General features: G+C 55.7%; 50 protein-coding genes, 1 pseudogene and 1 riboswitch (1 of these 52 running past the window's edge). Of the genes and pseudogenes, 25 read left to right on the top strand and 26 right to left on the bottom strand.

The window, feature by feature from the left end; genetic code table 11:
- Both rhaA and rhaB read right to left on the bottom strand, forming a co-directional pair.
- Window positions 1-842, bottom strand: the 5' portion of a protein-coding gene (rhaA, locus tag ACTJJI_RS23835; protein WP_014833777.1) for an L-rhamnose isomerase. 418 nt of this gene lie to the left of the window's left edge; only the first 842 of its 1,260 coding nucleotides appear in the window; its start codon is at window positions 840-842; the stop codon falls past the left edge of the window.
- Window positions 839-2,308: a rhamnulokinase gene (gene rhaB / locus ACTJJI_RS23830; protein ID WP_431631312.1), complete on the bottom strand. Its 1,470-nt coding sequence runs from the start codon at window positions 2,306-2,308 to the stop codon at window positions 839-841. Before rhaB ends, rhaA begins: the two co-directional genes overlap by 4 nt.
- Before the next feature lie 301 nt (window positions 2,309-2,609).
- Here rhaB and rhaS point away from each other — a divergent pair, with 301 nt between their 5' ends.
- Both rhaS and rhaR read left to right on the top strand, forming a co-directional pair.
- The gene (rhaS, locus tag ACTJJI_RS23825) at window positions 2,610-3,446 is read left to right on the top strand and encodes an HTH-type transcriptional activator RhaS (RefSeq protein ID WP_047360308.1); all 837 of its coding nucleotides are present in this window, start codon (window positions 2,610-2,612) and stop codon (window positions 3,444-3,446) included.
- 73 nt (window positions 3,447-3,519) lie between these two features.
- Complete coding sequence (rhaR, locus tag ACTJJI_RS23820; RefSeq protein WP_248063725.1) at window positions 3,520-4,368, top strand: HTH-type transcriptional activator RhaR; 849 nt, start codon at window positions 3,520-3,522, stop codon at window positions 4,366-4,368.
- On the opposite strand, the gene rhaT is transcribed toward rhaR, so the two are convergent.
- Window positions 4,369-5,403 carry an L-rhamnose/proton symporter RhaT gene (gene rhaT, locus ACTJJI_RS23815; protein ID WP_440655798.1) on the bottom strand — a complete coding sequence of 345 codons (1,035 nt, stop codon included), beginning with the start codon at window positions 5,401-5,403 and terminating at the stop codon, window positions 4,369-4,371.
- 288 nt (window positions 5,404-5,691) lie between these two features.
- On the opposite strand from rhaT, the gene sodA reads away from it, so the two are divergent.
- Together sodA and yiiM are read left to right on the top strand one after the other, a co-directional pair.
- Complete coding sequence (gene sodA / locus ACTJJI_RS23810) at window positions 5,692-6,312, top strand: superoxide dismutase [Mn] (protein ID WP_003861999.1); 621 nt, start codon at window positions 5,692-5,694, stop codon at window positions 6,310-6,312.
- Window positions 6,313-6,378: 66 nt separating this feature from the next.
- Window positions 6,379-7,053 (top strand): 6-hydroxyaminopurine reductase, encoded by a 675-nt coding sequence (yiiM, locus tag ACTJJI_RS23805; RefSeq protein WP_014833771.1) that lies wholly within the window; start codon window positions 6,379-6,381, stop codon window positions 7,051-7,053.
- Window positions 7,054-7,105: 52 nt separating this feature from the next.
- On the opposite strand, the gene cpxA is transcribed toward yiiM, so the two are convergent.
- Together cpxA and cpxR are read right to left on the bottom strand one after the other, a co-directional pair.
- Window positions 7,106-8,479: an envelope stress sensor histidine kinase CpxA gene (gene cpxA / locus ACTJJI_RS23800; protein WP_050861146.1), complete on the bottom strand. Its 1,374-nt coding sequence runs from the start codon at window positions 8,477-8,479 to the stop codon at window positions 7,106-7,108.
- Complete coding sequence (gene cpxR, locus ACTJJI_RS23795) at window positions 8,476-9,174, bottom strand: envelope stress response regulator transcription factor CpxR (protein ID WP_003862004.1); 699 nt, start codon at window positions 9,172-9,174, stop codon at window positions 8,476-8,478. Before cpxR ends, cpxA begins: the two co-directional genes overlap by 4 nt.
- 150 nt (window positions 9,175-9,324) lie before the next feature.
- Here cpxR and cpxP point away from each other — a divergent pair, with 150 nt between their 5' ends.
- The 6 genes from cpxP to ACTJJI_RS23765 all read left to right on the top strand — a co-directional run bounded on the left by cpxP (window position 9,325) and on the right by ACTJJI_RS23765 (window position 15,452).
- Window positions 9,325-9,831 carry a cell-envelope stress modulator CpxP gene (gene cpxP / locus ACTJJI_RS23790; RefSeq protein ID WP_046889525.1) on the top strand — a complete coding sequence of 169 codons (507 nt, stop codon included), beginning with the start codon at window positions 9,325-9,327 and terminating at the stop codon, window positions 9,829-9,831.
- Window positions 9,832-9,984: 153 nt separating this feature from the next.
- On the top strand, window positions 9,985-10,878 hold the full coding sequence (gene fieF / locus ACTJJI_RS23785) for a CDF family cation-efflux transporter FieF (protein ID WP_046889524.1): 894 nt from the start codon (window positions 9,985-9,987) through the stop codon (window positions 10,876-10,878).
- Window positions 10,879-11,052: 174 nt separating this feature from the next.
- On the top strand, window positions 11,053-12,015 hold the full coding sequence (pfkA, locus tag ACTJJI_RS23780; protein WP_013099327.1) for a 6-phosphofructokinase: 963 nt from the start codon (window positions 11,053-11,055) through the stop codon (window positions 12,013-12,015).
- A 215-nt stretch (window positions 12,016-12,230) separates the two neighbouring features.
- Window positions 12,231-13,220: a sulfate ABC transporter substrate-binding protein gene (locus ACTJJI_RS23775; protein WP_014833767.1), complete on the top strand. Its 990-nt coding sequence runs from the start codon at window positions 12,231-12,233 to the stop codon at window positions 13,218-13,220.
- A 110-nt stretch (window positions 13,221-13,330) separates the two neighbouring features.
- The gene (locus ACTJJI_RS23770) at window positions 13,331-14,074 is read left to right on the top strand and encodes a CDP-diacylglycerol diphosphatase (protein WP_014833766.1); all 744 of its coding nucleotides are present in this window, start codon (window positions 13,331-13,333) and stop codon (window positions 14,072-14,074) included.
- A gap of 73 nt (window positions 14,075-14,147) precedes the next feature.
- Window positions 14,148-15,452, top strand: coding sequence for an SLC13 family permease (locus ACTJJI_RS23765; protein WP_440655792.1), 1,305 nt, complete (start codon window positions 14,148-14,150; stop codon window positions 15,450-15,452).
- A gap of 47 nt (window positions 15,453-15,499) precedes the next feature.
- Here ACTJJI_RS23765 and tpiA read toward each other — a convergent pair whose 3' ends face one another.
- Complete coding sequence (tpiA, locus tag ACTJJI_RS23760) at window positions 15,500-16,267, bottom strand: triose-phosphate isomerase (protein WP_014833764.1); 768 nt, start codon at window positions 16,265-16,267, stop codon at window positions 15,500-15,502.
- A gap of 111 nt (window positions 16,268-16,378) precedes the next feature.
- Window positions 16,379-16,975 carry a DUF1454 family protein gene (locus ACTJJI_RS23755; RefSeq protein ID WP_046889522.1) on the bottom strand — a complete coding sequence of 199 codons (597 nt, stop codon included), beginning with the start codon at window positions 16,973-16,975 and terminating at the stop codon, window positions 16,379-16,381.
- Window positions 16,976-17,087: 112 nt separating this feature from the next.
- On the opposite strand from ACTJJI_RS23755, the gene ACTJJI_RS23750 reads away from it, so the two are divergent.
- Window positions 17,088-17,507: a DUF805 domain-containing protein gene (locus tag ACTJJI_RS23750; protein WP_014833762.1), complete on the top strand. Its 420-nt coding sequence runs from the start codon at window positions 17,088-17,090 to the stop codon at window positions 17,505-17,507.
- On the opposite strand, the gene fpr is transcribed toward ACTJJI_RS23750, so the two are convergent.
- The 4 genes from fpr to ACTJJI_RS23730 all read right to left on the bottom strand — a co-directional run bounded on the left by fpr (window position 17,508) and on the right by ACTJJI_RS23730 (window position 21,860).
- A complete protein-coding gene (gene fpr, locus ACTJJI_RS23745) occupies window positions 17,508-18,254 on the bottom strand; it encodes a ferredoxin--NADP(+) reductase (protein ID WP_014833761.1) in 747 nt (248 codons plus the stop codon).
- A 96-nt stretch (window positions 18,255-18,350) separates the two neighbouring features.
- The gene (gene glpX / locus ACTJJI_RS23740) at window positions 18,351-19,361 is read right to left on the bottom strand and encodes a class II fructose-bisphosphatase (RefSeq protein WP_440655788.1); all 1,011 of its coding nucleotides are present in this window, start codon (window positions 19,359-19,361) and stop codon (window positions 18,351-18,353) included.
- A gap of 123 nt (window positions 19,362-19,484) precedes the next feature.
- The gene (gene glpK / locus ACTJJI_RS23735; protein ID WP_013099318.1) at window positions 19,485-20,993 is read right to left on the bottom strand and encodes a glycerol kinase GlpK; all 1,509 of its coding nucleotides are present in this window, start codon (window positions 20,991-20,993) and stop codon (window positions 19,485-19,487) included.
- 21 nt (window positions 20,994-21,014) lie between these two features.
- Window positions 21,015-21,860, bottom strand: a complete 846-nt coding sequence (locus ACTJJI_RS23730; RefSeq protein WP_014833759.1) for an MIP/aquaporin family protein — start codon at window positions 21,858-21,860, stop codon at window positions 21,015-21,017.
- 398 nt (window positions 21,861-22,258) lie between these two features.
- Between ACTJJI_RS23730 and zapB the strand changes: the two genes are divergently transcribed.
- Window positions 22,259-22,498 carry a septal ring assembly protein ZapB gene (gene zapB, locus ACTJJI_RS23725; RefSeq protein ID WP_013099316.1) on the top strand — a complete coding sequence of 80 codons (240 nt, stop codon included), beginning with the start codon at window positions 22,259-22,261 and terminating at the stop codon, window positions 22,496-22,498.
- Window positions 22,499-23,082: 584 nt separating this feature from the next.
- Here the strand turns inward: zapB and rraA are convergent.
- The 7 genes from rraA to priA all read right to left on the bottom strand — a co-directional run bounded on the left by rraA (window position 23,083) and on the right by priA (window position 31,054).
- A complete protein-coding gene (gene rraA, locus ACTJJI_RS23720) occupies window positions 23,083-23,568 on the bottom strand; it encodes a ribonuclease E activity regulator RraA (protein WP_014833757.1) in 486 nt (161 codons plus the stop codon).
- A gap of 92 nt (window positions 23,569-23,660) precedes the next feature.
- Window positions 23,661-24,581, bottom strand: a complete 921-nt coding sequence (gene menA, locus ACTJJI_RS23715) for a 1,4-dihydroxy-2-naphthoate polyprenyltransferase (protein WP_047360303.1) — start codon at window positions 24,579-24,581, stop codon at window positions 23,661-23,663.
- Between the two features lie 68 nt (window positions 24,582-24,649).
- On the bottom strand, window positions 24,650-25,981 hold the full coding sequence (hslU, locus tag ACTJJI_RS23710; protein WP_014833755.1) for an HslU--HslV peptidase ATPase subunit: 1,332 nt from the start codon (window positions 25,979-25,981) through the stop codon (window positions 24,650-24,652).
- Window positions 25,982-25,990: 9 nt separating this feature from the next.
- Window positions 25,991-26,521: an ATP-dependent protease subunit HslV gene (gene hslV, locus ACTJJI_RS23705; protein WP_008501802.1), complete on the bottom strand. Its 531-nt coding sequence runs from the start codon at window positions 26,519-26,521 to the stop codon at window positions 25,991-25,993.
- Between the two features lie 94 nt (window positions 26,522-26,615).
- A complete protein-coding gene (ftsN, locus tag ACTJJI_RS23700; protein ID WP_063411847.1) occupies window positions 26,616-27,620 on the bottom strand; it encodes a cell division protein FtsN in 1,005 nt (334 codons plus the stop codon).
- Between the two features lie 93 nt (window positions 27,621-27,713).
- Window positions 27,714-28,781: a DNA-binding transcriptional regulator CytR gene (cytR, locus tag ACTJJI_RS23695; RefSeq protein WP_375794147.1), complete on the bottom strand. Its 1,068-nt coding sequence runs from the start codon at window positions 28,779-28,781 to the stop codon at window positions 27,714-27,716.
- Between the two features lie 77 nt (window positions 28,782-28,858).
- Window positions 28,859-31,054 carry a primosomal protein N' gene (priA, locus tag ACTJJI_RS23690; protein ID WP_047360301.1) on the bottom strand — a complete coding sequence of 732 codons (2,196 nt, stop codon included), beginning with the start codon at window positions 31,052-31,054 and terminating at the stop codon, window positions 28,859-28,861.
- A 200-nt stretch (window positions 31,055-31,254) separates the two neighbouring features.
- Here priA and rpmE point away from each other — a divergent pair, with 200 nt between their 5' ends.
- Window positions 31,255-31,467, top strand: coding sequence for a 50S ribosomal protein L31 (gene rpmE / locus ACTJJI_RS23685; protein ID WP_003862040.1), 213 nt, complete (start codon window positions 31,255-31,257; stop codon window positions 31,465-31,467).
- A 48-nt stretch (window positions 31,468-31,515) separates the two neighbouring features.
- Here the strand turns inward: rpmE and metJ are convergent, their stop codons facing one another.
- Window positions 31,516-31,833 (bottom strand): met regulon transcriptional regulator MetJ, encoded by a 318-nt coding sequence (gene metJ, locus ACTJJI_RS23680; RefSeq protein WP_003862042.1) that lies wholly within the window; start codon window positions 31,831-31,833, stop codon window positions 31,516-31,518.
- A gap of 276 nt (window positions 31,834-32,109) precedes the next feature.
- On the opposite strand from metJ, the gene metB reads away from it, so the two are divergent.
- The 4 genes from metB to katG all read left to right on the top strand — a co-directional run bounded on the left by metB (window position 32,110) and on the right by katG (window position 39,148).
- Entirely contained in the window at window positions 32,110-33,270 is a 1,161-nt protein-coding gene (gene metB, locus ACTJJI_RS23675) for a cystathionine gamma-synthase (protein WP_440655782.1), read from the top strand.
- A gap of 2 nt (window positions 33,271-33,272) precedes the next feature.
- On the top strand, window positions 33,273-35,705 hold the full coding sequence (locus ACTJJI_RS23670) for a bifunctional aspartate kinase/homoserine dehydrogenase II (protein WP_440655780.1): 2,433 nt from the start codon (window positions 33,273-33,275) through the stop codon (window positions 35,703-35,705).
- 227 nt (window positions 35,706-35,932) lie between these two features.
- Window positions 35,933-36,820, top strand: a complete 888-nt coding sequence (gene metF, locus ACTJJI_RS23665; RefSeq protein WP_014833750.1) for a methylenetetrahydrofolate reductase — start codon at window positions 35,933-35,935, stop codon at window positions 36,818-36,820.
- Between the two features lie 147 nt (window positions 36,821-36,967).
- Window positions 36,968-39,148 carry a catalase/peroxidase HPI gene (katG, locus tag ACTJJI_RS23660; protein ID WP_046889515.1) on the top strand — a complete coding sequence of 727 codons (2,181 nt, stop codon included), beginning with the start codon at window positions 36,968-36,970 and terminating at the stop codon, window positions 39,146-39,148.
- Between the two features lie 39 nt (window positions 39,149-39,187).
- Here katG and gldA read toward each other — a convergent pair whose 3' ends face one another.
- From gldA to argE, 5 genes and pseudogenes are all read right to left on the bottom strand, one after another.
- A complete protein-coding gene (gene gldA, locus ACTJJI_RS23655) occupies window positions 39,188-40,291 on the bottom strand; it encodes a bifunctional L-1,2-propanediol dehydrogenase/glycerol dehydrogenase (RefSeq protein WP_063412575.1) in 1,104 nt (367 codons plus the stop codon).
- Between the two features lie 12 nt (window positions 40,292-40,303).
- Window positions 40,304-40,966 carry a fructose-6-phosphate aldolase gene (gene fsa / locus ACTJJI_RS23650; RefSeq protein WP_440655777.1) on the bottom strand — a complete coding sequence of 221 codons (663 nt, stop codon included), beginning with the start codon at window positions 40,964-40,966 and terminating at the stop codon, window positions 40,304-40,306.
- Window positions 40,967-41,094: 128 nt separating this feature from the next.
- Window positions 41,095-41,859, bottom strand: a pseudogene (locus ACTJJI_RS23645) (helix-turn-helix transcriptional regulator).
- A gap of 93 nt (window positions 41,860-41,952) precedes the next feature.
- The gene (gene ppc / locus ACTJJI_RS23640; protein WP_014833745.1) at window positions 41,953-44,604 is read right to left on the bottom strand and encodes a phosphoenolpyruvate carboxylase; all 2,652 of its coding nucleotides are present in this window, start codon (window positions 44,602-44,604) and stop codon (window positions 41,953-41,955) included.
- 271 nt (window positions 44,605-44,875) lie between these two features.
- Window positions 44,876-46,027 (bottom strand): acetylornithine deacetylase, encoded by a 1,152-nt coding sequence (argE, locus tag ACTJJI_RS23635; protein ID WP_013099301.1) that lies wholly within the window; start codon window positions 46,025-46,027, stop codon window positions 44,876-44,878.
- Between the two features lie 88 nt (window positions 46,028-46,115).
- Between argE and argC the strand changes: the two genes are divergently transcribed.
- The 4 genes from argC to oxyR all read left to right on the top strand — a co-directional run bounded on the left by argC (window position 46,116) and on the right by oxyR (window position 50,599).
- Window positions 46,116-47,120 (top strand): N-acetyl-gamma-glutamyl-phosphate reductase, encoded by a 1,005-nt coding sequence (gene argC, locus ACTJJI_RS23630; protein ID WP_050860298.1) that lies wholly within the window; start codon window positions 46,116-46,118, stop codon window positions 47,118-47,120.
- A gap of 6 nt (window positions 47,121-47,126) precedes the next feature.
- A complete protein-coding gene (gene argB, locus ACTJJI_RS23625) occupies window positions 47,127-47,903 on the top strand; it encodes an acetylglutamate kinase (RefSeq protein ID WP_020686923.1) in 777 nt (258 codons plus the stop codon).
- A 77-nt stretch (window positions 47,904-47,980) separates the two neighbouring features.
- Entirely contained in the window at window positions 47,981-49,354 is a 1,374-nt protein-coding gene (argH, locus tag ACTJJI_RS23620) for an argininosuccinate lyase (RefSeq protein ID WP_063412579.1), read from the top strand.
- Window positions 49,355-49,681: 327 nt separating this feature from the next.
- Complete coding sequence (gene oxyR, locus ACTJJI_RS23615; protein ID WP_014833742.1) at window positions 49,682-50,599, top strand: DNA-binding transcriptional regulator OxyR; 918 nt, start codon at window positions 49,682-49,684, stop codon at window positions 50,597-50,599.
- Here oxyR and sthA read toward each other — a convergent pair.
- Entirely contained in the window at window positions 50,582-51,982 is a 1,401-nt protein-coding gene (gene sthA, locus ACTJJI_RS23610) for a Si-specific NAD(P)(+) transhydrogenase (RefSeq protein WP_014833741.1), read from the bottom strand. The genes oxyR and sthA overlap by 18 nt on opposite strands.
- A gap of 196 nt (window positions 51,983-52,178) precedes the next feature.
- Between sthA and fabR the strand changes: the two genes are divergently transcribed.
- Both fabR and ACTJJI_RS23600 read left to right on the top strand, forming a co-directional pair.
- Window positions 52,179-52,817, top strand: a complete 639-nt coding sequence (gene fabR, locus ACTJJI_RS23605; protein ID WP_008501784.1) for an HTH-type transcriptional repressor FabR — start codon at window positions 52,179-52,181, stop codon at window positions 52,815-52,817.
- Between the two features lie 9 nt (window positions 52,818-52,826).
- The gene (locus ACTJJI_RS23600; RefSeq protein WP_008501783.1) at window positions 52,827-53,186 is read left to right on the top strand and encodes a YijD family membrane protein; all 360 of its coding nucleotides are present in this window, start codon (window positions 52,827-52,829) and stop codon (window positions 53,184-53,186) included.
- 49 nt (window positions 53,187-53,235) lie between these two features.
- Here the strand turns inward: ACTJJI_RS23600 and trmA are convergent, their stop codons facing one another.
- A complete protein-coding gene (gene trmA, locus ACTJJI_RS23595; RefSeq protein WP_046889510.1) occupies window positions 53,236-54,336 on the bottom strand; it encodes a tRNA (uridine(54)-C5)-methyltransferase TrmA in 1,101 nt (366 codons plus the stop codon).
- Between the two features lie 104 nt (window positions 54,337-54,440).
- Window positions 54,441-54,616, top strand: a riboswitch (cobalamin riboswitch).
- A 66-nt stretch (window positions 54,617-54,682) separates the two neighbouring features.
- Here trmA and btuB point away from each other — a divergent pair.
- The gene (gene btuB / locus ACTJJI_RS23590) at window positions 54,683-56,521 is read left to right on the top strand and encodes a TonB-dependent vitamin B12 receptor BtuB (RefSeq protein ID WP_192545194.1); all 1,839 of its coding nucleotides are present in this window, start codon (window positions 54,683-54,685) and stop codon (window positions 56,519-56,521) included.
- Window positions 56,466-57,317 (top strand): glutamate racemase, encoded by an 852-nt coding sequence (gene murI, locus ACTJJI_RS23585; protein WP_440655771.1) that lies wholly within the window; start codon window positions 56,466-56,468, stop codon window positions 57,315-57,317. Before btuB ends, murI begins: the two co-directional genes overlap by 56 nt.
- Window positions 57,318-57,671: the final 354 nt, after the last annotated feature.

The raw sequence follows: 57,671 nt of genomic DNA, 5'->3' as shown, positions 1-57,671 counted from the left end.
GGCACGAAGAGCATGGCGGCGGAGATTTTGTCGGAGATCACTTCTGTGGGGTGGAAGTGACCGGCGTCCAGGCACAGCGCGGTCTGACGGCTGGTGGCGTAACCCATGTAGAACTCGTTCGAGCCGACGGTGTAGCTCTCCGCGCCAATGCCGAACAGCTTGCTCTCCACCGCGTCGATGTGGTGCGCCGGATTGAGTTTTTCGCTGATGGCCTCATCCAGCGCGGCCAGCAGGCGCTGACGCGGGGCGAGACGGTCGACGGTGATGTCTTTCATGCCGTCCGGGATCCAGATGTTCATCACTGACGGCGTGCCAAGCTGCTCGCCAAACCAGGCCGAGACGCGGCGGCAGGCTTTGACGTGGTCGATCCAGAACTGACGAATGTCGTCGTTGGCGTGCGCGAGGGTAAACCCGTCCGCGCTCAGCGGATGCGAGAAGCAGGACGGGTTAAAGTCCAGACCCAGCTTGTTGGCTTTCGCCCACTCCACCCAATTCCTGAAATGCTCCGGTTTGATTGCGTTACGCGCCACCGGCTCGTCAGACTCCAGATAGATCGCGTGCAGGTTCAGGCGTTTTGGTCCCGGGATCAGGCTCAGCGCCAGCTCCAGATCCGCACGCAGTTCGGTGGCGTTGCGCGCTTTGCCCGGGTAGTTACCCGTCGCCTGAATGCCACCCGTCAGGGAACCGCCCGGGTTCTCGAAGCCGGCGACGTCATCGCCCTGCCAGCAGTGCATGGAGACCGGCAGACGGTCGAGCTGGCGCAGCGCCGCGTCGACATCCACGCCGACGGCGGCGAAACGCTGTTTAGCCAGGTCCCAGGCTTGTTCAAGTTGAGTGGTCATGCGCAAAGCTCCTTAGTCAGTCGTTTTTGCTGAAACTGCGCCCGGTAGCGGGCAATTTCATGGCAGGGATTAGGAATGAAGGTGGTCAGGCAGGTATTCGCGGTGACCACCGAGCGGAATTCGTCGACGTCTGAAAGTTCGTCCAGGGTCATCAGCTGAATGCCGATGTTACCGAGCGTGGACGCCTCCACCGGACCCGCCACCACGGTGATGCCGCAGGCATCGGCGCAGAGCTGGTTCAGCAGCTGGTTCTGGCAGCCGCCGCCCACGATATGCAGTTGGCTGAACGGTTTACCGCGAAGGCTCGCCAGCTCGCTCAGAACATCCGCATAGAGCAGGGCGAGGCTGTCAAAAATGCAGCGCGCCAGCTCGGCAGGACTGGACGGTACCGGCTGCCCGGCTTCAAAACAGGCGGCCTGGATTTCAGCGCTCATATGCACCGGATTAATAAAGCGGTCGTCGTTCGGGTTGATCAGGAACGTACAGGCCTTCAGCTTTTCGGTTTCTGCGATAAGCGCCGGCAGGTCGGAAATGTGCTGCTCTTTCAGCATTCGCTGGAGCAGCCACAGGCCCATGATGTTCTTCAGCACGCGGTAGCGTCCTTCGGCACCGCCTTCGTTAGTGATGTTCGCCGCCATTGCCGCGTCGCTGGTGTAGGGCGTTTTGCTCTCAAAGCCCATCAGCGACCAGGTGCCGGAAGAGAGGTAAGCCGCATCTTTGCTGACCAGCGGGGAGGCAATCACCGCGCTGGCGGTGTCGTGACTGGCGACAGCGACCACCGGGATTTCATTTCCCTGTGGGCAAATCCAGTAACCGATTACGTTACCCGGATGGGTCGGCGTGCCGAACCAGGACGGTGAGGCGCCTGTCCAGGCCAGCAGGTGTTCATCCCAGCTGTCGGTGTTGATATTGACCAGTTGGGTGGTGGTGGCGTTGGTGTATTCCCAGTTCATGTTGCCGGTCAGCCGGTAGCTTAAGTAGTCCGGGATCAGCATCGCGTGCGCCACCTTTTTGACCAGCTCCGGCTGCTGCTCAACCAGCGCGCGCAGCTGATACAGCGTGTTAAAGGGCAGAAACTGAATGCCGCTGCGGCCATAGATGGTGTCCTTGCCAAGCTGCGCGATGGCCTGTGCCATCAGCCCGTCGGTGCGGCTGTCGCGATACGAGACGGGCAGGCCGACGCGGTCGCCGTGGCTGTCGAGCAAAACGTAGTCCACGCCCCAGGTATCAATGCCGATGCTGTCGATGCGTATGCCGTCATTGCAGACGTTGTTCAGCCCGGTGCGGATCTCCGCTTCCAGGGCATCAATATCCCAGGTATCAAAACCGTCCTGTTTTTGCAGGCAGTTGGCGAAACGGTGCATTTCGCGAAGCGTAAGTGTGTGCTGGCCGCAGTCCCAGGTGGCGAGCATTACGCGGCCGCTGGATGCGCCTAAATCGACAGCCACACAATGGCGAAAAGTCATGGTCAGGTCCCTTCTTAAGTCATTGGTGTTGAGTGTAAAAAAGGGAAGAAAAGACCACCTTCTCGTCACTGACAGCCCGAATCTCGCGCTGGCAAGAAAGCAAAGATGAACGTGAGGGAGTTCACAATTTCCAGTCAGGGCGGGGTTTTCGGGCAATGTGACGCTGACCGCATTTCCCGATTTTTCCGTCTGTTTCTTGAAAAATGGACAGCTTTTGCGACGTTTGCTGTCAAAAATTTAAGGTGAGTGTGGAAGGCCTTAATTACTATTTTGAGAACTTTTCTCATTGGTGGGGGCCGTTATGACCGTACTGCACAGCGTCGATTTTTTCCCGTCGGGAACGTCTCCGGTCGCGATTGAGCCACGGCTCCCGCAGGCTGCGTTTCCTGAACATCATCATGATTTTCATGAAATTGTGATTGTCGAGCATGGGACAGGCATTCACGTCTTTAACGGCCAGCCGTACACCATCAGCGGCGGTACGGTGTGCTTTGTGCGCGATCACGACAGGCATTTGTATGAACATACCGACAACCTGTGCCTGACCAACGTGCTCTATCGTTCGCCGGACGCATTCCAGTTTCTGTCGGGTTTAAACAAGCTCCTGCCCCAGGAGCAGGATGGACACTACCCGTCGCACTGGCGGGTCAATCAGTCCACGTTGCAGCAGGTGCGCCAGCTGGTGAATCAACTGGAGCAGAGCGAGGACGGGCAGGCGATGCATGCCATTGCCACCCGCGAGCTGCTGTTTATGCAGCTGCTGGTACTGCTGCGGCGCAGTAGCCTGGTGGAAGGGCTGGAAAATAACGACGCGCGGCTGAACCAGCTGATGGCCTGGCTGGAGGACCATTTCGCCGAGGACATTTGCTGGGAAACTCTGGCGGATGATTTTTCGCTGTCGTTGCGTACGCTCCATCGTCAGCTCAAGCAGCACACGGGGCTGACGCCGCAGCGCTACCTCAACCGCCTGCGCCTGATTAAAGCGCGTCACCTTTTGCGTCACACCGATGAAAGCGTCACGGATATCGCCTATCGCTGCGGTTTTGGCGACAGTAATCACTTTTCGACCCTTTTTCGCCGCGAATTTAACTGGTCCCCACGCGATATCCGTCAGGGGAAGGATACTTCACTCCAGTAACGCGAAGGCAATCACCGTTTTATTGCCGCAAAAAGGCTAATAATGTCCGGTTATTCGCCGTAGAGGTTAGGGTGTGGCCGCTCAGTTAATCCTTCGCAAAGATGATTTTTTTGCCTCCGCGAGTCAGGCCGTCGCGGTGGCCGACCGCTACCCGCAAAATGTCTTTGCCGTGCATACCCACGAGTTTTGCGAGCTGGTGCTGGTGTGGCGCGGCAATGGTTTACATATCCTCAACGACAGACCCTACCGCATCACGCGTGGCGATCTTTTTTACATTCGCGCCGAAGATAAACACGCCTACGCCTCGGTTAACGATCTGGTGTTGCAGAACGTCATCTACTGCCCGGACCGACTCAAACTGAATGTCGACTGGGCGGCCCATGTCCCCGGTTTTCTTAATGCCAGAGGTGAACCGCACTGGCGCTTAAGCAGCAACGGCATGGCTCAGGTGCGCCAGACGATCTCCCAGCTCGAGCAGGAGAGTCAGAAGAGCGATCCGGAGGCAAATGCGATGTCAGAACTGCTTTTCGCCCAGCTGGTCATGACCCTCAAACGCCATCGTTATGCCACCGATAACCCCTCCGCGACCGCACAGGAAGCGCTGCTGGATAAGCTGATCACCCGGCTTGCGGGCAGCCTTAACAAAAGTTTCGTGCTGGAAAAGTTCTGCGAGCAGGAGCAGTGTAGCGAGCGCGCGCTGCGCCAGCAGTTCCGCACCCAGACGGGGATGACGGTGAACCACTACCTGCGCCAGCTGCGCATCTGCCACGCCCAGTATCTGCTCCAGCATACGGAGCTGATGGTCAGTGAAGTGGCGATGCGCTGTGGATTTGAGGACAGTAACTACTTTTCGGTGGTGTTTAACCGCGAGGTGGGGATGACGCCGGTTCAGTGGCGTCATCGTAGTCGAAAGGCAGCGTAATCAGTTCGCCATGCCGAGGCCGACAATGTTAGCGGCAATGATGATCACCACGCAGCCCAGGCTCAGTACGCCCACCGGACGACGCCCGGCGTTATTCCACTCCTTCAGTACCAGCCCAACCAGCCCGCCGCACAGCACGTAAAAGCTCATGTGCAGCATCCAGCTTATGTAGTCGTATTGCGGTGGAATGCTGGCGTGACCCCAGGCGTAGAAAAAGAATTGCAGGTACCACATGAGGCCACCCAGCATCGACAGCAGTACATTGGTGAGGATTAAGGATTTTGCCAGTGAGAAATCGGCCTTTACCGACAGATCCTTCACTTTTGCCAGACGAATGAAGCAGAAGCCGAGGTTGACCAGCGCACCGCCGCCCATGATGACCACGTAGCTAGGCAGTGCCACGTACAGCGGGTCGACGCCCAGCGCGGCGGCCGCTTCGTGCATAGGTTTTGCGGCGTTCATGGCGAACGACATGCCCGCCGAGAAGATGCCGCACATCACTGCCAGCAATAGCCCTTTCTTCAGGTTAAAGTCTTTGGCTTTGATGCCCATCTTGCGCTCTTTCAGTTGACCCGCACGGGTGACGATACCCACGCCGATCACCGCGACAAGCACGCCCAGCAGCGTCATCTGCCCGCCTTTGGTGTTGATCAACACGTCGACATTGCCGTTAAGAATGGGCGTCATCAGCGTGCCGACGATCAGGGTAATGCCAATCGCGATGCCGATACCCATCGACATCCCGAGGTAGCGCATGGTCAGGCCGTAGTTGATGTTGCCGATGCCCCACATCGCACCGAACAGAAACACCGGCAGCAGGGTAGAGGCACTGAAGGAGGTGAAGTAGCCCCAGAAATCCGGGAGCAGCATGGCGCTAATGGTCCACGGCAAAATCAGCCAGGACACGGTACCGCCAACTGACCACATGGTTTCCCACGACCACCCTTTCACCTTTTTAAACGGGGCATAGAAACAGGCTGCACTGGCTGCGCCTATCAAATGCCAGAAGATACCCATCGTAATCGCATGATTCATTTTTACGTCCTCATCGTTTTTATAGTCGGTGGCTTCCCGCCGACTTGATGAGTGTAAAAATTAGGCGGTTCATGAACCTTCAGAAGGTTGCCGCACTTCTGTTTTGGATGGCAATCAGCACGTTAACCGGGTGAGCAGTCTCACAATTTTGTCATCATGCAAAATCTGAATAACCTTATAAAAACTACGGCATTGATAATCATTTTCAATATCATTTAATTAACTATAATGAACCAACTGCTTACGCGGCATTAACAGCTGTGCCGCCCGACACTAATGGAGAGGATTATGAGTTATACACTGCCATCCCTGCCGTATGCCTATGACGCACTGGAACCGCATTTCGACAAGCAGACGATGGAAATCCATCACACTAAACACCACCAGACCTATGTGAACAACGCGAATGCTGCGCTGGAAAGCCTGCCAGAGTTCGCTAACCTGCCTGTTGAAGAGCTGATCACCAAACTGGACCAGCTGCCAGCGGACAAGAAAACCGTACTGCGTAACAACGCAGGTGGTCACGCGAACCACAGCCTGTTCTGGAAAGGCCTGAAAACCGGTACTACCCTGCAGGGCGACCTGAAAGCGGCTATCGAACGTGACTTCGGTTCCGTTGACAACTTCAAAGCGGAATTTGAGAAAGCCGCTGCAACCCGTTTCGGCTCCGGCTGGGCGTGGCTGGTACTGAAAGGTGACAAACTGGCGGTGGTTTCTACCGCTAACCAGGATTCCCCGCTGATGGGTGAAGCGATCTCTGGCGCATCCGGTTTCCCAATCCTGGGTCTGGACGTGTGGGAACACGCTTACTACCTGAAGTTCCAGAACCGTCGCCCGGACTACATCAAAGCCTTCTGGGACGTGGTGAACTGGGACGAAGCAGCAGCACGTTTCGCTGCGAAAAAATAAGGTTGCATTGACGCCTGTGAGAAGCGAGTCTGATGACTCGCTTTTTTTGTATCTGAAGGAGTAGAGATGCATTACCCGGTGAATGTGTTTACAGGCAAGGTAAGGGAATACGACGGCAGCCGCCCGAGCGCCATCGCCAAAGTGCAGGTTGACGGTGAGCTGACGTTAACCGATCTTGGGCTTGCGGGGGACGAGCAGGCCGAGAAGAAAATCCACGGCGGGCCCGAGCGCGCGTTGTGCCACTATCCGCGCGAGCACTATCAATACTGGATTACCGAATTCCCCGAGCAGGCGGACCTTTTCGTTGCCCCCGCGTTTGGGGAAAATCTCTCCACCGAAGGGCTGACCGAGAAGAATGTCTTCATCGGCGATATCTTCCGCTGGGGCGAGGCGCTTATTCAGGTGACGCAGCCACGCTCGCCGTGCTTCAAACTTAACTTCCATTTCGGCATCAACGACATGTCCGCACGGTTGCAGAGCGCCGGCAAAACGGGCTGGTTGTACCGGGTGGTGCTGGCGGGTCAGGTATCCGTGGATGCGCCGCTGGAGCTGGTGTCGCGCCTCAGCGATGTGTCGGTGTATGACGCCTGCGCCATTGCCTGGCATATGCCGTTTGATGACGAGCAGTATCATCGCCTGTTGTCGGCGGCAGGGTTATCCACCAGCTGGACCAGAACAATGCAGAAACGCCGCAGTAGCCGGCAGATCGAGGATAATTCGCGGAGATTGTGGGGGAAATAGTGCCCCTGACCCCGGCCCTCTCCCCAAAGGGGAGAGGGATAGGGTGAGGGGATTACGAACGCTTATACAACGGTAACCACAGCGTTAACCGCAGCCCGCCCAACGGACTGTCGTCGGCTTTCACCCAGCCGCGATGCTGCTGCATGGCGGTTTCAACAATCGCCAGACCCAGCCCGGTGCCGCCAGATTCACGATCCCGCGCCTCGTCGGTGCGGTAGAACGGACGGAAAATTTGCTCGCGGTCTTCCGGACTCACGCCAGGACCATCATCATCGACAATGATCGTGATGCCGTCTTTATCCACCGAGAAGGCCACCTCAATCTTCGTATGCGAGTAGCGCAGGGCGTTACGCACGATATTCTCCAGCGCGCTCTCCAGCGTGTTGGGGTTACCGTACAGCGGCCATGGCCCCGGCGGGAAGTTGACGGTGAACGATTTACCCATCTGCTCCGCTTCAAACGCCGCGTTGTCTAACACTTCATGCCACAGATGATTGGCTTTCACCGTTTCACTCACCAGCGCGTTTTTCTGCTGATTGCGCGACATCACCAGCAGATCGTTGATCATGCTGTCCAGACGCTGGGCTTCGGTTTCGATACGTTCCAGCTCTTTGCTTTCACCGCTGCGGCGGCGCAGCAGCGCGGTGCCCAGCTGGAGTCGCGTGAGCGGCGTACGCAGTTCGTGCGAGATATCCGACAGCAGACGTTGCTGCGTGGTCATCATGCGCTCAAGTGCGGTGACCATCTGGTTGAAACTGGCCCCGGCGGCAAGAAATTCCTGCGGTCCGGCTTCCAGCTCAGGGTGCTGTCGCAGGTTGCCCTGTGCCACTTCGTCCGCGGCATTTTTCAGCTTACGCGCCGGTTTTGCCAGACTCCACGCCAGCCATAACAGCAGCGGTGAACTGACCAGCATCGTCACAATCAGCAGCAGAAGCGGACGGTCAAACAGCAGGTTAATAAAATCGGACTGGGAGTTGCTCGCAGGGCGAATCAGGTAGAGCTGGTAATTATCTTCCCCGTCTCTGACGGAGAAAGGACCCACCATCTCAACCCGACCATATTTTTTCTTCTGCGGATGATCGGCGTTATCCGCCTGGCCAATGAAGTTGCGGATAATCTGCATTTCGTGGCGATCTGCGCCAATCACGCGGCCTTCGCTGGTCACCAGCAGCAGGCGTTGTCCGGGAGGTGCCCATTTGTCGATAGCGCGAAACAGCCTGCGCCACCACATCAAATCGTTTGGCGGATCGTTTGCCAGCTCGGCTTCTACGTGTTGCTCGATCATCACGCCCTGACGTTGCTCGCTGTCGAGAAGCTCCGTCATCTGGCGTGAGTCGAGTTTTGGCAACATCAAAACGAGCATTAAAACCAGGGCCAGCGTCAGCCAGAAGATGGCGAAGATGCGGGCGGTTAAGCTTCCTATCATGAAGCGGAGACCATCAGATAGCCGCGACCACGCAGGGTTTTAAACCACGGGTGACCGTCTTTACGCTCCGGCAGCTTGCGACGCAGGTTCGAGATATGCATATCGATAGCGCGGTCAAACGGTGTGAGGCGTTTACCCAGCACTTCCTGGCTTAGGTGTTCACGCGATACCACCTGGCCGAGATGTTGCGCCAGCAGATACAGCAGCGTGAACTCGGTGCCGGTCAGCTCCAGCGTTTCACCGTCAAAGCTCGCTTCCTGACGGCCCGGATTCAGGCTCAGGGAGTCCACTTCCAGCGTCGGTGAACTGTTGTCAGTATTCTGCTGCTGTTCGCTCCAGTGGGAACGACGCAGGATAGCGCGAATACGGGCGACCAGTTCACGGTCGTTAAACGGCTTAGGTAGATAGTCATCCGCACCCAGCTCAAGGCCAAGTACACGGTCTAGTTCGCTGCCGCGCGCGGTCAGCATGATAACGGGGGTCTGGTGTGTCTGGCGAAGCTCTTTCAGCGTATCAATGCCGTTTTTCTTCGGCATCATGACGTCGAGCAAAAGTAGATCGATGCTGTCGTCAAGGAGACTCAGCGCCTGCTCGCCATCATGGGCGACCAGAACGTTGAAACCTTCCATGTCGAGCAACTCCTTTAAAAGAGATGTGAGCTCTCGGTCATCATCAACTAACAGGATTTTATTCATTGTTTAAATACCTCCGAGGCAGAAATTACGACATCAAGGCTATCTAATCCATGACTTTACGTTGTTTTACACCCCCTGACGCATGTTTGCAGCCTGAATCGTAGACTGTCTCTCGTTGAATCGCGACACGAAAGATTTTGGGAGCAAGTGATGCGCAAAGTTACCGCTGCCGTCATGGCCTCAACGCTGGCGTTCAGTGCGTTTAGCCAGGCCGCTGTAGCTATCATCGGCGATAACGAGTCCTCACAAGAGGGCATAACGCAGCACAGCAGCCAAAGCCATATGTTTGACGGCATAAGTTTAACCGAACATCAGCGTCAACAGATGCGAGATCTGATGCAGAGGGCACGACACGATCAGCCCCCTGTTAATGTTAGCGAAATGGAGACAATGCATCGCCTTGTCACCGCAGAAAATTTTGACGAAAGCGCTGTACGCGCTCAGGCCGAAAAAATGGCACAGGAGCAGGTTGCCCGCCAGGTAGAAATGGCGAAGGTCCGCAACCAGATGTTCCACCTGTTATCGCCCGAGCAGCAAGCGGTTTTGAACCAGAAACATCAGCAACGAATGGACCAGTTGCGTGAGGTTGCACGGATGCAGCGAAGCTCAGAAGCGACGTTTTTCAGTAGCAATAGCAGTACCCGTAGTAACCAGTAAACCCTGTTTTCCTTGCCATAGACACCATCCCTGTCTTCCCCCACATGATGTGGGGGTTTTTTTTGCCCTTCATTCTGATGTGTTAACCGTTTATTCATCCTTTGACTCCGTAACCTTCCGTTATACTAGCGGCATGGCATGACAGGAGTATTTATGAATCAATCCTATGGAAGACTGGTCAGCCGGGCCGCCATTGCCGCAACGGTCGTGGCCTCAAGCTTACTGGTCATCAAAATATTTGCGTGGTGGTACACGGGCTCGGTCAGTATTCTGGCGGCGCTGGTGGACTCGCTGATGGATATTGCCGCCTCGCTGACCAACCTGCTGGTGGTGCGTTACTCACTGCAACCGGCGGATGAAGAGCACACCTTCGGACACGGCAAAGCCGAGTCGCTGGCGGCGCTGGCGCAAAGCATGTTTATTTCCGGCTCTGCGCTGTTCCTGTTTTTAACCGGCATTCAGCATCTTGTTTCGCCATCGCCGATGAACGATCCCGGTGTGGGCGTGATTGTGACAGTGGCTGCACTTATATGCACCCTCGTTCTTGTAACATTTCAGCGCTGGGTGGTTCGCAAAACCCAAAGCCAGGCCGTACGGGCAGATATGCTTCATTATCAGTCTGATGTTATGATGAATGGCGCTATTCTTATTGCGCTCGGTCTGGCCTGGTATGGCTGGCATCGGGCCGATGCGTTGTTTGCGTTAGGGATTGGCATCTATATTTTATATAGCGCCTTGCGGATGGGGTATGACGCGGTGCAATCGCTTCTCGACCGTGCGCTTCCCGACGCAGAACGCGATGAAATTTATACTATCGTGACCTCCTGGCCGGGCGTCAGTGGTGCTCACGATCTTCGTACGCGGCAGTCAGGGCCGACCCGCTTTATTCAGATTCACATAGAAATGGAAGACAACCTGCCATTGGTTCAGGCTCACGTTATTGCTGAGCAGGTGGAGCAGGCGATTTTGCAGCGTTTTCCTGGATCGGACGTCATTATTCACCAGGATCCCTGCTCGGTTGTACCCGGTTATGTTGGGCTTTCGTAATTCGTTGTAAAAAAGTGAGCCAGGCCAGCATTTTGTGTATAAATTACCGCCATTTGGTCTGACCTGAATCAATTCAGCTGGAAGTGGTTGATATACTATTTGCAGTATTCGTTGGTCGACAAGTTTCTTCCGGCAACAGATTTCAATTTTGCATTCCTAAGTTCAGAGGTAGTCATGATTAAGAAAATCGGTGTGTTGACAAGCGGCGGTGATGCGCCGGGCATGAACGCGGCAATTCGTGGGGTTGTTCGTGCAGCGCTGACGGAAGGTCTGGAAGTTTTTGGTATCTATGATGGTTATCTGGGTCTGTATGAAGACCGTATGGTTCAGCTCGACCGTTACAGCGTGTCCGACATGATCAACCGTGGTGGTACCTTCCTCGGTTCTGCGCGCTTCCCGGAATTCCGCGACGAACACGTACGTGAAGTGGCTATCGAGAACATGAAAAAACGCGGCCTCGACGCACTGGTTGTTATCGGTGGTGATGGTTCGTACATGGGTGCAAAACGTCTGACTGAAATGGGCTTCCCGTGCATCGGTCTGCCTGGCACCATCGACAACGACATCAAAGGCACTGACTACACCATCGGTTACTTCACCGCCCTGGGAACTGTTGTGGAAGCAATTGACCGCCTGCGTGACACCTCTTCTTCTCACCAGCGTATCTCCATCGTTGAAGTGATGGGCCGTTACTGTGGTGACCTGACTCTGGCTGCGGCTATCGCGGGCGGTTGTGAGTTCGTCGTGGTACCGGAAGTGGAATTCAGCCGTGAAGATCTGGTTGCAGAAATCAAAGCCGGTATCGCCAAAGGTAAAAAACACGCCATCGTCGCGATCACCGAGCATATCTGTGACGTTGATGAGCTGGCGAAGTACATTGAAGCAGAAACCAAACGCGAAACCCGCGCGACCGTTCTGGGTCACATCCAGCGTGGTGGTTCCCCGGGGCCATACGACCGTATCCTGGCCTCCCGTATGGGCGCGTACGCCATTGAACTGCTGCTGCAGGGCCACGGCGGTCGTTGCGTTGGTATTCAGAACGAAAAACTGGTTCACCATGACATCATCGACGCCATTGAAAACATGAAGCGTCCGTTCAAAGGTGACTGGCTGGACTGCGCGAAAAAACTGTACTGATAGGTATCCAGGGTAAATGCAAAACGGTAACCCCTGGGTTACCGTTTTTTTATGTTTGCTCCCTCTCCCGTGGGAGAGGGCTGGGGTGAGGGCATCAGGCCACTCACCCATTTTTTATTCCTTAAAGTTATAGCCAATCTTTTTTTATTCTTTAATCATCGATTCCGTTTCTGGCACGCTGCATTCATCAAAACAAAACACATGAGAGCTGGGCGATGAATAAATGGGGCGTGGGTTTAACATTATTGCTGGCATCGACCAGCGTTCTGGCTAAGGATATCCAGTTACTGAACGTGTCTTACGACCCGACACGTGAGCTGTACGAGCAGTACAACAAAGCCTTTGCGGCACACTGGAAGCAGGAAACAGGCGACAATGTGGTGATTCGCCAGTCTCACGGCGGCTCTGGTAAGCAGGCGACGTCCGTCATCAACGGCATTGAAGCGGATGTGGTGACGCTGGCGCTGGCCTACGATGTGGACGCGATTGCCGAACGTGGCCGTATTGATAAAAACTGGATTAAACGCCTGCCGGATAACTCCGCGCCATACACTTCGACCATCGTTTTCCTGGTGCGTAAAGGCAACCCAAAACAGATTCATGACTGGAACGATCTGGTGAAACCCGGCGTGTCGGTCATCACGCCGAACCCGAAAAGCTCAGGTGGCGCACGCTGGAACTACCTGGCAGCCTGGGGCTACGCCCTGCATCACAACAATGGCGATCAAGCCAAAGCTCAGGAGTTCGTCAAAGCGCTGTATAAAAACGTTGAGGTGCTGGACTCCGGCGCGCGTGGCGCAACCAATACCTTCGTAGAACGCGGCATTGGCGATGTGCTGATTGCCTGGGAAAACGAAGCCCTGCTGGCGACCAACGAACTGGGTAAAGACAAATTCGAGATCGTGACCCCGAGCGAATCTATCCTCGCGGAGCCGACCGTTTCTGTGGTGGATAAAGTGGTTGAGAAAAAAGAGACCAAAGCGGTGGCGGAAGCTTACCTGAAGTATCTCTACTCGCCAGAAGGCCAGGAAATTGCGGCGAAGAACTTCTATCGTCCACGCGATCCGGCAGTGGCGAAGAAATACGAAAGCGTATTCCCTAAACTGAAACTCTTCACTATTGATGACGTGTTCGGTGGCTGGACGAAAGCGCAGAAAGAGCACTTCTCTAACGGCGGAACCTTCGATCAGATCAGCAAACGCTAACGTTTTGTAACGAACGACACGGTGACCCGGTGTGAGAAATCCACCGGGTTTTTTATTTGGTCATCATTTTGCGTTACTCTTTGGCCTCTATTGAAAACAGGGAACGCGTTGTGAAAAAAATTATCTTACTGATTCTGATCGTTATCGCCCTTGCCGCGGGTGGCGTGTACTGGATGAAAGCAGGTAATCCAAATGCGTTGCGTCACATCGTGCTCGACCAGTGTGTACCCAATCAGATCCAACATCGTCATCCGGCGCCGTGTGCGCAGGTGAAACCTGACGCGGGCTATGTGGTGTTCAAGGATCGCAACGGGCCACTGCAGTACCTGCTGATGCCGACCTACCGCATCAACGGCACCGAAAGCCCGCTTCTGACACAGCCTCAAACACCCAATTTCTTCTGGCTGGCATGGCAGGCCCGTAGCTTTATGAGCATGAAGCATGGATCCGAGGTGCCGGACAGCGCAATATCATTGACCATCAACTCACCCACGGGCCGCACGCAGAACCATTTCCATATTCACATCTCCTGCCTGCGCCCGGACGTGCGCGAGAAGCTCAATGCCGTGCAGGGGCAAATCAGCACCCAATGGCTGCCACTTCCTGGCGGACTGGAAGGGCATGAATATCTCGCCCGCCGGGTGACGGAGAACGAGTTGGTACAGCGGAGCCCGTTTATGATGCTGGCAGAAGAGTTACCGGAAGCGCGTGATCATATGGGGCGCTTCGCGCTGGCGATGGCTCAGCAGTCGGATGGCTCGTTTGTGTTGCTGGCGACTGAACGGAATCTGCTTACGCTTAACCGCGCGTCGGCTGAGGAATTGCAGGATCATCAATGCGATATCCTGAAGTGACCCCACCATAAATAGCGTTTACTCGTCCTGCCTGTCGCCGTAGACTTGCTGAAAAAAACGACAGGAGACAGGCATGTCGCTCTGGTTAACCCACCCTCTGTTTGTGCCCTCAGCGATAGTCGGCGTCACCATTGTGTTATGGGCGACGTCGCTACTACCGGAATTCATCACCGCGCTGCTGTTCTTCACGGCAGCGATGACCGCCAGAATAGCCCCGCCGGAGGTTATTTTTGGCGGTTTTGCCTCGTCTGCTTTCTGGCTGGTGTTCAGCGGCTTTGTACTTGGCGTGGCGATCCGCAAAACCGGTCTGGCTGACAGGGCCGCGCGGGCGCTCTCCGCCAGGCTTACCGACTCCTGGGTGCTGATGGTAGCCAGCGTGGTTCTGCTGAGCTATGCCCTGGCATTTGTGATGCCATCGAACATGGGGCGTATCGCGCTGCTGATGCCCATCGTTGCTGCCATGGCAAAACGCGCCGGTATTGCCGACGGGTCACGCGCCTGGTTTGGACTGGCGCTGGCTGTCGGGTTCGGCACGTTCCAGCTTTCGGCCACCATCCTGCCTGCCAACGTCCCTAACCTGGTGATGAGCGGCGCGGCAGAAGGATCATACGGCATTCATCTGAACTACGTTCCTTATCTGCTGCTGCACACGCCGGTGCTCGGTATTCTCAAAGGGGGGATTCTGATTGGCTTAATCTGCTGGTTATTCCCCGGCAGCCCGCAGCCGCCCAGGGAGCTGGCGCCCGCTGAACCGATGGGGCGAGATGAAAAACGTCTCGCCTGGCTGCTGACGTTGGTGCTGGGAATGTGGGTGACGGAGAGCTGGCACGGTGTGGGGCCTGCATGGACGGGGCTGGCGGCATCGGTCATTGTGATGCTGCCACGCGTTGGTTTTATCACCGGAGAAGAGTTCTCGACGGGGGTGAATATGCGCACCTGTATTTACGTGGCGGGCATCCTTGGACTGGCGATTGTGGTGACGCAAACCGGCATCGGCACGGCGGTGGGGGAGACGTTGCTGCAGATTATGCCGCTGGATGCCGACAAACCGTTCACCAGTTTCCTGGCGCTGACCGGGATCACCACGGCACTGAACTTTATTATGACGGCTAACGGGGTTCCGGCGCTGTACACCACACTGGCGCAGAGTTTCTCGGAGGCGACGGGCTTCCCGCTATTGTCTGTCATCATGATTCAGGTGCTGGGCTATTCCACGCCGCTGCTGCCGTATCAGGCGTCGCCGATTGTGGTGGCGATGGGACTAGGAAAGGTGCCTGCAAAGGCGGGGATGGTGCTTTGTCTGGCGCTGGCGATTGCCACGTATCTGGTGCTGCTGCCGCTGGATTATTTATGGTTTAGTGTGTTGGGCCGGTTGTAGCGATATGGCAGGGCGGGTAAGCGCAAGCGCTACCCGCCACAACAGCATTACGCCTGTTTAGCCGCTTCTGCCGCTTTAACGATCACCGCGAAAGCGTCAGCTTTCAGGGATGCACCGCCAACCAGCGCGCCATCGATGTCTGGCTGGGTGAACAGTTCAGCTGCGTTGGAGGCGTTTACGGAACCGCCGTACTGGATGATAACCTGCTCTGCCACTTTCGCGTCGGCTTTCGCAATGTGATCACGGATGAATTTGTGAACCGCCTGAGCCTGCGCTGGGGTGGCAGATTTGCCGGTACCGATCGCCCATACTGGCTCGTAAGCGATAACCGCGCCTTCGAATGCTGCCGCGCCCTGCGTTTTCAGCACCGCGTCAATCTGACGTGCGCACACTTCTTCAGTTTTGCCCGCTTCGTTTTCTGCTTCGGTTTCACCGATGCACAGAACCGGGATCAGACCCTGCTCTTTCAGCACCGCAAATTTCTTCGCGATGAATTCGTCGGATTCTTTGTGGTAGGTACGACGCTCAGAGTGGCCGATGATGATGTATTTCGCGCCGATGTCTTTCAGCATTTCAGCAGAGGTTTCACCGGTGAATGCGCCAGACAGGTTAACGTCAACGTTCTGTGCGCCCAGAATGATGTGGCTGCCATCAGCGGCACGTTTAGCCAGATCCAGGTACATATCCGGCGGAGCGATAGCAACCGCGCAGCCTGTCACGCCAGCCAGCTCTGTACGCAGGTTAGCAACCAGTTCGTTTACCATGTGGCGGCTGCCGTTCAGTTTCCAGTTACCCATCACTAAAGGATGTCGCATTTCAATTCTCCACGCTCAATAAGCGAATTAAGGAATATGGCCACCCTGACGGGCAGCATGGTCTGTGAATCAGTATAGAGATTTTCCCTCGAAAGGCTTTGCTTTTTGTCATTAATTCGCCCCTCCGAGTGTGTCTGATAGTGCCAGCTTAATCGGTTCAACAGCGAAGGTCAGGCCTTTTTCGCCGTTATCTGCCACCACATAGCGCACTGCCCCTTCGGTATCGGCGTAGTAGCGCTTGTTTTTACCCGCGGCCAGCAGTTTTTGGAGCTTTTGCTGGCTCTGTTTTTTTGTCAGTGCAGGGGTGAATGCCTGCAAAACCGCACTCATGTACTCCAGTGCCTTCGCTTTAGCGGCTTTCTGCTCCGGCCCCTGAACAGGTAGCCAGGTGATCTGCATGCTCTTGATTTTTAGCGTGCCGCGCTCCAGCGCCGTTGATGCGTACAAGTTCTCGTTAATCTTGCTGGCGGCACGTGTCAGGGTTGGGGTATCGCGGGCGCTATCAATGGCACGAAACTCATCCAGTGGCAGCGTTGGGTTGGTCTGGTTAAAGGTTTCGCGAAACTGACTGATGGACTGATCGAACGACGGGGCACCCGCCAGAAGATAGGGCGCAGTAGTCGGGGCAGTGGTTTCGGCGGCATGCAGGGGAAAACCGGTGCTTAACATCGCTAAACACAGGAAAAGAGAGTGTGCCGAATTTTTCATCAACATTGCCCCTGGCCGTAAGTGCTCATGATTAAATCGATATATGGTCGGCTTGTCAAAAGGTCACAACTCCAGGGTAAAATGCGCACTATATGATAATAAGGAACCTTACATGACCATACAGCAGTGGTTGTTTTCATTCAAAGGGCGTATTGGACGCCGTGACTTCTGGATCTGGATGGCCGCGTGGATTGTCGCCATGCTGCTTCTGTTTTTTGTGGCCTATAACGCATGGCTGAGCACCCAAACCGCGGCGTTTGCGCTGGTTTGTTTACTGTGGCCAACGGCGGCTGTGGTGGTGAAACGCCTGCACGATCGCGGTCGTTCGGGGGCATGGGCTTTTCTGATTATTCTGGCGTGGATGCTGGTGGCAGGGAACTGGTCGATGCTTCCGTCCATCCTCCCCTGGGTAGTGGGCAAACTGCTACCGACGATTATCTTTGTAATGATGGTTATCGATCTGGGCGCGTTTATTGGCACCCAGAGCGAAAACAAATACGGAAAAGACACCCTTGAGGTGAAATACCGCTGATCACCAGTAGTGCTCGGCGGTCATATGACCCGGCCGGCGGCGAAGGTGTTTCGTCATCTGCCGGGTATCTTTCAGAAGCTGCTGCGTGTCCCGTACCATCTGCGGGTTACCGCACAGCATCACGTGGCTGGTCTCGGCACGCATCGGTAAGCCAACAGCCTCTTCCAGAGCACCACTCTCAATTAACGCCGGTACCCGACCAGTAAGCGAACCCGCCGCCGTTTCGCGGCTCACCACGGTCTGGATTTTCAGCTTTCCGGCGTACTGCTGTTCCAGCTCCTGCATCTGCGGCAGATAGCTTAAGTCTGCGGCGTAACGCGCCGCATGGACCAGCACGATGTTTTTAAACCGCTCCAGGTCTTTGCCGTACTGCAAAATGGAGAGATAGGGGCCGATGGCCGTGCCGGTTGCCAGCATCCACAGGGTTTCGCAGTCCGGGATTTCGTCCAGGACGAAGAAACCTGCCGCGTCACTCACAATCTGTATATCATCACCCGGTTTAAGCGCCGCCAGGCGTGGGCTGAGTTTGCCGTCCGGGACGGTGACCAGATAGAACTCGAGATCCGGGTTGTCGGGCGCGTTGACGTAAGAGTAGGCGCGCTGCACGCGCTCGCCGTCGATATCCAGCCCCAGCTTGGCAAACTGACCGGCCGTAAACGGATGGATGGGAGCATGCACGGTGAGACTAAATAGCGCATCGGTCCAGAATTGTATCTTAGTGACTTTACCTGTTACCCAGTCCGCCATGATCTTCTCCTGTGCTGTTTCTTATGTCTATCTTCCGTATTTGTGGTGAAGATATCCAGCCCATTCGGGCCGGAAAGCTCTATCGATCAAACGGTTTTACAGAATGTGCGTCTGTACGTCCGGGTCTTTACGGTCGAGATAGTGAATTGACTGAATGCGACGAATGGTGCGCGATTTGCCGCGGATCAGCAGCGTTTCCGTGGTCGCCATGTTGCCTTTGCGGGTGATGCCATCCAGCAGATCGCCTTTGGTGATGCCGGTCGCGGAGAAAACAACGTTGTCGCTGCGGGCCATTTCGTGAAGTGCGAGGACTTTATTGGCTTCAATACCCATTGCCTCACAGCGCGCCAGCTCTTCTTCGCCCATGCGACGATTCTCTTCGCTGTCGCCTTTGACCTCATGGCGGGGTAGCAGGCGGGCCTGCATGTCGCCATCCAGCGCGCGGATCACCGCAGCAGAGACCACGCCTTCCGGCGCGCCGCCAATACCGTACAGGACATCCACTTCACTGTCTGGCATGCAGGTCAGAATGGAGGCCGCCACGTCGCCATCCGGAATGGCAAACACGCGTACACCCAGCTTTTGCATCTGTGCGATGGTGGCGTCGTGGCGAGGTTTTGCCAGAATGGTGACGGTGAGTTCGCTCAGCGGTTTATTTAACGCGCTGGCGATATTACGCAGGTTCTCTTCCAGCGGCAGGCTGAGGTCGATAGCGCCTTTCGCGCCAGGACCGACAATCAGCTTTTCCATGTACATATCCGGTGCGTTGAGGAAGCAGCCTTTGTCGCCCACGGCCAGTACGGCCAGCGCGTTGGCCTGTCCCATCGCCGTCATGCGCGTACCTTCGATCGGGTCGACGGCGATATCCACGGCATCGCCTTTGCCGGTACCCACTTTTTCACCGATGTAGAGCATTGGCGCTTCGTCGATCTCGCCTTCGCCGATCACAATGGTGCCGTCAATATTGACCTGATTGAGGACAATGCGCATGGCATGGACAGCCGCACCGTCGGCGGTATTTTTGTCGCCACGGCCAAGCCATTTATAGCCTGCCAGGGCAGCGGCTTCGGTAACGCGGGAAAACTCGATAGCAAGTTCACGTTTCATGAGGTACTCGTGCAATCAAAAGGAATTGCACGAAGTTTATCACAGAGTGGGGCGAGGCGAGGGGACCGGTGCAGCCGGAGCCCCTCACCCTGACCCTCTCCCCGGGGGAGAGGGAATGTATGATTACTCTTCGTGCTCTTCCCACGCCAGGGCACGTTTAACCGCTTTCTTCCAGCCGCTGTAGCGGTAGTTACGCTCGGTGGTTTCGATGCCAGGGCGGAATTCACGTTCGATAACCGCTTTTTCCTGCAGCTCGTCCAGATTCTGCCAGAAGCCGACGGCCAGACCGGCGAGATACGCTGCCCCCAGCGCGGTCACTTCACGTACTTCCGGGCGTTCCACGCGGGTGCCCAGAATGTCAGACTGGAACTGCATCAGGAAGTTGTTCGCGACCGCACCGCCATCCACGCGCAGAGCGTGCAAACGAATACCGGAGTCAGCCTGCATCGCTTCCAGCACATCACGCGTCTGGTAGGCGATAGATTCCAGGGTGGCGCGAATAATGTGGTTGGAATTCACACCACGCGTCAGGCCGAAAATCGCGCCGCGTGCATACGGATCCCAGTATGGTGCGCCCAGACCGGTAAACGCAGGTACCACGTACACGCCGTTGGTATCCTTCACTTTGGTGGCGAAGTATTCGGAGTCGAATGCATCGCTGATAAGCTTCATCTCGTCACGCAGCCACTGGATGGATGCCCCCGCCATGAATACCGCACCTTCCAGCGCATAGTTCACTTCACCGCGTGGGCCACAGGCGATGGTAGTCAGCAGACCGTTTTCTGATTTCACCGCTTTCTCGCCAGTGTTCATCAACATAAAGCAGCCGGTACCGTAGGTGTTTTTCGCCATCCCTTCTTTCACGCACAGCTGGCCGAACAGAGCCGCCTGCTGGTCACCGGCGATACCGGCGATAGGAATACGCGTGCCGCCTTTACCACCGATGTTGGTCTGACCGTACACTTCAGAAGATTTACGTACTTCTGGCAGCATGGCACGTGGGATATCCAGCGCGTCCAGCATCTTGTCATCCCACTCCAGGGTGTTGATGTTGAACAGCATGGTACGCGAGGCGTTGGTGTAATCCGTGACGTGAACGCGACCCTGGGTCATCTTCCAGATAAGCCAGGTATCGACGGTGCCGAACAGCAGTTCGCCGCGTTTTGCACGCTCACGTGAACCTTCCACGTGGTCAAGGATCCACTTCACTTTGGTACCCGAGAAATACGGGTCGACCACCAGGCCCGTGGCGCTGCGGACGTACTCTTCCATACCGTCGCGCTTAAGCTGTTCACAGATCTCTGACGTACGACGGCACTGCCAGACGATGGCGTTATAGATAGGCTTGCCGGTTTCACGTTCCCAGACGATGGTCGTTTCACGCTGGTTGGTAATACCAATCGCGGCAATCTCGTCGGAACTGATATCGGCTTTCGCCAGCACTTCGACCAGCGTGGAGCTTTGCGATGCCCAGATCTCCATAGGGTCGTGTTCTACCCAGCCTGGACGAGGATAGATTTGCTCAAATTCGCGCTGTGATACGCTGACAATGTTCGCGTCATGATCCATTACGACAGCGCGGGAGCTGGTGGTGCCCTGGTCGAGCGCAACAATATATTTTTTTTCGGTCATGGTGTAAGTCCCGTAGTCAGATTACAGCGAAGCTTTTTGTTGTGCGGCAGAAGTCGATTCTTTCTCCTCGTCCACACAGGTGTCGCACGGTAAGTGGCGACCAATTAATTTGCGATAGCTAAACGCACCCAGCGCAGCCCCGACAACCGGTGCAAACAGCGGTACCAGGAAGTAAGGGATATCTTTGCCGCCGGTGAAGGCCACGTTGCCCCAGCCAGCGATAAAGGCGAACGCTTTCGGTCCGATATCACGCGCCGGGTTCATCGCGAATCCAGTCAGCGGGCCCATGGATGCGCCGATCACCGCAATCAGCAGGCCAATCAGCAGTGGTGCCAGCGGGCCGCGCGGAATGCCGTTTCCGTCGTCGGTCAGCGCCAGGATAACGCCCATCAGAATAGCGGTAATCACCATTTCAACTGCGAACGCCTGCACAAAATTGATATGCGGGTTTGGATACGTTGAGAAGATACCTGCCAGATCCAGACTTTCGACACTGCCGCGCACCATATGATGCGTCTGTTCGAAGTCGATGAAAAGATTGTAATAAAGCCCGTAAACTAACGCCGCTGCGCAAAACGCGCCGGCAAATTGAGAAATAATGAAAGGAACAACTTTGCGTCCGTCGAAGCACGCGAACAGCCACAATGCGATGGTCACCGCCGGGTTAAGATGTGCGCCAGAAACCCCTGCAGTCAGGTAGATGGCCATTGCCACACCCAGACCCCAGATGATACTGATTTCCCACTGACCAAAACTGGCACCCGCCACTTTCAGTGCAGCAACACAGCCCACTCCGAAGAATATCAACAACCCGGTACCAAGGAACTCGGCAATGCACTGGCCTTTTAAGGTTGATGTCTGACTCATAATCGGAATCCTGAAGAGATTGATGTTTATTGTTAGCATGACCGCCCGTGACAGCCATGATGTCCTGTAGACATAGTGTTAATTTATCGTTAACGAGCAAAAACGAGAAATATCGAAATCAAAATGTGTGGTCTGTGTCAATAAAATGAGCGTTTGCGCGCCATAAAGCGCATTTTTGCATCAGCGCGAGAATGTGAGCTGAATCATTTCATTAACTAATGAGTTAACAACTTAGGGGTAATTGCCGCGAACGCACCAGGACGAGGCCGAAAAGTGTTGCAAACCGCGATCTGCGCGGTGTGTCGCTGGACAGGGGCGACGGGGCTTCATACAATCGGCATAGATGTTGTGCGCGTTTACGTTAAAGCGTCGCCTTGCAATTCAGGAGAGGTAGGATCATGTCTTTAGAAGTGTTTGAGAAACTGGAATCGAAAGTACAGCAGGCGATTGACACCATCACGCTGCTGCAGATGGAAATTGAAGAGCTGAAAGAGAAGAATAACAGCCTGGCGCAGGAAGTGCAGACCGCTCAGCACGGCCGTGAAGAACTGGAGCGCGAAAACAACCAGCTGCGTGAACAGCAGAACGGCTGGCAGGAACGTCTGCAGGCGCTGCTGGGACGTATGGAAGAGGTTTAATTCCCCCTGGGATTGAACTGAGCAGGCCGGGTAAGGCGAAGCCGCCACCCGGCTTTTTTATGATTATCGCAATTTGGCAATAACCATAAAAAAGGCCGCCCGAGGCGGCCTTAACGCTACTTGTCCTGCGCTGTCGTAGTAAAAGCAACAAACACTTTCGGTTCATCACTCTTCACAACGAGTACGCTGGCGACAATGAACGCAATACATAAATAGCGTTTCATTATGCGGTCCCTGCTGCTAACCGCTCCACCGTTCACCACCGGTGATAAGTCGGTGGACACAAGCCTTGGTATTAGCCTGTTTTACGGTTGTGAATACACCTTTCCCTGGACCGATGCCCATTTGCGAGATGGCGGAAAGGGACGCTGCATCATAATAAGCAGCAACCGTGGTGTTAAGGTATTCATACACAATTAGGATTTTATTAAGGTTCTGAGGGGTTGCCCAGGGTTTGGACGAGAGTATGATGAAGATCCTTGGTGTTAGCCTGCAAGCCTTCCCAACGGACCGCGAATCCCGAGGGACAAAAAAACCGCCACATTGCTGTTGGCGGTTTTTTTATGGCGCTCGCTTACTGTTTACTACTCGATATCCAGTGGATCTTCGGAGAGGATAATGCCGGTGTTATCGGCATAGAGATGGTCGCCGGAGAAGAAGGTCACGCCGCCGAAATTGACGCGGATATCGCTTTCGCCAATGCCTTCACCCGCGGCGCCTACCGGAATGGCAGCAATCGCCTGAATGCCGATATCGAGGTCTTCGAGATCGTCCACCTGGCGGACTGAACCGTAGACCACGATGCCTTCCCATTCGTTTTGCACGGCAAGACGGGCCAGTTCAGCATCTATCAGCGCACGACGTACTGAACCGCCACCATCGACCAACAGCACGCGACCACGACCGTTCTGTTCGAGCAGATCGTACAGCAACCCGTTATCCTCGAAACATTTCACCGTGATGATTTGTCCGCCAAACGACGACCGCCCACCAAAGTTGGAGAACAGCGGTTCAACGACGTTGACATCTTCCTGGTAGATGTCACAAAGCTCGGAGGTATCGTATTTCATAGGTTTAACGCTCTGTTGCTGCGAATGTGTTCAGTATATCGTGCGAAATGCGTTGTTGGCAAAATCATCAATTGTTAATTGATATTTGTCAGTTAACTCAGCGTCTGGCTCAGGACAATCCCTATCACGAACAACAGGTTAGTGAGCAATGCGCCTTTTACCGTACGCTCAAGCATCGGTGGCATGGCTGCCGGGCTGAGTTCACGCATCACAAAGCGGGCCTGTTTAATCAGTAGCGGCGCGGCGAGCACAAACAGCCAGCCCCAGAGACTATGCAGCGAGATCAGGTTGAACAGCCCGAGGCAGAGCAGGGCGCCCATCAGCAGGCAGGCATGATAGCGACGCGCGTTAACCGGCCCCAGACGCACGGCCAGCGTGTTTTTGCCGTTCTCACGGTCGCTGTCGATATCGCGCAGGTTGTTGATGTTAAGTACCGCCGTTGCCAGCAGGCCGCAGGCGGTCGCGGGCAGGAAAAGAGCAGGGATGAGCGTATGCGCCTGCAGGTACCAGCTGCCCATCACGCTCAACCAGCCGAAAAACACCAGTACGGAGATATCACCCAGGCCGATATAACCGTAAGGGCGCGTGCCGACGGTGTAGGTAATGGCGGCGATAATGGCGAGCAGGCCCAGCACCAGAAAACCAATGAAATCACTGGTGGTTTTCGAGGCGACCGTCACCAGCGCCAGGCCGGACAAACAAATCAGTGCCACAGTGATAATCAGCGCGCGCTTCATCTGAGCCTGGGTAATCACCCCTTTCTGCATTCCGCGCAGGGGGCCGATACGGTCAGGTTTATCGCTACCTTTAACCGCATCGCCGTAGTCGTTGGCAAGATTAGAGAGGATCTGCAACAGACCGGCGGTGACCAGCGCCAGCACGGCAACCAGCGGATCGAAATACCCCTGCCACCAGGCAAGGACGGTACCGACGATAATCGCGGCAAAGGCCAGAGGAAGGGTTTTAGGGCGCAGACTTTCGAGCCACGCCTGAGTACGGCTGATATCAGTCATAGTTATTTAGCCAATAAAAATGGGGGCATTAGCCCCCATTAAACGTGATGAGAATGCAATAACCGCGATTATAGGATAAAACGGCTCAGATCTTCATCTGCCACTAACGCATCCAGGTGTTTACCCACATATTCTGCGTCAATGGTAATGCTTTGACCGTTCAGATCACTCGCATCATAAGAGATATCTTCCATCAGGCGTTCCAGCACCGTGTGCAGACGACGCGCACCGATGTTCTCGGTGGTTTCGTTGACCTGCCAGGCCGCCTGGGCGATGCGTTTGATACCGTCTTCGGTGAACTCAATGTTCACCCCTTCGGTCGCCATCAGCGCTTTGTACTGTACGGTCACGGACGCGTTTGGCTCGGTCAGGATACGTTCGAAATCTTCGGTGGTCAGCGCCTGCAGCTCAACGCGGATAGGCAGACGACCCTGCAGTTCCGGGATCAGGTCAGACGGGCTGGCAATCTGGAACGCACCGGACGCGATAAACAGGATGTGGTCGGTTTTGACCATCCCGTGTTTGGTGGAGACGGTGCAGCCTTCAACCAGCGGCAGCAGGTCGCGCTGCACACCTTCACGGGAGACATCCGGGCCAGACGCGTTACCGCGCTTACAGATCTTATCGATTTCGTCGATAAACACGATACCGTGCTGCTCAACCGCGTCGATAGCATCCTGCTTCAGCTCTTCCGGGTTCACCAGCTTCGCCGCTTCTTCTTCAATCAGCAGCTTCATCGCATCTTTGATTTTCAGCTTACGCGCTTTCTGTTTCTGACCGCCCAGGTTCTGGAACATGGACTGCAGCTGGCTGGTCATCTCTTCCATGCCAGGAGGAGCCATGATTTCCACACCCATTGGTGCGGCGGCGAGATCGATCTCAATCTCTTTATCATCCAGCTGGCCTTCGCGCAGCTTTTTGCGGAATGCCTGGCGCGCCGCAGACGGTTCAGCCTGCTGTTCAGCCTGGCCCCAGTTGTTTTTCGCAGGCGGGATCAGCACGTCGAGGATGCGCTCTTCAGCCATCTCTTCCGCGCGATAGCGGTTTTTCTCGATCGCCTGGACGCGAACCATCTTGATTGCCGAGTCGGTCAGATCGCGGATGATAGAGTCCACTTCTTTACCTACATAGCCCACTTCGGTGAACTTAGTGGCTTCAACTTTGATGAACGGCGCGTTAGCCAGTTTCGCCAGACGACGGGCGATTTCGGTTTTACCGACACCGGTTGGGCCGATCATCAGAATGTTTTTTGGCGTCACTTCATGGCGCAGCTCTTCATCGAGCTGCATGCGGCGCCAGCGGTTACGCAGGGCGATAGCCACGGAGCGCTTGGCATTGTCCTGGCCGATAATATGTTTGTTCAGTTCGCTGACAATTTCGCGTGGGGTCATTTCAGACATGGGAGATCCTTACGCTTTAGAGGTCAATTCTTCGATGGTGTGGTTGTGGTTGGTATAGATGCAGATATCACCTGCAATATCCAACGCCTTCACAGCGATATCACGTGCATTCATGTCGGTATTTTCCAACAGTGCGCGAGCTGCAGCCTGGGCATAAGGGCCGCCAGAGCCGATGGCAATCAGGTCGTTTTCCGGCTGAATGACGTCACCGTTACCGGTGATGATCAGCGATGCGGTTTCATCGGCCACGGCCAGCAGCGCTTCGAGTTTGCGCAGCATGCGGTCGGTTCGCCAGTCTTTCGCCAGCTCAACGGCGGCTTTCACCAGATGACCCTGGTGCATTTCCAGTTTACGTTCGAACAGTTCAAACAGCGTGAAGGCATCAGCCGTGCCGCCTGCAAAACCGGCGATCACTTTGTCGTTGTATAAACGACGGACTTTTTTCACGTTGCCTTTCATTACGGTATTACCCAGCGTGGCCTGGCCATCACCGGCGATTACCACGTGGCCGTTACGGCGTACACTTACTATTGTTGTCACGAGCAGACCCCCTGGTTACAGAATCGGGAAACAGAAGCCCTGAGCCTGTGCTCAGGGCTGAATAGAAAGATAGATGGGGGGGAATTTGGGGGTTTCAACCCCCGGAAGCAAGTCGGATGCAGTTTGTGTGACCGGCAACTTTCAAACGAGAAATCGTGCCATCGGCATTTTCTTTGCCTTTGACCGGGCCAATCACCACGCGATTCCAGCCGTTATTGGTGGTAATGCGCGAGTCAAATCCTTCAAATGCCAGCTGAGCACGCACCGTTTCTGCCTGCTCGGCACCTTTGAACGAGCCGCACTGCACCATCCAGCGGCGTTCGTCTTTCTTCTCAGCCGTCTGCTTCGGTGCCTCGGTCTCTTTGGTGACCGGTGCGGCCTGCTGTGTTTTCGGCTGCTGCGCGGTGGTATGCGCAGGCGTCTGCAGCAGATCCTGATACGGTTGAGCCGTTTGCTTCTGCGCCTGGGTCTTCGGCTGTTGCTGAACAGGCTGAGACTGCACCGTTCGCGTCTGCGGTTGCTGGTACGGCTGTTCCGTCACGCGCGGCTGCGCTTTAGGCTGCTGGACCGGCTGGCTTTGCGTCCACTGCTGCTGCTGTTGTTGCTGCTGAATCTGTGCCTGACGCTGGCGCTGCAGTTGCAGCGTTTGCTGACGCTGCGCCGGCGTTTGTTCATTCCACGGCACTTCATTCAACTGCGTAGGCTGCTGGCGCATATCGGCCTGCATCTGTGCCAGCAACTGACGCTGCTCATCCGTGAGCTGATCGGCATTCTTCACCTCGCCACCGGCGGATGGCTCGGTCGGCGCCCGCACGCCAGGCTGACGGCTTTCCAGCTCTTTAATATAGCGCCAGCGCTCTTCAGGCTTCGGTGGCAGACCATTTCCGACCACTTTGTTGCCCTGAAGGGCCTCAGACTCTTCTTTTTTATGGTGCGTGATGAAGTACAGGCCGCCAATAAAGGCCACCAGTACCGCCGCAGCAATAGCGACCATTGCTGGCGAGACAGCAGGCAGGTTACGTTGCTTTTTCTTTGCGCTACTCTTTTTGCGTCGCGAAGGTGCCGGCTGGCCGCGACGTACATAATCTCGTTGTGCCACTATCGTTTCGCTGTATTTATTCGTTCGTCAGTCCGCCATGTTACTTAAGCGGCGGGGCTTTGACCAGATAAGGGTGTCCTAAAGACATTTACTTTAAGTCAATGCCTGGGTAGAACCACGAACAATCAGCTCGCAGTCCAGCAACCTCGAACCGCTGCTAACTGTTTGACCATGCAACTGATCGAGCAGGAGAAGCATCGCTTCACGGCCAATGTCGTAGCGTGGTTGCGAAACGGTTGAGAGCGGGGGATCGCAAAATTCTGAAAGCGAAATATTATCGAAACCGATAATCGACAAATCTTTCGGTACGCGCAGGCCGCGGCGTTTCGCATACGATAATGCGCCCAGCGCCATCACGTCGCTGTGGCAGAACACTGCGGTAGGCGGCTCAGGCAACGCCAGCAGTTTTTCCAGCGCCTGTCCACCGGCTTCAAAGGTAAAATTACCGCGTGCAATATAGTGCGGGTCAACCGTCGCGCCGGTACGGCGAAGTGCCTGAACATAGCCCTGCAGGCGATAGTGACACAGCGGCATCTCTTCTGGCCCGGCAATGCAGCCAATCCGTTTATGCCCCAGCTCCTGCAGATAGTTAACGGCGTTGAACGCGGCGGTCAGGTTATCGATATGTACCGTTGGCAGCTCAAGCTCTGGCGCAAACTCGTTGGCCATTACCATCGGCGGTAAATTGCGCTGCTCTTCAATGCTGGCATCAAACGGCAGGCGCGAGCCAAGCAGCAGCATGCCGTCGATCTGCTTGGTGATAATGAGGTCAATAAAGGTTTTTTCCTGCTGATTCTGGTGCGCGCAGTCGCCAATGAGCACCAGATACCCTTGCTCCGCAGCGGTCACTTCGATGCCGCGAATAATTTCGCTGAAGAAGGGATCGCAGATGTCCGGCACAATCACCAGGATGGTACGCGACTCATTACGTTTCACGTTACGCCCCATTGCCTGCGGAAAATACCCCACTTCCAGCGCAGCCTGCTCTACCCGGTTGCGGGTCGCCTGGGAGACTTTATCCGGGTTCATTAATGCGCGGGACACGGTTGCCGTAGAGACTTGTGCTTTCTGGGCAACGTCTTTCATGGTCGCCGTGGCAACCTCTTTCCTGGACTTCAACGTCTTCTCCTCGCCTGAACACCGAACTTCTGACGCCACCATTTTTACAGATAGTTAATGGAATCGGTTACAGAATTTTCATAAAAAGTGTGAGGGACGTTAAATTTTTCGATCCGTCTTCAGCCTTCGATGGGATCAACGTCAAGCACCCACTTCACTTTGCGCGCTTCTGGCAGGGTGTTAATCAAGGCCAGCGTGCCGCTGACGATGTGCTGTAAACGGATGCGCGAAGGGTGTTGCAGCAAAATCTGCCAGCGAAAACGTCCGCCGCGCTTGGGGGCCAGCGCCGGAACCGGCCCTAAAATCCACAATTGATTATCGACCAGCGGGCTGGCCTGCAGAAGGTTTCTCAACTGCTGCAGGAAAAGCGGCGCCTGCTGGTTGTTGTGATCTTCCGCGCGGATGATCACGTGGCTGGTCCACGGGGGAAGCTGCATGGTCTGGCGTTCAGCCAGTGCCTGCTCGGCAAACGCGTCATAGCCTTTGTGCAGCAGGGTTTGCAGCAACGGATGCTCAGGATGGTGCGTTTGCAGTACCACTTCGCCCTGTTTCCCGGCACGTCCCGCGCGTCCGGCCACCTGGGTATAAAGCTGGGCAAAACGCTCGGCTGAGCGGAAGTCGGCAGAGAACAGCGCGCCATCGACATCCAGCAGGGCAACCAGCGTCACGTCCGGGAAGTGGTGTCCTTTGGCCAGCATCTGGGTGCCAATCAGGATGCGCGCGCCACCGCGATGCACTTCTGCCAGCTGCTGTTCCAGCGCCCCTTTACGGCTGGTGGTGTCCCTGTCGATTCGGGAAATGGGCACGTCCGGGAAGAACGGTTCCAGGGCCTGTTCCAGCTGTTCAGTGCCCAGACCAACCGGCACAATATGCGTTGACCCGCACGACGGGCACTGACGCGGCACCGGGCGTTGGCTGTCGCAGTGGTGGCAGCGCAAATGGCGCTGGGCCTGATGGAAAGTGTAGTAGTGGTCGCAGCGCGGGCACTCGGCAATCCAGCCGCAGTCGTGACACAGCAGTGCGGGGGCAAAGCCACGTCGGTTGAGGAACAGAATAACCTGGTTCCCCGCCTGCAAATGCTGGCGCATGCGGGTAATAAGCGCGGGCGCTAGCCCCGCCTGCACCTGCTGACCTTTCAGATCCAGCACGTGTTGAATGGCCGGACGCGCATTCCCCGCGCGGCGCGTCAGGCGCAGCATATGGTATTTACGCTGACGAACGTTATGCAGCGTTTCGAGCGCCGGGGTAGCAGAGCCCAGAATAATGGGGATTTGCTCGCTGTGCGCGCGATAGACGGCCAGATCGCGGGCGTGATACCGCCAGCCTTCCTGCTGCTTATAAGAGCTGTCGTGTTCTTCATCGATGACAATGACGCCAAGATTTTTGAACGGCGTAAACAGTGATGAACGGGTGCCAATCACGATCGCCGCTTCGCCGTTTTTCGCTTTCAGCCAGGCGCTGAGGCGTTCGCTGTCATTCAGGCCAGAGTGCAGCACCTCAACCGGCGCATTAAACCGCTCACGAAAGCGGGCGATGGTTTGCGGCGTCAGGCCAATTTCCGGCACCATCACCAGCGCCTGTTTGCCCTGCGCAAGCACATTTTCCAGCACACTGAGATAGACTTCTGTCTTGCCGGATCCGGTGACCCCGGCCAGCAGCCAGGCGGAGAAATGATCGGAGGCGCTGTGAATCGCCCCCACGGCGGTGGCCTGTTCAGTGTTCAGGCGCAGGCGATCGCCAGAGACGGAAAATTGCTCCCGCCAGTCATACAGGGCCGGTGCCTCGCTTGCCAGCTCGCTCAGCCCTTTTTTTCGTAGTGCCTGGAGTGCGGTTTCGCTGACTTCCAGCTCATCGACCTGATGGCGCCAGATTTTCCCCTGACGCAGGGCGGCCAGCGCCTGCTGTTGCTTCTGGGAGCGCTTCAGGCTGTTAATGTCCACCGCCTGGCCCTGTTCGGTCGCAAACCAGTACCACATTGGCGCGTGGCTGGCGCTTTTGCCCTGGCGCAGCATAATCGGTAAAGCGTGGAACAGAACATCGCCAATCGGATGATGATAATAATCCGCCGCCCACAGCAGCAGTCGCCAGGTGCTGGTGGAGTAAACGGGCTCGCTATCGAGCACCTCAACGACCGATTTCAGTTCGTTAAGCGGCAACTCGCTCTTGTCGCTGACGGAGACGACGATCCCTACGCGCTGCTGTTTGCCAAAGGGCACGGTCACGCGACAGCCCGCTTTAACGCTCATGCTGTCGGGCAGCAGATAGTCAAACGTGCGGGGAAGCGGAACGGGCAGGGCAACGTGAGCGACGGGCATCGAATCTTCCTGACTTGAAAAGTGGCGCGTTAGTATACACATTAGTGAAAGCGGCGTGCGGATCAGTTTGCATACGTTGGTCAAATTCTGTATGATTCGCCGCCTTTGGTGTACTTTACGCCAAAGAACTTACATTCAACATCGCGTGGTGTCTGGCGTTAGGGCTGGAAGAGCGACGCGGCCTTAACTGAGGTTCTCCCATGAAAAAAGATATTCACCCGAAATACGAAATGATTACTGCAAACTGCTCTTGCGGTAACTCTATCCAGATCCGCTCCACCGTGGGTCACGATCTGAACCTGGACGTGTGCGGCAAATGCCACCCGTTCTACACTGGTAAGCAGCGTGACGTTGCAACCGGTGGCCGTGTTGACCGCTTCAACAAGCGTTTCAGCATCCCGGGCGCTAAATAAGTTTCCCGAAAAAAAGGCACCGCAAGGTGCCTTTTTTGTATCCGCTAATCAGTATTCCCACGTCTCCGGGTCGATACCCAGTTCACGCATGATCACCTTCGCCTCTTCCGGGATTTCGTCGCTACGCTCTTTGCGCAGGTCGTCATCGTTCGGCAACGGTTGGCCGGTAAACGCATGCAGAAACGCTTCGCACAGCAGTTCGCTGTTGGTTGCGTGGCGCAGGTTGTTCACCTGACGACGCGTACGTTCATCGGTGAGGATCTTCAACACCTTCAGAGGAATGGAAACCGTAATTTTCTTTACTTGCTCACTCTTCTTACCGTGCTCAGCGTATGGGCTGATATATTCGCCGCTCCATTCAGCCATGAGATACCTTTAATCCTCTCAGTCATTAATCTAAAGGTGCAAAACCTGTAACCATCGGTTTTGAACCGTAAACCTGCGTAGTTTACCGTAGAGACGATACCGTGGCACGGATATTGCCGCTGCAGCGTGCACTAAAGCATATAATTTTAACGGCTATTTGCGCATTGCTCAATCTATACGCAAAGAAGTTTAGATGTCCAGATGTATTGACGTCCATACTTTCAATGTTTACTCTGGTGCCTGACTTTTCACCTAATTAGCCAGGAAGCCTTCACCATGACGCGTAAACAGGCCACCATCGCAGTGCGTAGCGGATTGAATGATGACGAGCAGTACGGCTGTGTTGTCCCGCCGATTCATCTTTCCAGTACCTACAATTTCACCGGATTTAATGAACCCCGTGCGCATGACTACTCGCGTCGTGGCAACCCTACGCGCGACGTGACCCAACGCGCGCTGGCGGAACTGGAAGGTGGCGCAGGGGCAGTATTAACCAATACCGGCATGTCTGCCATTCATCTGGTGACCACCGTGTTCCTGAAACCGGGCGATCTGCTGGTTGCGTCGCACGACTGTTACGGCGGCAGCTATCGTCTGTTTGATAGTCTGGCAAAACGCGGTTGTTACCGGGTGTTGTTTGTCGATCAAAATGACGAACAGGCGCTGAAACAGGCGCTGGCAGAGAAGCCGAAGCTGGTGCTGGTGGAAAGTCCAAGCAATCCATTGTTGCGCGTTGTCGATATTGCGAAAATTTGTCAGCTCACAAGGGATGCGGGAGCGATAAGTGTAGTGGATAATACGTTCCTCAGTCCGGCCCTTCAGAACCCACTGGCGCTGGGTGCAGATCTGGTATTGCATTCATGCACTAAATATCTGAACGGTCATTCTGATGTGGTCGCGGGTGTGGTGATTGCAAAAGATCCCGACGTTGTCACCGAACTGGCATGGTGGGCCAATAACATTGGCGTCACCGCCGGGGCCTTCGACAGCTATCTGCTGTTACGCGGGATTCGCACGCTGTCGCCGCGTATGGAGGTGGCACAGCGCAATGCCCAGGCGATTGTCGATTTCCTGAAAACGCAGCCGCTGGTGAAGAAGCTTTATCACCCGTCGCTGCCTGAAAACCAGGGGCACGAGATTGCCGCGCGTCAGCAGAAAGGGTTTGGCGCGATGTTAAGTTTTGAACTGGACGGTGACGAGCAAACGCTGCGTCGCTTCCTGAGCGGGCTGTCATTGTTTACGCTGGCGGAATCGTTGGGTGGGGTTGAAAGTTTAATCTCCCACGCCGCGACCATGACGCACGCAGGTATGGCACCAGAGGCACGTGCCGCCGCCGGTATTTCTGAGACGCTGCTGCGGATCTCAACCGGTATTGAAGATTCTGAAGATTTAATTGCCGATCTGGAAAATGGCTTCCGGGTCGCAGCCAAGGGGTAATCATGAGTGTGATAGCGCAGGCAGGGGCGAAGGGTCGTCAACTGCACAAGTTTGGTGGTAGTAGTCTTGCTGATGTGAAGTGTTACCTGCGCGTTGCAGGGATCATGACAGAGTATTCACAGTCGGGTGACATGATGGTTGTCTCTGCGGCGGGCAGCACCACCAACCAGCTGATTAGCTGGCTGAAATTGAGCCAGACCGATCGCCTCTCTGCGCATCAGGTGCAACAGTCCTTACGCCGTTACCAGAGCGAGCTGATTGCCGGTTTGCTGCCCGCAGACGTGGCGGATGGGCTGATTAGCGCTTTTACGCATGACCTTGAGCGTCTGGCCGCCCTGCTGGACAGCGGTATTACCGATGCGGTGTACGCCGAAGTGGTGGGCCACGGTGAAGTGTGGTCTGCGCGTCTGATGGCCGCCGTGCTGCAACATCTGGGCGTTGAGGCAGCCTGGCTCGACGCGCGTGATTTCCTGCGTGCCGAACGCGCCGCACAGCCACAGGTGGATGAAGGTCTATCCTACCCGCTGCTGCAACAGTTGCTGGTACAGCATCCGGGTAAACGCATTGTGGTGACCGGCTTTATCAGCCGCAGCAATGCCGGGGAAACCGTGCTGTTGGGGCGTAACGGCTCTGACTACTCGGCGACGCAAATCGGTGCCCTGGCGGGCGTGTCCCGCGTCACCATCTGGAGTGACGTCGCCGGTGTTTACAGCGCTGATCCACGCAAGGTGAAAGACGCCTGCCTGCTGCCGCTGCTGCGCCTGGATGAAGCCAGCGAGCTGGCACGTTTAGCCGCGCCAGTTCTTCACGCGCGTACGCTGCAGCCGGTTTCCGGCAGCGATATCGATCTGCAGCTGCGCTGCAGTTACACCCCGGATCAGGGCTCCACGCGCATCGAACGCGTGCTGGCATCCGGTACGGGGGCGCGTATTGTCACCAGCCACGACGACATTTGCCTGATTGAGTTCCAGGTCCCGGCGGGCCAGGACTTCAAACTGGCGCATAAAGATATCGACACGATCCTCAAACGTGCTCAGGTGCGTCCGCTGGCGGTTGGCGTACATAACGACCGTCAACTGCTGCAGTTCTGTTACACCGCCGAAGTGGCGGACAGCGCGCTGAAAATTCTGGATGAAGCGGGCCTGCCGGGCGAGCTTCGTCTGCGTCAGGGGCTGGCGCTGGTGGCGATGGTGGGCGCGGGCGTCACCCGTAACCCACTGCACTGCCACCGCTTCTGGCAACAGCTGAAAGGGCAGCCGGTTGAATTTACCTGGCAGTCGGAAGAGGGCATCAGCCTCGTTGCCGTCCTGCGTAAAGGGCCAACTGAGAGCCTGATTCAGGGTCTGCATACCTCTCTGTTCCGTGCGGAAAAACGCATCGGCCTGGTGCTGTTCGGTAAAGGCAACATCGGTTCTCGCTGGCTGGAGCTGTTCGCGCGCGAGCAGGTCACGCTCTCAGCACGTACCGGCTTTGAGTTTATCCTCGCCGGGGTGGTGGACAGCCGCCGCAGTCTGTTGAACTACGAAGGGCTGGATGCCAGCCGCGCGCTTGCCTTCTTTAACGATGAAGCGGTTGAACAGGACGAAGAGTCGCTGTTCCTGTGGATGCGCGCGCACCCGTATGACGATCTGGTGGTGCTGGACGTAACCGCCAGCGAACAACTTGCCGATCAGTATCTTGATTTCGCCAGCCACGGTTTCCACGTTATCAGTGCGAACAAACTGGCGGGGGCAAGCAGCACCGACAAATACCGTCAGATCCACGACGCGTTCGAAAAAACCGGTCGTCACTGGCTCTATAATGCCACCGTAGGTGCGGGTCTGCCGGTTAACCATACCGTGCGCGATCTGATTGAAAGCGGCGACAGCATCCTGGCGTTGAGCGGTATTTTCTCCGGTACGCTCTCCTGGCTTTTCCTGCAGTTTGATGGCACCGTGCCGTTCACTGACCTGGTGGATCAGGCGTGGCAGCAGGGGTTAACCGAACCCGATCCCCGCGTCGACCTCTCCGGTAAAGACGTGATGCGTAAGCTGGTGATCCTGGCGCGTGAAGCCGGTTATGACATTGAACCTGGTTCTGTTCGCGTCGAGTCGCTGGTGCCGGCGGGCTGTGAGGAAGGATCTATTGACCACTTCTTTGAAAACGGTGATGAGCTGAACGAGCAGATGCTGCAACGTCTGGAAGCGGCAAACGAGATGGGGCTGGTGCTGCGCTATGTGGCGCGTTTCGAGGCCAACGGTAAAGCGCGTGTGGGGGTTGAGGCGGTGCGTCCTGAACATCCGCTGGCGGCGCTGCTGCCGTGCGATAACGTCTTTGCAATCGAAAGCCGCTGGTACCGCGATAACCCACTGGTGATCCGTGGCCCGGGGGCAGGGCGCGATGTCACCGCCGGGGCGATCCAGTCGGACATCAATCGTCTCGCTAAATTACTGTAACCCCTGTCTTTCCCTCTCCCTGTGGGAGAGGGTTAGGGTGAGGGCATCAGACCGCACTCACCCCCCATCATGAATTTTCTTCATCTTCCCTGAGCATTCCTCACCGTTATTGTTGATTATTTCTGTTGACGTCCCTCCGCTTTTCCGTCATTTTTACATCTGGACGTCTAAACGTATAGAAGTTCACAACACAACAAACAACGACACGCGAAAGATAGAGGTAAGGTATGAGCTTTTTTCACGCCAACCAGCGGGAAGCCCTGAATCAGAGCCTGGCCGAAGTAAACGGCCAGATTAACGTCTCTTTTGAATTTTTCCCGCCGCGCACCAGTGAAATGGAGCAAACCCTCTGGAGCTCTATCGATCGCCTGAGCAGCCTGAAACCGAAGTTTGTCTCCGTGACCTACGGTGCGAACTCCGGCGAGCGTGACCGTACGCACAGCATTATCAAGGGCATCAAGGATCGTACCGGTCTGGAAGCGGCTCCTCACCTGACCTGTATCGACGCCACCCGTGATGAATTGCGTGCTATCGCTCAGGATTACTGGAACAACGGGATTCGTCATATCGTCGCCCTGCGCGGCGACCTGCCGCCGGGTAGCGGTAAGCCCGAAATGTATGCGGCGGATCTGGTCGCGCTGCTGAAAGAGGTTGCCGATTTTGATATCTCCGTCGCAGCGTACCCGGAAGTGCATCCGGAAGCGAAAAGCGCTCAGGCCGACCTCCTTAACCTGAAGCGTAAAGTGGATGCCGGTGCGAACCGGGCCATTACTCAGTTCTTCTTTGATGTGGAAAGCTATCTGCGCTTCCGTGACCGCTGCGTTTCTGCGGGCATCGACGTTGAAATTATCCCGGGTATTCTGCCGGTCTCTAACTTCAAACAGGCGAAGAAATTTGCCGATATGACCAACGTACGCATTCCACTGTGGATGTCCAAAATGTACGAAGGGCTGGATGATGATCCGGAAACGCGCAAGCTGGTGGGTGCCAACATCGCGATGGACATGGTGAAAATTTTAAGCCGTGAAGGGGTAAAAGATTTCCACTTCTACACGCTGAACCGCGCGGAGATGAGCTACGCCATTTGTCATACGCTCGGCGTTCGTCCGGCGTAGCGCGCATAAAGCCCTCATATAAAGGGGGCTTTTTAGTCTGGCTAAAAGTTAAAAGGTATTAGCTATCGAATCTGTGGATTAATTCAACTATATCTTATTGCTAGTGGTGTATATCGTAACGGTAACACTGTAAAAGGGAGCATAGCGATGAGCACGTCAGACGAGAGCAATAAAGCGGCATCAGTCGGCAAATGCCCGTTCCATCAGGGCGGCGTCGATCACAGCGCGGGGGCAGGTACAGGCAGCCGTGACTGGTGGCCAAAACAACTCCGCATCGATCTTCTTAACCAACACTCCAATCGTTCGAACCCTCTGGGTGAAGACTTCGACTACCGCAAAGAATTTAGCAAGCTGGATTACTCTGCCCTTAAGGGCGATCTCAAAGCACTCTTAACCGACTCTCAACCGTGGTGGCCTGCCGACTGGGGAAGCTATGCGGGCCTGTTTATTCGCATGGCCTGGCACGGTGCGGGTACCTATCGCTCGGTGGACGGGCGTGGTGGTGCTGGACGCGGTCAACAGCGCTTTGCGCCGCTGAACTCCTGGCCAGATAACGTCAGTCTGGATAAAGCTCGCCGTCTGCTGTGGCCGATCAAGCAAAAATACGGTCAAAAAATCTCCTGGGCCGATCTGTTCATTCTTGCGGGCAACGTGGCGCTGGAAAACTCCGGCTTCCGTACCTTTGGTTTTGGTGCCGGGCGTGAAGATGTCTGGGAACCGGATCTCGACGTCAACTGGGGTGATGAAAAAGCCTGGCTGACCCATCGTGACCCGGAAGCGCTGGCGAAACGTCCTCTGGCGGCCACTGAAATGGGGCTGATCTACGTTAACCCGGAAGGGCCAAACGCCAGCGGTGAACCGCTGTCAGCGGCGGCAGCCATCCGCGCAACCTTCGGCAACATGGGGATGAACGACGAAGAGACCGTGGCGCTGATCGCTGGTGGTCATACGCTCGGCAAGACCCACGGCGCGGGTGAAGCAACGCACGTTGGCACAGACCCGGAAGCGTCTCCGATTGAAGCGCAGGGCCTGGGCTGGGCCAGCACGCATGGTACCGGTGTAGGTGCAGATGCCATTACTTCCGGTCTGGAAGTCATCTGGTCACAAACCCCAACCCAGTGGAGCAACTACTTCTTCGAGAACCTGTTCAAATATGAATGGGTGCAAACCCGCAGCCCGGCCGGTGCGATTCAGTTTGAAGCCGTGGACGCGCCTGAGATCATGCCAGACCCGTTCGACCCGTCGAAAAAACGCAAACCCACCATGCTGGTTACCGACCTGACGCTGCGTTTTGACCCGGAATTCGAAAAAATTTCCCGTCGCTTCCTGAACGATCCGCAGGCCTTCAACGAAGCATTTGCGCGCGCGTGGTTCAAACTGACTCACCGCGATATGGGGCCGAAATCGCGTTATCTTGGCCCGGAAGTGCCGAAAGAAGATCTGATCTGGCAGGATCCGCTGCCGGAGGCAGTATTCAATCCGACCAAAGAGGACATTGAGAGCCTGAAAGCGGAAATTGCAGCATCCGGGCTCTCCGTGAGCGAACTGATTTCCGTGGCATGGGCGTCGGCCTCAACCTTCCGCGGCGGCGACAAGCGTGGCGGTGCCAACGGTGCGCGTCTGGCACTTGCGCCTCAGCGCAACTGGGATGTTAATGCCGCAGCCGTACGTGCATTGCCTGCTCTGGAAGCTATTCAGCGCACCACCAATAAAGCCTCACTGGCCGATATCATCGTGCTGGCGGGTGTGGTAGGCGTTGAGCAGGCGGCGAAAGCGGCAGGCGTTTACGTCACCGTACCGTTCACGCCGGGTCGTGTGGATGCGCGTCAGGATCAGACGGATATCGAGATGTTTAATCTGCTCGAACCGATTGCCGACGGTTTCCGCAACTACCGTGCGCAGGTGGATGTTTCCACCACCGAATCGCTGCTGATTGATAAAGCCCAGCAGCTGACGCTGACCGCGCCAGAACTGACGGTGCTGATTGGCGGCCTGCGCGTACTGGGTGCAAACTTCGATGGCGGTAAGAACGGTGTGTTCACCAATCGCGAAGGCGTGCTGAGCAACGATTTCTTCGTCAATCTGCTGGATATGAACACCCAGTGGAAGGCGACCGATGAATCGAACGAGCTGTTTGCCGGAAGCGATCGCACCAGCGGTGAAGTGAAATACACTGCCACCCGCGCTGACCTGGTCTTCGGCTCTAACGCCGTTCTCCGCGCGCTGGCAGAGGTGTACGCCAGCAGTGATGCTCACGAGAAGTTTGTCCGCGACTTCGTAGCGGCGTGGGCGAAGGTGATGGATCTGGACCGTTTTGACGTGAAATAACCATTGAGCCGGGTACGCGTAGCGCACCCGGCTTTTTTGTTACTCCCACTCCTGCAGGAAACGCTGCCCATACTGGTCGGCGACCAGCAGCGCCGCATAAACCTGATCCGGCGACACGCCACCCGGCATGTTGTGGATGGTCTCTCCCTCAGCGCAAGACGCTTCGGCAATCAGGCGCATTTTGGCCGGAATGTCTTCTTTGATGTTCAGCTGCGCCAGCGTGATCGGTAATCCAACGCTGTGGCAAAGCGCCGCGACGGTTTCGATCTCCTCAACCGGTGCGTTTTCCAGCACCAGTTGCGTCAGCGTACCAAACGCCACTTTTTCACCGTGATAGAAGTGATGCGCATCCGGCACTGCCGTCATCCCGTTGTGAATGGCATGCGCTGCCGCCAGCCCGCCGCTTTCAAACCCTACGCCGCTCAGATAGGTATTGGCTTCGATAATGCGTTCCAGCGCCGGGGTCACTACGTGCTGCTCGGCGGCCAGCATCGCTTTTTCTCCCTCTTCAATCAGCGTGTTGTAGCACAGCTCGGCGAGCGCTAACGCGGCCTGCGTACACTTGCCGCCCGCCATGGTGGTCGCGCCACTGCGGGAACAGGCACGCGCTTCAAACCAGGTGGCAAGGGCATCGCCAATCCCGGCGGCCAGCAGACGCGGCGGCGCACCTGCCACCACTTTGGTGTCGACAATCACCATATTGGGGTTATGCGGCAGCATCAGATAGCGTTCAAATTCGCCGCTGTCGGTGTAAATCACAGAAAGGGCGCTGCACGGGGCATCGGTGGAGGCGATAGTCGGGGCGATAGCGACCGGCACGTCCATAACATGTGCCAGCGCTTTGGCGGTATCCAGCGTTTTACCGCCGCCAATACCCAGCACCGCCATGCAGTCCGCACTGTCGGCCAGTTTTTTCAGACGATCGATCTCATTCTGCGAGCATTCGCCGCCAAACGGCGCGATTTCGGCATCTAGCTCTGCATTTTTAAAACTCTGGCGCAGGGTCTCTTCGGCAAAACCCAGCACAAATTTATCGCCAACAACCAGCCAGCGTGTAGCCAGAGGTTTCAGATAGTCGCCGAGACGGGTGAGAACATCAGCGCCCTGGATATATTTCCCCGGCGATTGAATGATACGGTCCATAACATATCTCCCTTAGAGGTTGAGGTTACCAAACGCGTTTTTCCAGTCCTGCTCGAACTTCTCTACCGCTGACTCTACCGCCGGTGTGCCGAGCATTTGTTGCGCTACGTCTAAGGGAAGCGTGATAGCTTCACATCCGGCGAGCAGGCAGTCCAGCGCCTGGCGTGGCGTTTTGAAGCTGGCTGCCAGCACCTTGCTCTCCGGTGCATGCTGTTCCAGCAGGGATTGCAGCTCCTGAACCATGCGAATACCGTCCCCGCCCTGGGCATCTACGCGGTTTACATATGGCGCGACATAGTTTGCCCCGGCCAGTGCAGCCAGCAGGCCTTGCGCGGCGCTGTATACGGCGGTCCCCAACGTAGTAATGCCCGCTGTTTTTAGCGCCTTAATGGCGATGAGCCCCTGGGCGGTGACCGGGATTTTCACCACGATATCCGGGATGGCATTGCTCAGGCGTTTGGCTTCGTCCACCATGCCTTCTGCGTCGCGGCTCATTGTTTGGGCAAATAGCGTGCCTTCTGGCCCAATGGCGTTTTGCAGGCGCGGCAGTACCTCCCAGACAGACTCACAGCTGGCGGCAATGATGCTCGGATTGGTGGTGACGCCTGCGATGGGGAAAATGCGCGCAAGGCGTTCAACTTCCGCCACGTTGGCGGTATCCAGATACAGTTCCATTATTTTTCCTTAAGTCAAAAAGATTGATTTAAGGATAAGGCGGAGCGGCAGGCAGGATATACAGGTCAATTTTGCCAAATACTGGACAAATGTAATGTGCTTAGCGATGTGCGATGCCGATCACAGTGCTAGTTTTTGGCGGTTAACTGGCTGTGATACTGGCGGCGATATTCGGAAGGAGAACGTTCGGTGTGTTTGCGAAACAGGCGGCAGAAGTAGTTGCTGTCCATAAAACCGCATCGTGCGGCGATATCCTTGATTTTGAGATCGTAGCCTTTAAGCAACTGTCGGGCATGTTCAAGACGGGTTTGGGTCAGGTATTCGTTGAATCCGACACTGCCAACTTTCTGAAAGAGATGGGAAAGATAGTTTGGGGAGATGTAGAACGCCTGCGCCACCGATTCGCGCGTTAACAAAGAGGCGTGATGTTCGTCGATATAGCTACGAACCGCTTCGAAGAGCGCGCGGCTGCGGTTGGCGGTATGGATGTCGCTCCCCAAAAGATCCCGGCAGTGGCTGAGCAGGCTCAGTACTACCAGCCTGGCGGTCTCTTGTTAATCCGGTTGCATCTGTAGCTCGGCCAGCGTCTGGAGGAGAAAAGCACCGGTTCGCGGCCCACGTCGGGCAACCTGTACCTGTTGCAAAAGCGTATGCTCACACTGTAACTCGATGACCATTTGCTGCTTACCGAAGTGTATTTGCAGGAAGTTAGCCGGGTGATGAACAATGTGTCCGGAGGAGGAAAATATCGCCTCACAGGGGTTATTCAGGGTAATGACAAGGCAGGGCGCTGTTCGGGAGGGCTGTCCAGCCGGGGCTGAGAAATGAATCTGACCCAGCGATAACGTGCGGTTAACCAGATCTTTCAAAATTCGGGTGATATCGGAATGCATCAGGAGACTACCGAAATTTGCCGGGTGGCGCTGACGCTTACCCGGCCTACCTGTCGTAGGCCCGGCAAGCGAAGCGCCGCCGGGCAGTGAGCATTAACCGGTGTTACGCATACCCGCTGCAACGCCCGCAATCGTCACCATCAGCGCTTGTTCAACGCGTGGATCCGGCTCTTTCCCTTCTTCTTCCGCCAGACGCGAACGGTGCAGCAGCTCTGCCTGCAGAACGTTCAGCGGGTCGGTATAGATGTTACGCAGCTGGATAGACTCGGCAATCCACGGCAGGTCTTCCATCAGGTGGGAATCGTTAGCAATATCCAGCACCACCTTGATGTCGCCTTGTAGCAGCTCGCGCAGCTCTTTACCCAGTGCCCACAGCTCAGGCTTCACCAGACGCTGATCGTAATATTCCGCCAGCCACAGGTCAGCTTTCGAGAAGACCATCTCCAGCATACCCAGACGGGTAGAGAAGAACGGCCAGTCGCGGCACATGGTTTCCAGCTCACTCTGTTTACCGTCTTCCACCACCTTCTGGAGCGCCGCACCGGCACCCAGCCAGGCTGGCAGCATCAGACGGTTTTGCGTCCAGGCGAAGATCCACGGGATCGCACGCAGAGACTCCACACCGCCGGTTGGGCGACGCTTAGCCGGACGTGAACCCAGCGGCAGTTTACCCAGCTCCTGCTCTGGCGTTGCAGAGCGGAAGTAAGGCACGAAATCTTTGTTTTCACGCACGTAGCCGCGGTACAGATCGCAGGAGATATCCGACAGCTCGTCCATGATATGGCACCAGGACGCTTTCGGCTCTGGCGGTGGTAGCAGGTTCGCTTCCAGAATCGCACTGGTATAAAGCGACAGGCTGCTGATGGTCACTTCCGGCAGACCGTATTTGAAGCGGATCATCTCACCCTGTTCGGTGACGCGCAGCCCGCCTTTCAGGCTTCCCGGCGGCTGTGACAGCAGTGCCGCGTGCGCAGGCGCACCGCCGCGACCAATGGAGCCACCGCGACCGTGGAAAAGGGTCAGCTCAATACCGGCTTTCTCGCAGGTTTTGATCAGGGCGTCCTGCGCCTGATACTGCGCCCAGGAGGCGGCCATCACGCCTGCATCTTTTGCGGAGTCAGAATAGCCGATCATCACCATCTGTTTGCCCTGAATAAAGCCGCGATACCAGTCGATATTGAGCAACTGGGTCATCACGTCGTTGGCGTTGTTCAGGTCGTCGAGGGTCTCAAATAGTGGCGCTACAGGCAGAGCGTAGTCGATACCGGCTTCTTTCAGCAGAAGGTGAACGCCCAGCACGTCGGACGGGGTTTTCGCCATGGAGATCACATAGGCGGCCACCGATCCTTTCGGCGCATCAACGATCGCTTTACAGGTGTTGAGCACTTCGCGGGTTTCGTTGCTTGGCTCCCAGTTGCGCGGCAGCAGAGGACGCTTAGAGTTCAGCTCGCGGATCAGGAAGGCCTGTTTGTCGGCTTCAGACCAGCTTTCATAGTCGCCGATGCCGAGATAGCGGGTCAGTTCGCCCAGCGCTTCGGTATGGCGGGTGCTCTCCTGACGCACGTCGATACGCACCAGCGGCACGCCAAAACACTTCACGCGGCGCAGGGTGTCGAGCAGTTCGCCATTGGCGATGATGCCCATGCCACAGGCCTGCAGTGATTTATAGCAGGCGTATAGCGGCTCCCAGAGCTGTTCGTTCTGGCTCAGGAGACCTTCTGGCTTCGGCAAGCGCTGGCCTTTCAGGCGTGCTTCCAGCCAGGCCTGGGTCGCCATCAGCTGGCTACGCAGTTTTTTCATCAGGAAACGATACGGCTCGCTGGCACCTTCTTCACCGGCCAGCGCGCGCAGTTCTGGCGTCGCTTCCACCATCGACAGCTCGGAGATCAGCACATGAATATCTTTCAGGAACAGATCGGTGGCTTTCCAGCGACTCAGCAGCAGCACGTGGCGGGTGATTTCTGCCGTCACGTTCGGGTTACCGTCACGGTCGCCGCCCATCCAGGAGGTAAAGCGTACCGGGACAAAATCCACCGGCAGGCGGTAGCCCAGGTTCGCTTCCAGCTGTTCGTTCAGCTCACGCAGGTAGTTCGGAACGCCTTCCCACAGGCTGTTTTCCACCACTGCAAAGCCCCATTTGGCCTCGTCTACCGGGCTTGGGCGATGCTTACGAATTTCATCGGTGTGCCAGGACTGAGCAATCAGCTGGCGCAGACGGCGCATCAGCTGGTTACGTTCGTAGTCGGCAATGTCTTTGTTATCCAACTGCTTCAGGCAGTTGTTCACTTCGACCATTTTGTGGATCAGGGTGCGACGGGTGATTTCGGTTGGGTGGGCGGTCAGCACCAGCTCCAGCGAAAGGGATTCCACCGCTTTTTTGATGGTGGCTTCGTTGAGGTTTGGCTGGTCTTTGAGTTTACGAAGCGTACGGGCAATGACTTCCGGGTTGCTGGCAGCTTCGCCGTTTGGCGAAATGCTGTGGTATTGCTCAGCCGTGTTTGCCAGGTTCAGGAACTGGCTGAATGCGCGTGCAACAGGCAGCAGCTCATCGTTAGAGAGGTTCTGCAAGGTGGTGAGCAGCTCCTGACGACTCGCTTCGTTACCGGCACGGGAAGATTTAGACAGCTTGCGGATGGTTTCAACGCGGTCGAGGATGTTTTCCCCCAACGCATCTTTGATGGTATCTCCAAGCACTTTGCCGAGCATACTGACATTACTACGCAACGCGGAATATTGTTCGTTCATAAAAACCCAGTCACCCCATCATTTTTGTTTATGCCCATGCGAAAATCTTCTGGACATTATTTTGTCATCTCCCTTTATAAAGCCACGTAAAACCCCCGTCGTCAATTGCTGCGAAAACGGTTCAGCAAACGAATAAATGCAGGCAATTTACGAAATTTAATTCGCATTGCGTCAGATAAGAGATGCTTATGGGAATGTGACGGAGATCGCGGGATTTGTTGCCCTCACCCTAACCCTCTCCCACCGGGAGAGGGGACTAATCGGTGCGGTTTTAATGCCAGCAGAAGTGATGCACGACCTGGGTAATCAGTTCGCGGGTTGGCTTGATAAAACGGGTTTCCAGATATTCATCCGGCTGGTGCGCCTGGTTGATGGAGCCAGGGCCAAGTACCAGCGTCGGGCACAGCGTCTGAATAAACGGCGCTTCGGTGCAGTAGTTCACCACATCGGTTTTCTCGCCGAGCAGTTTTTCCACCACCTCAACCAGCTGATGATCCGGTGGACATTCATAACCCGGGATCGGCGGATGCAGCTCAGACACCGTCAGGCGACCTGGCCAGCGTTCACTTACCGGGGCCAGCGCTTCGGTCAGCAAACCGTCGAGATCGCTTAACGTCATGCCCGGCAGCGGACGGATGTCCATGTGCAGCTCACAGCAGGCGCAGATACGGTTGGAAGCATCACCACCGTGCAGACTGCCGAGGTTCAGTGTCGGATACGGCACGGTGAAGGCGTCGTAGTGGTACCGCTCTTTCAGTTCGTCGCGCAGAGTCATGATGCGGCCGATGGCGTCGTGCATCAGCTCAATGGCGTTGACGCCACGCGCCGGATCGCTGGAGTGGCCGGACTGGCCCATCACGCGCACCGCCGTGGAGATATGGCCCTTATGCGCACGGATCGGTTGTAATGACGTTGGCTCACCGATGATGGCGCAATCCGGGCGAATAGAGGTATTTTCTGAGAAGTAACGTGCCCCCGCCATGCTGGTCTCTTCGTCGGCGGTCGCCAGAATGTAGAGCGGCTTTTTCAGTTTGGTCACGTCTACATCACGCAGCGCGTCAAGGATAAAGGCGAAAAAGCCTTTCATGTCGGCCGTGCCCAGCCCGTAGAGTTTGTTGTCATGCTCGGTCAGGGTAAATGGGTCGCGGGTCCAGCGGCCATCATCAAAGGGCACAGTGTCGGTATGACCGGCCAGCAGAAGGCCGCCTGCGCCGTGTCCGGTACTGGCGAGCAGGTTAAATTTATGGCGTGTTCCGGGAACAGGCTGAACCTCAACGTTAAAGCCAAGATCGCTAAACCAACCCGCCAGAAGATTGATTAAAGACTCATTGCTCTGATCCAGCGCTTCTTCGGTCGCGCTGATGGAGGGTGTGGCAATCAGGGCGCGGTAAATCTCGATAAATGGCGGTAAGTTCATTTTCATTGTTGACACACCTTAGGTCGTGATAGTATCAATATTCATGCAATAAATGTGAATAAAAATACATTAACGTTGAGCATAAAGGAACCCGATGTTGAATACGCTGATTGTAGGCGCTAGCGGTTATGCGGGCGCAGAGCTTGTAAGCTACGTGAATCGCCATCCACATATGACCATAACCGCTTTGACCGTGTCAGCGCAAAGCAATGATGCAGGAAAGTTAATTTCCGATTTGCATCCGCAGCTTAGGGGCATTGTCGATCTGCCGCTGCAGCCGATGTCTGACATCAGCGAGTTCACTGACGGCGTCGACGTGGTGTTTTTGGCCACCGCGCACGAGGTCAGTCATGACCTGGCGCCGCAATTCCTGGCGGCCGGTTGCGTAGTGTTCGACCTCTCCGGCGCGTTCCGTGTTAACGACGGCGCGTTCTACGAAAAATATTATGGCTTCACCCATCAGCACCCGGACCTGCTTGCAAAAGCCGTGTATGGGCTGGCGGAGTGGAGCGCAGACAAGCTGAAAGAAGCGGATCTGATTGCCGTCCCGGGCTGCTACCCGACGGCCGCACAGCTTTCTCTGAAGCCGCTGATCGACGCAGACCTGCTGGATCTGAATCAGTGGCCGGTGATCAACGCCACCAGTGGCGTCAGCGGTGCCGGACGCAAGGCCGCTATCTCTAACAGCTTCTGCGAAGTCAGCCTGCAGCCGTATGGCGTGTTTAATCACCGCCATCATCCGGAAATCACCACCCATCTGGGTGCGGATGTCATCTTTACGCCGCATCTGGGCAGTTTCCCGCGTGGGATCCTCGAAACCATTACCTGCCGCCTGAAACCGGGTGTGACCAAAGCGCAGGTGAGCGAGGTCTTTACTCGGGCGTATGCGGATAAACCGCTGGTGCGTCTGTATGACAAAGGCGTGCCCGCCCTGAAAAACGTGGTTGGCCTGCCGTTCTGCGATATCGGCTTTGCCGTGCAGGGCGAGCATCTGATCGTGGTGGCAGCAGAAGATAACTTACTCAAAGGCGCTGCCGCTCAGGCAATGCAATGTGCAAATATTCGTTTCGGTTTCCCGGAAACACAGGCTCTTATTTAAGGTGTGATGATGAACCCATTAATTATCAAACTCGGTGGTGTACTGCTGGACAGCGAAGAAGCGCTGGAGCGTCTGTTTACCGCGCTGGTTAACTATCGCGAATCACATCAACGTCCGCTGGTGATTGTCCATGGCGGCGGCTGCGTGGTGGATGAGCTGATGAAAGGGCTCAACCTGCCGGTGAAAAAGAAAAATGGCCTGCGCGTGACGCCTGCCGACCAGATTGACATCATCACCGGTGCGCTGGCAGGTACGGCGAATAAAACCCTGTTGTCCTGGGCGAAGAAACACCACATTGCCTCCGTTGGCCTCTATCTGGGCGATGGCGACAGCGTAAAAGTGACCCAGCTCGATGAAGAGCTCGGCCATGTTGGACTGGCACAGCCAGGTTCGCCTAAGCTGATTAACACGTTGCTGGAAGGCGGTTTCCTGCCGGTGGTGAGCTCTATCGGGGTGACCGAAGAAGGTGAGCTGATGAACGTGAATGCGGACCAGGCGGCAACGGCGCTGGCCGCGACGCTGGGCGCGGATCTGATCCTGCTCTCCGACGTGAGCGGTATTCTGGACGGCAAAGGTCAGCGCATCGCGGAAATGACCGCGGCAAAAGCCGAACAGCTGATCGCCCAGGGCATTATCACCGACGGGATGATCGTCAAAGTAAATGCGGCACTGGATGCCGCCCGTACGCTCGGACGCCCGGTGGATATCGCCTCCTGGCGTCACGCGGAGCAGCTTCCGGCGCTGTTTAACGGCACGCCGATTGGCACGCGTATTCTTGCGTAATCGATTTAATGTTTTGTAGGCCCGGTAAGCGCAGCGCCACCGGGCAATGAAATTCAAAGATATTAAGGAAGCATGTTATGGCACTTTGGGGTGGGCGTTTTACACAGGCAGCGGATCAACGGTTCAAACAGTTCAACGACTCTTTGCGCTTCGACTACCGCCTGGCCGAACAGGATGTCGTCGGCTCTGTGGCCTGGTCCAAAGCGCTGGTGACGGTAGGCGTACTGACCGCAGAGGAACAGCTGCAACTGGAAGAGGCGCTCAATAATCTGCTGGAAGAAGTGCGTCTGGATCCGCAGCAAATCCTGCAGAGCGATGCCGAAGATATTCACAGCTGGGTGGAAGGGAAGCTCATCGACAAAGTCGGCCAGCTGGGTAAAAAGCTGCATACCGGCCGTAGCCGTAACGATCAGGTCGCCACCGATCTGAAATTGTGGTGTAAAGATACCGTTGGCGAACTGCTGGCGGCTAACCGTCAGCTGCAGAGCGCGCTGGTGGAAACGGCGCAGAACAACCAGGACGCGGTGATGCCGGGTTATACCCACCTGCAGCGCGCGCAGCCGGTAACCTTTGCCCACTGGTGTCTGGCCTATGTCGAGATGCTGGCGCGTGATGAAAGCCGTCTGCAGGATACCCTGAAGCGTCTGGACGTCAGCCCGCTGGGAAGCGGTGCACTGGCGGGTACGGCATATGAAATCGACCGTGAGCAGCTGGCAGGCTGGCTGGGCTTTGCCTCTGCCACCCGTAACAGCCTGGACAGCGTCTCTGACCGTGACCACGTGCTGGAACTGCTGTCGAATGCCTCTATCGGCATGGTCCACCTGTCACGCTTTGCCGAAGACCTGATCTTCTTTAACTCTGGCGAAGCCGGATTTGTTGAGCTGTCTGACCGTGTGACATCCGGCTCTTCCCTGATGCCGCAGAAGAAAAACCCGGATGCGCTGGAGCTGATCCGCGGTAAGTGTGGCCGCGTGCAGGGCGCGCTGACCGGCATGATGATGACCCTGAAAGGGCTGCCGCTGGCGTACAACAAAGATATGCAGGAAGACAAAGAAGGGCTGTTCGACGCGCTCGACACCTGGCTGGACTGCCTGCATATGGGCGCGCTGGTGCTGGACGGCATTCAGGTGAAACGTCCGCGTTGCCAGGAAGCGGCGCAGCAGGGTTATGCAAACGCGACCGAACTGGCGGATTACCTGGTGGCGAAAGGGGTACCGTTCCGTGAAGCACACCATATTGTAGGCGAAGCGGTCGTGGAAGCGATTCGTCAGGGGAAACCGCTGGAAGATCTGGCGCTTGCCGACCTGCAGAAATTCAGTGCGGTGATCGGGGAGGATGTGTATCCGATTCTTTCGTTGCAGTCATGTCTGGATAAGCGTGCGGCGAAAGGTGGAGTCTCGCCGAAGCAGGTGGCGCAGGCGATTGCGGACGCGAAAAACCGGTTGGTTTGATTTGTGCGGGCTGGTGCCCTCACCCCGGCCCTCTCCCACAGGGAGAGGGAGCAAACACTAAAAATGGCAACTTCGGTTGCCATTTTGCTTTTACCCCCGGGCTTTTTTACGCAAAAAAAATGCGGACCACGGGGTCCGCAAAAGTTCACGTTGGCTTTAGTTGTTCGAGTTTTGAGAGAAACTCGCTGACGGTGCGGGGACGTCAAGGGTCAAACACGTGCCGCCTCGTCTATGTGGTGTATTATTCAACAGAATGCTTGATAGGGATAATCGTTCGTTGCTATGCTATCTATCGCCATGAACTATCGTGGCGACGGAGGATGAATAATGAATATTCGTGATCTTGAATACCTGGTAGCGTTAGCCGAGCATCGCCACTTTCGCCGTGCGGCAGATTCCTGCCACGTCAGCCAGCCTACGCTGAGCGGTCAGATCCGCAAGCTGGAAGATGAGCTGGGCGTGATGCTGCTGGAGCGCACCAGTCGTAAAGTGCTGTTCACTCAGGCGGGATTGCTGCTGGTGGATCAGGCGCGCACCGTGCTGCGCGAGGTCAAAGTGCTCAAGGAAATGGCAAGTCAGCAAGGGGAGACCATGTCCGGCCCGCTGCATATTGGCCTGATCCCAACCGTTGGTCCGTACCTTCTGCCGCACATCATTCCGATGCTGCACCAGACGTTCCCGAAACTCGAAATGTATCTGCATGAAGCGCAAACCCATCAGCTGCTGGCACAGTTAGATAGCGGCAAGCTCGACTGCGCCATTCTGGCGCTGGTAAAAGAGAGCGAAGCCTTTATCGAAGTGCCGCTGTTTGACGAGCCGATGATGCTGGCGATCTACGAAGATCACCCGTGGGCGAACCGCGATCGCGTGCCAATGGCCGATCTTGCCGGTGAAAAGTTGCTGATGCTGGAAGATGGTCACTGCCTGCGCGATCAGGCGATGGGCTTCTGTTTTGAAGCGGGTGCGGATGAAGATACCCATTTCCGCGCAACCAGCCTGGAAACGCTGCGCAATATGGTGGCGGCGGGAAGTGGTATTACGTTGCTGCCTGCGCTGGCCGTGCCGCGCGAGCGTAAACGTGACGGTGTGGTTTACCTGCCGTGCATTAAGCCAGAGCCGCGTCGTACCATTGGGCTGGTTTATCGCCCGGGATCACCGCTGCGCAGCCGCTATGAGCAGCTGGCAGAGGCCATCCGTGGTGCGATGGATGGCCATTTTGACAACGCGTTAAAACAGGCGGTTTAAACCGTTCAGCGCGGCGACCCGATAGGCTTCCGCCATGGTCGGGTAGTTAAAGGTGGTGTTAACGAAGTACTCAATGGTGTTACCGCCACCTTTTTGCTCCATTATCGCCTGGCCGATATGAATGATTTCCGCCGCGCGTTCACCAAAGCAGTGAATACCGAGGATCTCTTTCGTCTCGCGATGGAACAGGATCTTCAGCGTTCCCACGCTCATGCCCACAATTTGCGCCCGCGCCAGATGTTTAAACTGGGCGCGACCCACTTCGTAAGGCACCTTCATGGAGGTCAGCTGCTGCTCGGTTTTCCCCACGGAGCTGATTTCCGGAATGGTGTAAATCCCTGTCGGAATATCTTCGATCAGATGCGCCGTCGCTTCGCCTTTTACCAGCGCCTGCGCCGCAATGCGCCCCTGGTCATAAGCCGCGGATGCCAGGCTCGGGTAACCAATCACGTCACCGACCGCGTACACATGCGGCAGGGCAGTCTGGTACATGCTGTTGACCTTCAACTGACCACGACTGTCCGTTTCCAGACCGATGTTTTCCAGCGCCAGTGAATCGGTATTACCGGTACGGCCGTTGGCATACAGCAGGCAGTCGGCTTTCAGCTTTTTGCCAGACTTCAGATGCATGATCACACCGTCGTCGCAGCCTTCTATTTTTTCGTACTCTTCGTTGTGGCGAATCACCACACCGCTGTTCCAGAAGTGGTAGGAGAGGGAGTCTGACATCTCCTGATCAAGGAAAGCCAGCAGGCGGTCGCGGGTGTTAATCAGATCAACTTTGACATCCATTCCGCGGAAAATAGACGCATATTCACACCCGATCACCCCCGCGCCATAGATAATCACATGACGTGGTTCATGGTGCAGGCTGAGGATGGAATCGCTGTCGTAGATGCGCGGGTGTGAGAAGTCCACGTCTGCCGGATGGTACGGGCGGGAACCACAGGCGATAACAAATTTTTCAGCGGTCAGGGTTTCAACCGAACCGTCGTGACACTCCAGCGCCAGCGTGTGTTCATCCACAAAATGCGCATTGCCCTGAAGAATTTCGCAGTGGTTACGCTCGTAAAACCCCTGACGCATTCGTGTCTGTTGGTTAATAACGGTATCTGCGTGATTCAGGATATCGGCAAAAGAGGAACGAAGAAGTCGGGAGTGGTCGCTGTAAAGAGGGTTCTGGTTAAATTCAATAATGCGGCTAACGGCGTGGCGGAGGGCTTTGGAAGGGATGGTGCCCCAGTGGGTGCAACCGCCGCCAACATTATGGTAGCGCTCTATAACCGCTACTCTGGCTCCCTGTTTCACCAGTCCCATAGCAGCGCCTTCGCCGCCGGGGCCGGAACCAATAACTATTGCGTCGTAATCGTAGGAATGTGGCATGGCAAGGCTTACCTGTTCTTATACATAAAAGCAACAGAATCATAACATCATTGCCAGAGTAACCCAATTATCGTTGTGCTTTTTTCCGGCAGTGGAGCACAAAGCGCGCGTAAACAATCATTCACAAAGCCAGACAAACAGATTAATTTTATTCTCTGGTATAGTGCCATCAGGCCTTTGGAAGGATTCAACTATCGTGATGGGCGTAAGAGCACAACAAAAAGAGAAAACCCGGCGTTCGCTGGTGGAAGCCGCATTCAGTCAACTGAGTGCTGAGCGGAGTTTTGCCAGTTTGAGCCTGCGTGAAGTCGCACGCGAGGCCGGGATTGCGCCAACGTCCTTCTACCGCCATTTCCGTGATGTGGATGAACTGGGTCTGACCATGGTCGACGAGAGCGGGCTGATGCTGCGCCAGCTTATGCGCCAGGCGCGGCAGCGTATCGCAAAAGGCGGCAGCGTGATCCGCACCTCCGTGTCGACCTTTATGGAATTTATCGGCAACAACCCCAACGCCTTTCGCCTGTTGCTGCGCGAGCGTTCAGGGACGTCAGCGGCATTTCGTGCCGCTGTCGCGCGTGAAATTCAGCATTTCATTGCGGAACTTGCCGACTATCTTGAACTCGAAAACCACATGCCGCGTGCATTCACAGAAGCGCAGGCTGAGGCAATGGTGACGATTGTGTTCAGCGCAGGTGCCGAAGCGCTGGATGTCAGCATTGAACAACGTAAGCAGCTCGAAGAACGACTGGTATTGCAGCTACGGATGATCTCCAAAGGCGCATATTACTGGTATCGCCGTGAACAAGAGAAACTGGCACATCAAACCGAAGAGTGAAGGTGAGTAATGAAACAGTCAGGTCAGGATAAAGGGACGCTGTTGCTGGCATTGATCGCTGGCTTATCCATTAATGGCACGTTTGCCGCTATTTTTAGCTCAATCGTACCCTTCTCTATTTTCCCGCTCATCGCACTGGTGCTGACAGTTTACTGCCTGCATCAGCGTTACCTGAACCGCACCATGCCGGTTGGGTTACCGGGTCTGGCCGCTGCCTGCTTTATTCTGGGCGTGTTGCTGTACAGCACCGTGGTACGCGCCGAGTACCCGGATATTGGCTCTAACTTCTTCCCTGCAGTACTGTCTGTTGCGCTGGTGTTCTGGATCGGCTCTCGCATGCGCAGCCGCAAGAGCCAGTTGCCAGAATAAGATGTGGGGTTGTGTAGGCCGGATAAGCGAAACGCCATCCGGCACAACATTACCGTGCGGTAAGTAAGACGCCACACTCCATATGGTGGGTATACGGGAACTGATCGAACAGCGCCAGACGTTCAACCTTGTGCGTCTGGCTTAATGTTTCCAGGTTCTTGCACAGCGTTTCCGGGTTACAGGAAATGTACAAAATACGCGGGTATGCCTGCACCATCTTCTCGGTTTCGCTGTCCAGGCCGCTGCGCGGCGGATCGACAAAAATCGTCTCGCACTGATAGCTCTTCAGATCGATCCCCTCAAGACGGTTAAACTCGCGCACACCGTTCATGGCCTGCGTAAACTCTTCTGCTGCCATACGAATAATCTGCACGTTGTCGATATGGTTGGCGGCAATGTTGTACTGCGCGGCCGCAACGGACGGTTTGGCAATTTCCGTCGCCAGTACGCGCTCGAAATTGCGCGCCAGTGCCAGCGAGAAGTTGCCATTCCCACAGTACAGCTCAAGCAGATCGCCCTTTGACCCTTCGGTCGCTTTCAGCGCCCACTCCAGCATTTGCACGTTCATCGCCGCGTTAGGTTGGGTGAAGCTGTTCTCTACCTGACGGTAAACCATCTCTTTTCCTGCCACCGACAGGCGCTCATCGATGTAATCCTGATCCAGCATGATTTTGGTTTTTGTCGCGCGGCCAATCAGGTGAACGTTGATGTCTTGCGCCCGCAGCGCATCGCGCAGCGCTTCTGCCTGCTCGCGCCACTCGTCATTAAGCGCCTTGTGGTACAGCAGAGAGACAATGGCCTGATTGCTTTGGGTGGTCAGGTAATCAATCTGGAACAGCTTGTGGCGCAGCACAGGATTGTTGCGGACTCCTTCAATCATTAACGTCATGAGCTGGTTAATCAACTCACTCGCCGCCGGGAAGCTGTCTACCCGAATACGCGATTTGGTCTGCTGATCGAAAATGATGTGGTACAGGTCGTCGCCATCGTGCCAGATGCGGAACTCAGCGCGCATACGGTAGTGGCTGACGGGCGAACGGAACACCTCAGGAACGGGCGCGTTGAACGGCGTCATCATACTTTGCAGGCGGACAACTTTCTCTGCCAGCTGTGCGTCGTACTGTTCTGTCGGGAGGTGTTCGGGGGTCATGATGCGTCCTGAGTGATAAAGAATTACGCGGGGATTGTAGGGATTGTGCAGTGGATGTCCAGATTTAATGGCTAATAGCTATCTGGACATCTATACGTGTCTAATTGTAGCATTCTGTTTCCGGTCTCCTGAGAGTGAAAAGGGAATCCAGTGGAAATCTGGAGCTGACGCGCAGCGGTAAAGACTGGCGGGATGAGAGTTGTAGACACTGTGAAAATGGGAAGTCTTCATCCGTATAACGCCACCTAGCCCGAAGACCTGCCGGGATCACGTCGCATTTGGTTTCATCATCGCGTGCTATAGATGAGGCCTGCGGCATCCTTCTTATATTGTGGATGCTTTAACAATGATTAAAAAAGTATCGCTGTTGACGGCGTTGTCCGTCACGGCATTTTCGGGCTGGGCGCAGGATAGCGCTGACTCGTTGGTGGTGACAGCAAATCGTTTTGAACAACCTCTTAATACCGTTCTGGCGCCCACGTCTGTGGTCACGCGTGATGATATTGAACGCTGGCAATCCACGACCGTTATCGACGTTATGCGCCGCCTGCCGGGTGTGGATACCGCGCAAAACGGCGGAATGGGGCAGTCTTCTTCACTCTTTATTCGTGGCACTAACTCCAGTCATGTTCTTATCCTCGTCGACGGGATCCGCCTTAACCAGGCTGGTGTTACGGGGTCGTCCGACCTCAGCCAGTTCCCTATCGCGCTGGTGCAGCGTATCGAATACATTCGTGGCCCGCGTTCGGCGGTGTATGGCTCCGATGCGATTGGTGGCGTAGTGAACATCATTACCACCCGCGCCAAGGACGGTACGACTCTGAATGCAGGCGTAGGCTCGCATGGTTACCAAAATTATGGCGGCAGTACGCAGCAGACGCTGGGTGACTCCACGCGTGTGACGCTGGCAGGTGATTACACGTATACCAAAGGCTTTGACGTGGTGGCGGACGGCAACAACGGCGGCGTTCCGCAAACCGATCGTGACGGCTACATGAATAAAACGATCTACGGTGCACTTGAGCATGCGTTCTCCGCTCAATGGAGCGGCTTCGTTCGCGGGTATGGCTACAGCAACCGTACTGCCTATGACAATTATTACAATCCAAATGTGCTTGTTGATACCCGTCAGTTATATAGCCAGACCTGGGATGCCGGAGTGCGCTTTAACGACGATATCTTCCATTCGCAGTTGCTTTCCAGTTACAGCCACAGTAAGGACTTTAACTACGATCCGCATCTTGGGCGTTATGACTCCACGGCGACGCTGGATGAAATCAAACAGTACAACGTTCAGTGGACAAACTCTGTGGACGTGGGCCACGGTAATATCGGCGCGGGTATCGACTGGCAGAAGCAGAGTACCGAACCTAACACCAACTACGTGTCGAATGCCTACGACATTCGCAACACGGGCATCTACCTGACCGGGTTGCAGCAGTTTGGTGACGTCACTCTGGAAGGGGCGGTTCGCAGCGACGACAACTCACAGTTTGGTCGCCACGGCACCTGGCAGAGCAGTGCAGGCTGGGAGTTTATTGACGGTTATCGTTTCATTGCCTCTTATGGCACAGCCTATAAAGCACCGAATCAGGGGCAACTCTATGGCTCTTACGGCAATGACCGTCTTGAGCCTGAAGAGAGTAAGCAGTGGGAAGGTGCGTTCGAGGGGCTTACCGCAGGTGTGAACTGGCGTGTGTCGGCTTATCGTAACGATGTTGAGAACCTGATCGACTTCAACAATAACCTAATGGAGTTCTACAACGTCGGCAAGGCACGTATTAAAGGTGTCGAAGCTACTGCCTCGTTTGATACTGGCCCGGTCATGCATACTGTCGGTTATGACTATGTTGATGCCCGCAATGCGGCAACCAACCAGCTGCTGGACCGCCGTGCTAAGCAGCAGGTGAAGTACCAGCTTGATACCCAGATCTATGATTTTGACTGGAGCCTGACTTATCACTACCTGGGTACGCGCTACGATACCGACTTCGGTACCTGGCCGAGTCAGAAGGTCAAAATGGGAGGGGTAAGTCTGTGGGATGTCGCAGTTTCATATCCTGTCACCTCTCACCTTACAGTTCGTGGTAAAATAGCCAACCTGTTCGATAAAGATTACGAGACAGTTTATGGCTACCAAACTGCAGGACGGGAATACACCTTGTCTGGCAGCTACACCTTCTAATCCGCGTCCCACCGTGCTGGTATTTGATTCCGGCGTCGGTGGGCTTTCGGTCTATGATGAGATTCGGCATCTCCTGCCGGATCTCCATTATATCTACGCCTTCGATAACGTCGCTTTCCCTTATGGGGAGAAGAGCGAGGACTTTATTGTTGAGCGTGTCGTTGAAATCGTCACCGCAGTACAGCAGCGTTATCCCCTGGCGCTGGCGGTCATCGCCTGTAATACCGCAAGCACGGTATCGCTGCCAGCCTTGCGCGCAAAATTTCAGTTCCCGGTTGTGGGTGTCGTTCCTGCTATAAAGCCAGCTGCGCGCCTGACGGCGAATGGTATTGTGGGTCTGCTGGCTACGCGCGGTACGGTGAAGCGTCCTTATACGCGTGAATTGATCGATCGTTTTGCCAATGAATGTCAGATCGCGATGCTCGGTTCGGCAGAGCTGGTGGAGATGGCTGAAGCGAAGCTGCATGGCAAGACGGTGTCACTTGAGGAGCTGCGTCGTATTCTTCGCCCGTGGCTGCGTATGCCGGAACCTCCGGATACCGTCGTACTGGGCTGCACTCACTTCCCGCTCTTACAGGAAGAATTGTTAGAAGTACTGCCGGAGGGAACGCGTCTGGTGGATTCCGGTGCGGCTATTGCCCGTCGTACTGCCTGGCTGCTGGAACATGAAGCGCCGGATGCCAAATCTGCCGATGCGAATATCGCTTTTTGTATGGCATTAACAACTGAGACTGAGCAACTTTTACCCGTTCTGCGCCGTTATGGGTTTGAAACGCTCGAAAAACTCGCGCTGTAGCACGGTTTTGAGCAAAAAAGAGACGGTTGAACGTTTTTTTTTAAAGAGGGGTTGTCAACGTCTGAGAACTCCCTATAATGCGCCTCCACTGACACGGAACAACGGCTTGCAAGCCGCCGGGTTAGCGGGGTTCAGAGATGAATGCCGACAGAGAAAAGTGAAAATAATCACTTGACTCTGAATGAGGAAAACGTATTATACGGGACCTCGCAACGGTGAGCGAAAGCCGCGTTGCACTGCTCTTTAACAATTTATCAGACAATCTGTGTGGGCACTCAAAGTGACATGGATTCTTAATGTCTTCGGACACTAAATGAATACCAAGTCTCAACGAGTGAACACGTAATTCATTAC

Origin of the sequence: Enterobacter sp. 22466, assembly GCF_052044775.1 — a bacterium.
Lineage (GTDB): Bacteria > Pseudomonadota > Gammaproteobacteria > Enterobacterales > Enterobacteriaceae > Enterobacter > Enterobacter dissolvens.
The sequence above is the reverse complement of the archived record's forward strand: the minus strand, read 5'-3'. Positions and strand labels throughout refer to the sequence as shown.

Bases quoted from the DNA above. Each gene is read 5' to 3' on its own strand.
- trmA (WP_046889510.1), bottom strand. From the start codon at position 54,336: ATGACCCCCGAACACCTCCCGACAGAACAGTACGACGCACAGCTGGCA.
- metF (WP_014833750.1), top strand. From the start codon at position 35,933: ATGAGCTTTTTTCACGCCAACCAGCGGGAAGCCCTGAATCAGAGCCTG.
- cytR (WP_375794147.1), bottom strand. From the start codon at position 28,781: ATGGTGGCGTCAGAAGTTCGGTGTTCAGGCGAGGAGAAGACGTTGAAG.
- gldA (WP_063412575.1), bottom strand. From the start codon at position 40,291: ATGGACCGTATCATTCAATCGCCGGGGAAATATATCCAGGGCGCTGAT.
- fsa (WP_440655777.1), bottom strand. From the start codon at position 40,966: ATGGAACTGTATCTGGATACCGCCAACGTGGCGGAAGTTGAACGCCTT.
- menA (WP_047360303.1), bottom strand. From the start codon at position 24,581: ATGACTGATATCAGCCGTACTCAGGCGTGGCTCGAAAGTCTGCGCCCT.
- ACTJJI_RS23755 (WP_046889522.1), bottom strand. From the start codon at position 16,975: ATGAAAAATTCGGCACACTCTCTTTTCCTGTGTTTAGCGATGTTAAGC.
- murI (WP_440655771.1), top strand. From the start codon at position 56,466: ATGGCTACCAAACTGCAGGACGGGAATACACCTTGTCTGGCAGCTACA.
- katG (WP_046889515.1), top strand. From the start codon at position 36,968: ATGAGCACGTCAGACGAGAGCAATAAAGCGGCATCAGTCGGCAAATGC.
- ACTJJI_RS23730 (WP_014833759.1), bottom strand. From the start codon at position 21,860: ATGAGTCAGACATCAACCTTAAAAGGCCAGTGCATTGCCGAGTTCCTT.
- pfkA (WP_013099327.1), top strand. From the start codon at position 11,053: ATGATTAAGAAAATCGGTGTGTTGACAAGCGGCGGTGATGCGCCGGGC.
- ACTJJI_RS23750 (WP_014833762.1), top strand. From the start codon at position 17,088: ATGACCATACAGCAGTGGTTGTTTTCATTCAAAGGGCGTATTGGACGC.
- yiiM (WP_014833771.1), top strand. From the start codon at position 6,379: ATGCATTACCCGGTGAATGTGTTTACAGGCAAGGTAAGGGAATACGAC.
- cpxA (WP_050861146.1), bottom strand. From the start codon at position 8,479: ATGATAGGAAGCTTAACCGCCCGCATCTTCGCCATCTTCTGGCTGACG.
- rhaB (WP_431631312.1), bottom strand. From the start codon at position 2,308: ATGACTTTTCGCCATTGTGTGGCTGTCGATTTAGGCGCATCCAGCGGC.
- argC (WP_050860298.1), top strand. From the start codon at position 46,116: ATGTTGAATACGCTGATTGTAGGCGCTAGCGGTTATGCGGGCGCAGAG.
- argH (WP_063412579.1), top strand. From the start codon at position 47,981: ATGGCACTTTGGGGTGGGCGTTTTACACAGGCAGCGGATCAACGGTTC.
- rhaS (WP_047360308.1), top strand. From the start codon at position 2,610: ATGACCGTACTGCACAGCGTCGATTTTTTCCCGTCGGGAACGTCTCCG.
- ACTJJI_RS23670 (WP_440655780.1), top strand. From the start codon at position 33,273: ATGAGTGTGATAGCGCAGGCAGGGGCGAAGGGTCGTCAACTGCACAAG.
- cpxP (WP_046889525.1), top strand. From the start codon at position 9,325: ATGCGCAAAGTTACCGCTGCCGTCATGGCCTCAACGCTGGCGTTCAGT.
- priA (WP_047360301.1), bottom strand. From the start codon at position 31,054: ATGCCCGTCGCTCACGTTGCCCTGCCCGTTCCGCTTCCCCGCACGTTT.
- ACTJJI_RS23765 (WP_440655792.1), top strand. From the start codon at position 14,148: ATGTCGCTCTGGTTAACCCACCCTCTGTTTGTGCCCTCAGCGATAGTC.
- cpxR (WP_003862004.1), bottom strand. From the start codon at position 9,174: ATGAATAAAATCCTGTTAGTTGATGATGACCGAGAGCTCACATCTCTT.
- fieF (WP_046889524.1), top strand. From the start codon at position 9,985: ATGAATCAATCCTATGGAAGACTGGTCAGCCGGGCCGCCATTGCCGCA.
- rpmE (WP_003862040.1), top strand. From the start codon at position 31,255: ATGAAAAAAGATATTCACCCGAAATACGAAATGATTACTGCAAACTGC.
- ACTJJI_RS23775 (WP_014833767.1), top strand. From the start codon at position 12,231: ATGAATAAATGGGGCGTGGGTTTAACATTATTGCTGGCATCGACCAGC.
- metB (WP_440655782.1), top strand. From the start codon at position 32,110: ATGACGCGTAAACAGGCCACCATCGCAGTGCGTAGCGGATTGAATGAT.
- rhaT (WP_440655798.1), bottom strand. From the start codon at position 5,403: ATGAATCATGCGATTACGATGGGTATCTTCTGGCATTTGATAGGCGCA.
- zapB (WP_013099316.1), top strand. From the start codon at position 22,259: ATGTCTTTAGAAGTGTTTGAGAAACTGGAATCGAAAGTACAGCAGGCG.
- sodA (WP_003861999.1), top strand. From the start codon at position 5,692: ATGAGTTATACACTGCCATCCCTGCCGTATGCCTATGACGCACTGGAA.
- argB (WP_020686923.1), top strand. From the start codon at position 47,127: ATGATGAACCCATTAATTATCAAACTCGGTGGTGTACTGCTGGACAGC.
- glpX (WP_440655788.1), bottom strand. From the start codon at position 19,361: ATGAAACGTGAACTTGCTATCGAGTTTTCCCGCGTTACCGAAGCCGCT.
- hslU (WP_014833755.1), bottom strand. From the start codon at position 25,981: ATGTCTGAAATGACCCCACGCGAAATTGTCAGCGAACTGAACAAACAT.
- btuB (WP_192545194.1), top strand. From the start codon at position 54,683: ATGATTAAAAAAGTATCGCTGTTGACGGCGTTGTCCGTCACGGCATTT.
- metJ (WP_003862042.1), bottom strand. From the start codon at position 31,833: ATGGCTGAATGGAGCGGCGAATATATCAGCCCATACGCTGAGCACGGT.
- fpr (WP_014833761.1), bottom strand. From the start codon at position 18,254: ATGGCGGACTGGGTAACAGGTAAAGTCACTAAGATACAATTCTGGACC.
- argE (WP_013099301.1), bottom strand. From the start codon at position 46,027: ATGAAAATGAACTTACCGCCATTTATCGAGATTTACCGCGCCCTGATT.
- ppc (WP_014833745.1), bottom strand. From the start codon at position 44,604: ATGAACGAACAATATTCCGCGTTGCGTAGTAATGTCAGTATGCTCGGC.
- sthA (WP_014833741.1), bottom strand. From the start codon at position 51,982: ATGCCACATTCCTACGATTACGACGCAATAGTTATTGGTTCCGGCCCC.
- rraA (WP_014833757.1), bottom strand. From the start codon at position 23,568: ATGAAATACGATACCTCCGAGCTTTGTGACATCTACCAGGAAGATGTC.
- glpK (WP_013099318.1), bottom strand. From the start codon at position 20,993: ATGACCGAAAAAAAATATATTGTTGCGCTCGACCAGGGCACCACCAGC.
- ACTJJI_RS23600 (WP_008501783.1), top strand. From the start codon at position 52,827: ATGAAACAGTCAGGTCAGGATAAAGGGACGCTGTTGCTGGCATTGATC.
- oxyR (WP_014833742.1), top strand. From the start codon at position 49,682: ATGAATATTCGTGATCTTGAATACCTGGTAGCGTTAGCCGAGCATCGC.
- tpiA (WP_014833764.1), bottom strand. From the start codon at position 16,267: ATGCGACATCCTTTAGTGATGGGTAACTGGAAACTGAACGGCAGCCGC.